The sequence below is a fragment of the Dellaglioa algida DSM 15638 genome, assembly GCF_001434695.1.
Lineage (GTDB): Bacteria > Bacillota > Bacilli > Lactobacillales > Lactobacillaceae > Dellaglioa > Dellaglioa algida.
Map to the genome: position 1 here is coordinate 57,672 of NZ_AZDI01000002.1, position 57,671 is coordinate 115,342.

The following is a 57,671-nucleotide window of genomic DNA, read 5'->3' on the forward strand; positions in this document are numbered from 1 at the left end:
AATCACTTAAGAAAATGCGTGATTTAGGTAATACGTTAATTGTAGTTGAACACGATGAAGATACTATGATGGCCGCTGATTACTTAATTGATGTGGGTCCTGGGGCTGGTGAATTAGGTGGTGAAATTATCGCTGCCGGAACACCAACCCAAGTGAAGAAGAGTCGTAAATCTTTAACAGGTCAGTATTTGTCTGGTAAAAAATTCATCTCGTTACCTGAAACAAGACGTGACGGTAACGGTAAGAAGATTCGAATTACTGGCGCTAAAGAAAATAACTTGAAGAATGTGACGGTTGATTTCCCATTGGGTGAATTCATCTCAGTAACAGGGGTTTCAGGTTCGGGTAAATCAACTTTAGTCAATGGAATATTGAAAAAAGTCTTAGCGCAAAAGTTAAACCGTAATTCTGAAAAACCAGGTAAATATAAATCAGTTTCGGGTGTTCAAAATGTTGAGAGTGTGATTAATATTGACCAAAGCCCAATTGGCCGAACACCAAGAAGTAATCCCGCAACTTATACGGGTGTTTTTGATAATATCCGTGATTTATTTGCTGAAACTAATGAAGCTAAATTACGTGGTTATAAAAAAGGCCGTTTCAGTTTTAATGTTAAGGGTGGCCGTTGTGAAGCCTGTAAAGGTGACGGAATTATTAAAATTGAAATGAACTTCTTGCCAGACGTTTACGTACCATGTGAAATTTGTCATGGCGCACGTTATAACTCTGAAACACTTGAAGTGACTTATAAAAATAAAACAATTGCTGATATCTTAGATTTAACAGTTGGCGAAGCTTTAAAATTCTTCGAACCAATCCCTAAGATTAGACGTAAATTACAAACAATTGTAGATGTTGGGTTAGGTTACGTTTCATTAGGCCAATCAGCAACAACCTTATCTGGTGGTGAAGCACAACGAATGAAATTGGCTTCTGAATTACACCGTCAGTCAAATGGTAAGAGTTTTTATATTCTGGATGAACCTACGACTGGGTTACACACAGATGATATTAAACGATTGCTTGGTGTGTTGAATCGCTTAGTTGACGCGGGTAATACAGTGCTAGTAATTGAACACAACTTGGATGTGATTAAAACGTCTGATCATTTAATTGATTTAGGTCCAGAAGGTGGAGACGGTGGTGGAACAATTATTGCTACTGGAACACCAGAAGAGATTGCTGAAGTGCCTGAAAGTTATACAGGACACTACTTAAAACCAATTTTAGAACGTGATCGTGCACGAATGAATAAGTAATTTTGAAAAGACAGATGAGAATCTGTCTTTTTTTATTATCTTTTTATGGAAAAAGTGGTAACTTTAAAGAAGAATGAAATAAATTGGAGGACCGGTTGGCCATGGGCAATAAGTATAAGAGCGTTTTTGATATTATTGGACCAGTTATGATAGGACCATCTAGTTCCCACACGGCCGGCGCTGCCAGAATTGGCAAAGTTGGTTTTCAACTATTTAATGGACAGATAACTAAATTAAAAGTTCGGTACTTTGAATCATTTGCTAAAACGCATCGCGGGCATGGAACCGATTTTGCGACGGTTGCGGGTGTCTTAGGTTTTGAACCCGATGATGTTCGCTGTCCCCAAGCAATTCAAATTGCTGAAAAAATGGGGATAGACATTCAATTTATTGAAGATTCCCATCCAAGTCCCATTAATCATCCTAATAGTGCTGAACTAACGCTCGAAAATGAAACTAAAAAAATTTCATTAATGGGTTGTTCAATCGGTGGTGGGACGATTGAAATTAGAGCATTCACGATTAAAAATCAACAATTTTTCCCAAAGGGTGGCTTACCGATACTAGTGTTAGAGGCTAATCCAATTAATCAAGATAAAATTCAAAATCAAATTAAAAAGACAACAAGTATTATTAGCCAAAATGAATCTGAATTAACACCAAACGAGTTTATATATGAATATGATTTAACAAAAAATCTTGCTGAAACTGAACTTAAACAACTTCGGCTACTGACCCATAATCTCATCTATTTAAAATAGGAGGTTCCATCTTGTATAAGAGTATTGCTGAACTGGTTTCAACCGCAAATAAAGAAAATAAATTAATTTCAGAATTGATGATTGACCAAGAAATGACACAATCCGGTGAAACTAGAGCTGTTATCATTGAAAAAATGTCGACTAATCTAGAAGTTATGAAACAAGCAATTGAACGGGGATCTAACGGTGAAGGTGTGACTTCTTCCACTGGATTAACGGGTGGGGATGCCGTTTTATTACGGAAGTATCGTGAAAAAGGGCAGTCGTTATCAGGAGATGCTAATTTAGAAGCCATGCAATATGCAATTGCGACTAATGAAGTCAACGCGTCAATGGGACTTATTTGCGCAACGCCCACCGCTGGTTCATCTGGTACTTTGCCTGGGGTTATTTTTATGATTCAAAAACGCTTGAACTTATCACATGAAAAAATGATACAAGCTTTATTCACGTCTAGTGCGTTCGGGATGATTGTCGCAAATAACGCGATGATTGCCGGTGCAACAGGCGGTTGCCAGGCGGAAGTTGGGAGTGCATCGGCCATGGCGGCTGCAGCTGCGGTTGAAATTACCGGTGGTACACCAGAACAATGTGCGGAAGCCTTTGCGATGGGGTTAAGTAATCTATTAGGGTTGGTTTGTGACCCAGTTGCCGGTTTGGTAGAGATTCCATGCATTAAGCGAAATGTAATTGGTGCGGTTAATGCGCTAACGGCTGCTGATATGGCATTAGCGGGGTTATCTAATAAGGTTCCTGCTGATGAAGTCATTATGGCGATGAAAGATATTGGTGAACGGATGCCAAGTGCGCTTAGAGAAACAGGTGTTGGTGGCTTAGCCAGTACACCAACAGGACAAGCAATAAAAATGAAAATCTTTGGTGAAACGATTTAGAGTTGGAAACAACTCTTTTTTTGTACACGGATACAAAAGAAACACCAGGTATGTTATACTGATGAAAGTAGATTTGGAGGAATTAAAATGGCAGATACGTTAGAGTTAGTTGTAATTACAGGGATGAGTGGGGCCGGTAAGACGGTCGCAATGCAAAGCTTTGAAGATCTTGGTTATTTTTGTATTGATAATTTACCACCAACCTTATTACCTAAGTTCTGGGAATTAGTAAAAGAATCAGGTAAGATTTCAAAAATTGCATTGGTTATGGATTTAAGATCACGCGCTTTTTATGATGAAATTATTGAAATGTTATCAGGTTTTGATAATACTGAATTCATGACGACTAAGATTTTATTCCTTGATGCATCAGATGCAGAACTAGTTTCACGATACAAAGAAACGAGACGCGCGCATCCGTTGGCAATGGAAGGCCGTCTTATGGATGGTATCGAAAAAGAACGTGAATTATTAAATGATATTAAAACACAAGCACAATTAGTGATTAATACAACTGATTTATCGCCACGTCAATTACGCGAAGAAATTTTCCATAACTTTGAAACAAGAGAAACGGCAAGTTTTCACGTTGAGATTTTATCGTTTGGGTTTAAGTATGGGTTACCTATTGATGCAGATATCGTAATGGACGTCCGCTTCTTACCTAATCCACACTACATTCCAGAATTAAAACCACAGACAGGTTTGGATAAAGCTGTTTATGATTATGTAATGAAGCAACCCGCAACAGAAGGCTTCTACACAAAGTTTGAATCATTACTTGAATCAATTTTACCCGGTTATGAAGCTGAAGGTAAAACTAATTTAACAATAGCAATCGGTTGTACAGGTGGACAACATCGTTCAGTTGCTCTAGCTAAACGCTTGAGTGAAGAACTAAAGGTCACGTACCCAGTGAATGTTACCCATCGAGATATTAATAAAAGTAAGGAATCGGTGAATAGATCATGACAAAAAATGGACATAGGCCCAAAATTGTTGTGATTGGTGGCGGAACTGGACTACCAGTCATTTTAAAAAGTTTGAGAGAAAAAAATGCTGATATTACGGCTGTTGTAACGGTAGCTGATGATGGCGGTTCGTCCGGCATTATCAGAGATTACGTGAATGTTGTGCCGCCTGGTGATATTCGTAACGTTCTTGCGGCTCTATCTGAATTACCAGAAATTTATTTGGACATTTTCCAATATCGATTTGATACATCGGATAGATTCTTTGCCGGTCACGCAATTGGTAATTTAATTATTGCCGCATTGGCCGAAATGAAAAAAGGGGTTTTCGCCTCTGTGCAAGAATTATCAGAAATGATGCGAGTGGATGGACACGTCTTTCCAGTTGCCGATGAACCATTAGTTTTAAATGCGGAATTTTCTGACGGTACCTTTTTAGCTGGTGAAGCAGAAATTACAGCTGCCAGAAAATCAATTAAACGTGTTTGGGTGACGTCAAACGAAAAAAATGAAGCTGAAATGCCGGCTGCCGTACCAGAAGTAGTTGAGGCAATTTTGAGTGCGGACCAGATTGTCCTTGGGCCCGGTAGTTTATTCACAAGTATTTTACCGAACTTAGTTATTGGGAATGTGGGAAAAGCTTTGGCAGAAACAAAAGCTGAAGTTGTTTACATTTGTAATATCATGACGCAAAAGGGTGAAACAGAACACTTTACGGATGCGGATCACGTTCGAATTTTGAATGCGCATTTGGGTCAATGTTTCGTAAATACAGTCCTTGTAAATACGGCGCAGGTACCAGAAGGTTACATGGACAAAGAAAAATATGATGAAAACTTAATTCAAGTTGAACACGATTTTAACGGATTAAGGGAACAACATTGCCGTGTTATCTCATCGAATTTCCTAAAATTAAAAGATCAGGGTGTCTTTCATGACGGCAACAAGGTTGTTGAGGAATTAATGGACTTAGTTGGTCGACCAAATCATGAATTAAGACACAGAGAGCATAGTTAGCACGAAGATAAGGTGAATAAATGTCATATGCAAGTGAAGTAAAAAAAGAATTAACAACCCTCAAAGTCCGGAGAAACAACGCCAAAGCAGAGTTAATGGCGTTGATTCGAATGAACGGATCTTTGAGTATTATTAATCATCAATTTGTTTTAAATGTTCAGACTGAAAATCCCGCAATTGCGCGACGAATCTATGAACTTTTGAATGAATTTTATGATATTACGAGCGAACTATTAGTGCGTCGTAAAATGAAATTAAAAAAGAATAACATTTATATTGTGCGATTGAAAACAGGAAGCGACTTTGTCTTAAAAGATTTGGATATTATTGAAGATATGCAACTTAAGATGGGTGTGCCAACTGATTTATTGTCACATGATGATATGATGATGCGTTCATATTTACGGGGCGCATTCTTGGCGGGTGGCTCAGTTAATAATCCTGAAACCAGCCGTTATCATTTAGAAATTTATTCTGTTTATGAAGAACATAACCAAACGATTTGCGAGATGATTAATAAATTTGGCTTCAACGCGAGGATGACTGAACGTCGTAGTGGTTATATTGTTTATTTGAAAGAAGCAGAAAAAATTGCTGATTTCTTATCATTGATTGGCGCAACCACAGCTATGTTGAAGTTTGAAGATATTAGAATTGTCCGTGATATGCGTAACTCGGTAAATCGCATGGTTAACTGTGAAACGGCAAACATGAACAAGGTTGCCGATGCCGCAAATAAACAAATTGCGAATATCGAATTCATCGCGCATTCTGTTGGGTTAGGTCAGCTACCCTCTAAATTAAAAGAAGTTGCTGAAACCCGATTGGTACATCAAGAAGTTAGCTTGAAAGAGCTTGGCGACTTGGTGCCAGGAGGTCCAATTTCAAAGTCGGGGATTAATCATCGATTACGAAAAATTAATGAATTTGCTGAAAAAGTTCGAATTGGTGAAAAATAAATCAACGTCTTGAAAGGGTGGTTTCATGATTGAATTTAAATATGATGTACAACTGTTGCTTGAAGGTAGTACGCTAGACGAGGATCGTTTGTATGATGAGATTGTCCGTCAATTTGAGGGTGATAGTCTGATGGTTGCCGGTGACACTGACCTAATGAAGTTACACTTCCATACAAATTATCCATGGAAAATACTAGAATATTGTGCCAGCCTTGGGGATATTTTTGATATTGTCGTTGAAGATATGGTCAGACAAGCTAAAGGATTAAAAGGTTAGTGAACGATAAAAAACCAGATAATCATAATAACTGAGATTTCAGTCATTATGATTATCTGGTTTTTTTGTGGCCTTAGTTATCTATATATGATTTTAATGTTGTCATATCAATTGATTCATCAAAAATATGGTCATCAACAATCACGGTTGGAACGAATTGGATATGTGCAGCATTTGCTTCATTAATAATAGCGTCAATTGCTACTTTGTCCGAGACATCCGTTAAGTTAAACGTTTCTTCCATATAAGTAGCAACTTCTTCAAGTGTGAAGTCCTTCCAAGTTTCTTGCGTTTTGAATAATTCAGTAATTAAATCATATGACTTTTGTGAATTATCTAGTGGCAAGTAGTGATGCGCAATATTGCCTCGTTGTAAGGATTCTTTTTCTTTATCAAAGAGTTTAATGACACGTTTGACTTTACCATCTGCAATATAACCATCTAGAGTTTCTTTAGATTTTTCAAACCATTCTTTAGAGTAAGGGCAACGAACATTAATAAATTCCACAATCGTTTTTGGCGCATTTGGATCACCAATCACGAGACCAAGATCTCGTTTTACTTTTGATGCATCAATAATTGAAATATCCATTTTTATCATTCCTACCTTCGTTTAATAGCGTCAGTATAGCATAGTAAGGGTCAATACGAGTAATTTTTCGCTCAAAAAAAGACACCAACAATTAACTTGTCAGTGCCTTTGAAGCGTCAAAAATTATTTAAGACCCTTTTTGTTAGTCATAATTTCATCAATCAAACCATATTCTTTTGCTTGTTCAGCAGTCATATAGTTATCACGATCTGTATCTTTGTTAAGAATTTCAATATCTTGGCCAGTCGCGTCAGCCAAAATCTTGTTGATTAATGTTCTTGTCTTCAAGATATGTGCAGCAGCAATTTCAATTTCTGTTGCTTGACCTTGAGCGCCACCAAGTGGTTGATGAATCATAATCTCTGAGTTAGGTAAGGCAAAACGTTTGCCCTTTGTACCAGCAGTAGCTAAGACACTAGCCATTGAAGCAGCCATACCCATAACGATTGTTTGAACATCAGCATTAATGAAGTTCATTGTATCGTAGATAGCCAAACCGGCAGAAACAGAACCACCGGGTGAGTTAATGTAAATTGAAATATCTTTTTCTGAGTCTTGAGCATCTAAGAAAAGCAATTGAGCGATAATCGCATTTGCCATATCGTCATTAACTTCACCAGAAAGCATAATAATTCTGTCTTTTAATAGACGAGAATAAATGTCATAGGCGCGTTCGCCACCAGCAGATTGTTCAATAACTGTAGGAACTACATTCATAATTAAAAACCTCCAAATTTGTTGTTTAATCTAACATAAAGTAATTTTACCTTCTTGGTCAAAAAAGGTCAAATGAAAGAACCTAAAGGATGAATTTAGTTATCCTTTAGGTTCTTTGAAAATAATGGGTTCTTCAGATTTCATTTTGGTTCCATAGAGGAAATTTCCCGATAAATGACGGACTAGATAGCCGGAATAAGATACGGGAATAATATCAGGTGGTTTAATTGGCGTGACTATGTGACGCTCTGAAATAAACGCAATTGGCGGACTCTCTGTCACCTTTTTCTTGGTTTTTTTTTGATGGGTAATCATTTTTTCTGGAGTATCGTCTTTGGGCGATATTGGTTGTGCATCTTCTCGAGGATTCATTGGATTAACAGGTGAAACACGAGAATTTTGGTTGTCGTTTTGCGTTGCGGCGCCAACTTGTTTGGGAACGTACATTGATAGAAAAAATAAATTTGTTAAAACTGAAGCTAATGAAATTCGTGCTAGGCGAGATGGCTTATAAATTTTTGACATTATTTGTGCCCCCTACACCATTAGTTCGAATATCAACAATCATATTTGCAAAAATCTCCCAATCAGAAGCCAGTGGTGGGCTATTCCAAATAAGATAGCGACTAGAAACACCAGCCATAAGAAAGTCAGATAAATAAATATCCGTTTTAGCAGTTAATGAATAACTAACCTCTATGTTAAAAAAGGGCAGAGAATCTAAATTTTTATGAATTAAATCATTGTAGTTGTTTCCTTTTGAAAAATCTATTGTGACATGAACGGGTTTCAGAACGGTAGAAAGATCAATATAACGAATAAAGAGAAAAAGATATTCTGATTTTAAATGGGAGATGTTTTTGATTTTAATTCCGAATATATCAGGATTTGAAGTTTTTAAATTGGAAATTAATTGGTCAACAAATAAATAGAAAAAACCATAATTCTCTTTTAAAATAGTATTATCCAAAGCAACTTGCCAGCTAAATTCAATTGGTGTACTGTAATAACTGGCAAAGTGGATTCGAGATAATTCGTCAAATAGTGAAATATAATTTTTTTCATTTAACGTAATATCAAAATATTTTTGTAAATCTTTAATAACAAAGGTATTCAAAGATTCGATCTGAGAAAAGAAAGGCGAAGTATTAAAAGTAACATCAATCATGCCTTCTATATAAAGAAAATTTAAAATGAATCGTGTTTCAATTGTTAACTGATCCTCCGTTAATTCTTTAATTCCTGGATTTTCTTGTAAACAAGCGAAAATCATTGGGAAAGTATTTTTAGAATTAGCAGTGGTAACATAAGGAACATCTTCGATATTAGTATTTGTTCGTTCTGATGTTAAACTTTGTATTAAAACTGCCGAAAAATACTTTAATTTTAGAAGTTGCATTTGTGTTAATTCTAAGTTTAAAGAGTCGATTAATTGATTCACGAATAAGTTAGAGTAGCGATTAACTTCCTCGTTAAATGGGAAAGAATAGTTTTTATAGATATCTAAATAGAGCTTATAAAAAAACATACGAATATTCTCTTCGGAGCCTGCCAACTGAAAATCTTGGGTTAAGTGAAATCCAACTTTCTGTAACATGTCATCCAAAGCACGTTTTGTACGGTAACCGGTGGCCTCGCTCAAGAATAAAGAATCCGTAAAAAATTCTAAGTTAAAGTCAGTCTGCATAAACATCGCGTTTAACATTTGAAATTGTGTCGAATTTTCCGCATACAAAAGTAGCAAATGGTCAATTGAATCTAAGCCATTTTTTTGTAGCGTTATCTTCTTATCATTAATATTTATTAGATAGTAACTATCAAGACCTTCATTAACAAGATCTTCTGCCAATGAATTAATGGTTGTTACCGTAATAAATTTTGACCATTCAAATTTATTTTGGATTTCTATTTGAGTAGCGGATTGATCATATGTATTCTCAAGGTATGAAAATAATTCCAACTTGCGAATATCATCTTTATTGAATATAAAGTCCATTTGTTCTGATTCCTCCTCATTAAAGAGTTTCATGCTCTTCATTATAAGCGAAATAAGTATGATTTGCATTTAATTTTGATGTCAAAAATTATCATTTTATATAAAAAAATGACAATTGACAAATGTGGGTATATAAAATAGTATGACAATACAATGTATATTTCGGGTTACAAAAAAATTAGGGCTATATCGGTTGAATTTACGGTAAGGAGATATCAAAAATGAAGAGAGTAATATTAGGTACTTTGGCAGTATTATCGGGATTTTGTATCATGACCTCTAAAATGCTGGTTCAAGCGGCGAGTGAAGACCATAATATGGTGCAATCTGATTTGTCGATGGTTTTTCAGTCGGGAGTAACGACGATTGATTTTGCTTCATCTCTTAACTTCAATATGGCTAAAATTGATACGACCGCTAAAAAAAGTTATGCTAAAGCACAAAGAATGGCTACGGGTATCAGTACACCCAATTATGTTCAGGTATCAAATTTTAGTGGAACTGAAAATGGCTGGATGCTTGAGGCAAAACAAAGTCGTCAGTTTGAATCTCAAAACAGCCATAAGATTCTAACAGGAGCTTATGTCAGTTTCAGCCAGGGAGATCTAGCATCAATCTCTACGGATAAGAAACCAGGATTTTATAAAAAAGATTTTGATTTGTCCGTAGGCGCTAATAAGGTTGTAGTTGCGGCCAACGGCGATGAAGGATTCGGGACATGGGTTTATCGATTTGGTAATGAAGATACGAAGGGGAGTAGTATTGCCCTGAATATACCACGAGAAACGTCTAAGATGGCAGATGTCTATCATAGTGAGATTATGTGGTCTTTAAATAGTGTACCGGCAAATGAGTAAGAAAAAGATGAATATAACAAAGAATATGAAAAAAATAGGATTCTGTTTTATCTTAGGAACCTTGTTTTCGATGATGGTGAATAAAATTGACGTTAAAGCAAGTCAAGTCAACTTTTCGGTTCAACCCGTGGTTACCAAATACCAACTAAATAAAGAATTAACGTATTTTGATCTAAAAGCGGATCCCGGAACAAAAACGCAATTAAAAATCAAGGTGACAAATCTGACTGATAAACCGGTAACCGTTGAAGTAATCGTTAGGGATGCGACAACAAATTATAATGGTGTCGTTGAGTACGCCGACTCGCAAAATAAAGTTTTAAAAGAGCAACCATTTTCAATTGTAAAAGTGGTTAAAGCTAAACAAAATAAGGTAACAATACCGGCAAAAGGTGAAAAAATTGTTGATTTATCAGTGCAATTACCTGAAACAAATTTTGATGGAGTTGTTGCGGGTGGGATTTCTGTAATTGAGGACGACGAGTCGACCTCGCAAGGTAATTCTGATCAAGCGGTTATTAATAATCGATATTTATATACGATAGCCGTTGTATTTCATGGTCGGCAGCAGATTGACGAGGCACAATTAAAATTAAAAACAGTTAAACCAATACAGATTAATGCGCGCAACGTAATTTCCGCATATTTTGAAAATCAAAGTGCAATGTTTTTAAATAAAACACATGTAAAAGCACAGGTGAGACGAGTAGGTGACAAAAAGGTTCTTTATCAAGCCGAGACAAACGAAATGCAACTTGCGCCAAGTAGTTCCTTCAGTTATCCAATCCCATTGGATCCAGGACAAAAATTAGAAGGTGGGACATATGAATATATTGCAGATGTTACCTCCAAAACACAGGTATGGCATTTTAAGCAAAATTTTACGATTACTGGGTCAGATGCTAAAAAGTTAAATAAAAAAGATGTTACAGTGGATCAAACTAACTACTGGATATATTGGCTGCTGTTGATACTAATCATTATCGTGATTAACACTCTAATCTTATTATGGCTTAATCGAAGACTAAAGAAAAAATATCAAAAAGAGAAAAAATAGAACGTTAAACTTTAAAAAGCTGATAGATGTGAAGATGACAATCATATATCTATCAGCTTTTTTTTGTAAAAAAATATATCATTATATTTAGCCGATAATGCCTTTATAGCGCCATTAATTGATTTTTATAGATAATAAAAATATAAAATAGTGGGTTTTATATTGAAAAGAAAGCGTTACCATGATAATATATGTTTATGGAAATTATAATATAAAATCAATGACTGAGTAGGAGAATCTAATGTCAACATCAATAAGTCGTTTTATTATGAAGAGCCTGTATCAGAATTGTCTATAAACTAATAATAGAGGAGATGAAAAAAATGAACAAATCAAAAATAAGTGTGGCAAAAAAGAACGTAATTAAAACTGTAGCGGTGATTGGATTATTGAATTCTGTAATGATTTTAGGTGTATCGGCTCATTCTGTAGATGCTAGTAATCATGAAAAACAGGTAGCAACATCTGAGGTGGGCACACAAGAATTAGGAGTGGTCACTCGAGGATCAATGAATGTTTCCGGAACGGGTGCTAGTGGGCTTCATCTACAAGGTAATAACACCGTAACAACAGGAACGTTGGATTTTGATTATGAAGGTAAATCAATTGTATCAATTGGACTTAACGAATCAACGGATTATGTTATGTCTGTTCCGGCAGAGTTAGTGCCTCTTTTCAACAATTCGACATTTACTAACTATATAACGGGTAATTTCCAGTTTAATAATGGGAGCAAATACGCTTATAACAAAAATGATATTCGAGTTGAAGATGGTGGAAAAACATTAAGAATAAAAAATCCAACGCAGTCATGGTTCGCATATGCTGATTTTAAAGTTCATTTATCTCTCGATCTTGGGCAAATGGTAACTGATACAGGCATCAGAGTGGCAGATGCAGAAAATAACTCGAGTTACATATTTACGGGTGGACTAGTCAAAAATGGATCTTCGGTTGATTGGGATGTGGTTGGTTCGTACAACGCTTCATACACGCTACCGACGCATCGATTAGACCCAGGATGGACATTATTACAAGAAGTACCAACAGTTGAAGCAATTTTTGATACTGATACAACTGTAACGGGACGCGGCGTACCCGGCGCCAAGATTCAAATTAAAGTAGGCGATAAAGTTATTGGAACGGGGGTTGTCGACGAAAATGGTATCTACGTTGTTACAATTCCAAAACAATATGCAGGTGTAACTGTTAAAGTTAATCAAAATACGGGTGTAGGTTGGAGTAAAGATAGAGAAGTTATCGTTAAACACAAGGATGCTACAATTGCTAAACCGCAAGTTAATATTGTAACTGAGGATTCAAAGGCTGTAACAGGAAAAGGAGAAACGCCTGGTAACATTATCATTATAGCGGATGCAGATGGTAAGGAGATTGCTCGAGGGGTTGTTCAAGCAAATCGGAGTTTTGAAATACCAATTCCGAAGCAAACCGCATATTCGCTTTTATATGTAACTGAAACAAATGGGACAGAAACTAGTCTTCCAACGATTGTTCCGGTACATGCCACGTTAAGATAAAATATTAAAAAGAATTTTACGTTATCGCTGACGTAAAATTCTTTTTTTGCGTATATCGTGCCTTTAATTCTATAGATGGCATAAGGGGCTTTTGGCTTGCCATATAATCCTTAAATTGTTTATAATGCCTAAAGGAATGGAAACCGTTTACTCTTAATTGCAGTTATTTTTAAAAAAGTAAAAAAAAAGATTTAACATTGAAATGAATTATGGGTAAACTGAATATAACTTAAGGGTGTGTTGTTTGAGTTGCGTTTGAATTAACGGATGAGAAATTGGAGGGGACAGTGGGCAGGAAGTCAGGGGTTGTATTTCCGGTAACGTTCAATTGAATCAGACCAAGATAACAAAATTAGACATGCAAAGTAGGATTAGGGGAGGGCTAAACAATGAGAGGATACAATAACAATAAAAAAGAATGGATTTCAGCAACGTTGATGGCAAGTGCCGTTTTAGCAGGATTACTGGTCGGTGGATCCGTAACACCGATGACTCAAGGTGAGCAACGGGTCTCTGCTCAAGCTAAAGAGATTAAAGCAGTTAGTTCATCGACAAGTGAATCATCAAAAAAACAAACAGTTATTAAAAAAGACGATAAAAACGTAAAAGTAGTGACGAATAAAGTTGGATCAATAGCACCAACGCTAGGGTACGCGGGTCCAAGTACGGATGCGGTTGATACAAATTGGTCAAAAACGCCAGTAGATCCCAATAAAATAACAACAACCTATGTTTCACCGTCAGGAAAACAATATATAGATGATGAACCGGTCTTATATTTTGGTAATAATGAATTAAAATTTCAACCAAGTTCGCTGACCAATAATAAATCGTATAATGATCCAACAAATGCCTCTAGTTGGATGTATACGGGTACTACGGGTGTTAACCCTAATCCCAGAAGATCCTACGGGATTATTATTAATGGTAACGTTCCAGATGACCGTGGGTATGGTAATACTTCATCGGCAAGGACCAACTCAATTGAGGCTGGTGTTAGGGATGGAAAAATCACGAATTATCAATTATATAAGAATACGAGTGGGACAGGATTTAAAGCAACGATGTATGATACGGTCTATAACTTAAGTTATACATTTGAAGAAATATATGACGAAGTCGGTGGTATTTATAGTTACTTCAGTATAACGAATAATGACGCGGCGGGAACGGCCTCTCGTGCTGTTGGTGCGGTTCAAGGTGTAGATACTTTTGTTGATAGTGATAGGGTTCCTGTTAAAAGTATAGGCCCAAATGCTGGATTTAAGATGACTGGTGACAAGCATACCTTAAACTTTAGATTAAACAGTCCTGTAAATAATGCTAGATTAGGTGGTTGGACAAATTATACTGCCGGTAGGGTACCGGGCGTTATGCAAATTGCTAATGTGTCAGAGTACTTCACAGGGGGCATACTTGGTGCTGGTATGGAAGCCTCAGCGGCTGACAAAGTCATTTCAATTAGTGATATTTCAAAACCGGATGAACCATTAATAGATGATAGTGGATTTGTAATTAAGACCAATCCTAAAATGTTAGCACCCGGAGAGACACTTACTAATGGCTCTTACTTAACCTATAAAGAAGTAACGCCAAGTACTCCACCCGTTGCTACGGTAACAACACCGACAATTAATGCATATGCGGATCAGGCGGCCGCATTTACAATCAAAGGTAAAGTTATCGATGTTGATGGCACAAAGGGTCATATTGAAATAACTTATCCTGACGGCTCAACGTCGCCAGCGACGGATAATAAGTATGATACATCAAAAATCAACACATTTTTCGATTATACGGCAAAAATTGATCCAGCTAGATTATCAGTTGGCGCGAATACAATTACGATTGCGGCTGTTGATGATAAAGATAATAGACAATTGTTGCCTGTAACGATGAAGGCTAACTTATTTAAATTAAGTGCAACAGGTTTACCTCAATTGATCAAAATTGGCGGAACGGTTTCCACTCTTGAAACTGATTTAATTAAGAATTTAACAATTATGAATAAAAATAAACATACGTTAACAATCGATGGTAAAAATCCATCGGGTAAACCGTTAGACAATTCAAAGGTTGGATTTTATTTTCAAGATATGACATTAACAGATACAGACACATCGCCTGTTGAAGTTGCCAACGTGCCTGTACCGGTCAATGTATCAGACGATCACACGGTCATTGATACAACTTCCGCAGTGTACGCGAAAGACTTCAGTACGACGAGCGAAGCTATTTCAGGATTGTCAAATGCTGATTTAAATGCATTAATCTTAAAAAGCAGTGAAGCGAGAGGTTGGATGTCAGCCACTGGTGCTGAATCAAAAGTAAGCGTTAAGTCAACAACGCTTACAGGAACCTCAAGTGATGGCGTGTATAAAGCGGTTATCCAAAATGCAAATGGCAAAGAGATAACAATTAATATTACTGTCACGGGTGGTTTGAAGATTGCTTCAGCTCCTGACGCGATCACTTATGGGGCGTCGACAGGGGTAATGTTGCCTTACAGCAAAGAGAATTTTAACCTTCAACGTCAAGATAATAGTACTGCTAAGGTATCTATTTCTAATTCAGGGAAACAAGCTTGGAAGTTGACGGCTAAAGTCTCTAAACCTCTAACGTCGGGGTCTGACACATTAACAGGCGTCTTGAAATATATAGATACAAATAACGCTGTGACAGATTTAGACAGCGGAAGTGTCATTGTCGGAACGGGTAAGACAGAAGCAACTCAAGATGTCACTTGGGATGCTAAACAGGGGATTATTGCCAGCCTTGACGGTGCCAATACCTCACTTAAAGCGGGGAAATACACAGGGGAATTGACATGGACGTTAGATGATACGCCTAACGCCTAGCCTTGTTTAATAATGATAATCGCTAGCATTTTGCTAACATTATAAAAATATTGAAATCTAACGAGGGGAGGGGATAAGATGCTAAAAAGAAGTACAGTTTTGGGGGTTCTTTTAGGTAGCGTGATGCCAATTAGCTTCGTTGCGGCTCAGGTTTCGGCGAGTACTACAGTCGGATATCAATCGCAGGCGACCGTTGAATTTGTGGAAAATACTGATGTTACACCGCCAGTAAATCCGACAGACCCGACGGATCCGCTAAAGCCTGTTAGACCTGTTGACCCAGGTACGCAGGGGCCATTATCAATTGATTACGCTTCTAACATTGAGTTCAGTCAACAACAAATTTCTGGTAAAGATAGCGTGTATTACGCACAACTAGATCAGCTGAGCGATAAGAATGGCAAGGTGGGCGATTATCCGAATTATGTTCAAGTAACGGATAATCGTGGATCAAATGCCGGCTGGAAGTTAACAGTTGCTCAAACTCATCCATTTATGAACGGAAGGAATCAACTGAATGGGACAGTTATTACATTAATGAATGGTAATGTGAGTGGCAGCAATAAACATCAACCAATGTCAGTCGATGAGGCAGCAATTAAGCCTGACGGTAAGGCAGTTACCGTGATGACGGCTAAGACCGATAACGGGATGGGAACTTGGACAGAACATTTCGGAAAAGATAATCAAGCAGCTAAGAAAAGTGTCTCATTATTTGTACCGGCTGAATCAAAAAAAGTGGCCGGCGCATATAAATCTGAATTAACATGGACCTTAACTGATGCTAAATTGTAAAAAAAGAATATAATGGGGGAATAAGATTATGAATATTTCAAGTAAATTGCTATTAAGTGCATTATTGGGTGTAGGTACAGCTGGCGCAGCTGTAACAACAGCTCACGCAGCGGAAACACAATCGTATACATCACACGGTAAAATCGAAATGATTAAAAATGATGGAACAACGGATCCTGGGGTTATCGATCCAACAGATCCTGGAACAGTTGATCCAACGGATCCAACAAATCCCGGTACGGGTGGTCCATTGTCAATTGATTACGTTTCTAACTTCAACTTTGGCAAACAAAAAATGTCAGGTAATAATGAAACATATAACTCTGAATTAGTTGCCGTTACAACGGTTGACCCAGTTGCCGGAACTAAAAAAGATGTTGCTAACTTCTTACAAGTTTCAGATAATCGAGGCTCTGTAACAGGGTGGAAACTTTCCGTGAAACAAGCAAAAGCTTTCACAAGTGAAGTGACAAACAAAACGTTAGACGGAACAACAATTACGTTGTCAAACCCTGAAGTACGTAATGCTGATAATAATGCAGCAAAACCAGCACCATCTACTTTGGTAAACGGTGTAGATATTTCTGCTAACTCTGGCGACAAATTAGTTATGCAAGCTAAAGACGGTGAGGGTGCCGGTACATGGGCAGAAGCCTTTGGTAACGCAACTAAAGATGCTGAAAAAGCTAAATCTTCTGTTAAATTAGCTATCCCTGGTGATAGTAAAAAAGTTGCTGAAAAATATTCATCAGATATCACATGGACACTAACTGACGCTGGATTATAAAATTCGGCTAATTCAATAAATAATAAAAATGGTTATTAACTAAAAGGGGAAATAAAAATGAAAACAACTAAAATTGTAACAAGCGCAATCGTATTATCAACATTAGGTTTAGTCGCAGCACCAGCAGTACATGCGGCAGACGTGCATACAGAAACATATACATCACATGGTAAAGTTGGCTTTATTGAAAATACAGATCCAACAAATCCAGTTGATCCAACAAACCCAACTGATCCAGTTGGACCAGTTGATCCAACTGATCCAGAAAATCCTAACCCAGGAACAAATGGTCCTTTATCAATTGACTATGTTTCTAACTTTGATTTTGGTTCAAAGAATAAAGTTTCTGGTGACGATGCAACTTACTACGCTGCGCCTGTTAAGTTAGCTGATAAAGATGGTAATGCTATTACAAGAGCTAACTACTTACAAGTTACAGATAAACGTGGTACAAATGCTGGTTGGAAACTTTCAGTAAAACAAGAAAAACAATTTAACGATGGTACTGCTGACTTAAATGGCGCTCAATTACAAATGACAACACAAAAATTAAATTCTAAGAATATTGATGCAAATAACCCAACAGATCCAGTAATTCCTAATGCTACTATTGCAACAACACCAGGTAGCGATGTTCAAGTTTTAAATGCAGGTAAGGGTCAAGGTATGGGAACTTGGACTGATTCATTTGGTGAATATACAGATGGAACTGCAGCTGATACGTCAATGAAGGCTGTTTCTTTACAAGTACCTGGTAACTCAGCTAAAAATACAGATACATCATACAAAACAGATTTAACATGGACATTAACAGACGCAGGCATGTAAAAAGTAAATTAGTGGTGAAAATTGATTTAGGGACTATGAAAAGGGGAAATTAAAATGAAAACAACTAAAATAATTACAAGTGCAATCGTTTTAACATCATTAGGTTTAACAGCAGCACCAGCAGTACATGCGGCTACTCCTAATACAAAAACATACAACGAAACAGGAAAAGTAGGATTTGTCGACAGTGTAGATCCTACTGACCCGGTTGATCCAACGAACCCGGTTGATCCAATTGACCCAACTGACCCAGTTGATCCTGGTACGGCTGGACCTTTATCAATTGATTATATTTCTAATCTTGACTTTGGTACAGATCATAAAGTTTCTGGTACAACGGCGACTTACTATGCGAAACCTATTGCAGCAAAAGATAAAGATGGCAAAGATGTTAAACGTTCTAATTATTTACAAGTAACTGATAACCGTGGTACGAATGCCGGTTGGAAACTCTCGGTTACTCAAAATAAACAGTTTAATAATGGAACTGCCGATTTAGACGGTGCAGCATTAAAAATGACAGGACAAGTTTTTAATTCTACTAATATGGATGCAACAACAACACCAACTGCTTTAAATAGTGGCGTTATTACACCAACTATTGGTCAAGACGTTCAGGTTGTTGCGGCTGCTAAAGGTCAAGGTATGGGTACTTGGACTGATTCATTTGGTACGTACGTAGATGGTAATGAAAATACGGATGCTTCGATGAAGGCAATTTCATTAGAAGTACCTGGTAAGACAGCCAAAGCAGTTGGAACTACTTATTCAACTGATTTGACATGGACATTAACGGATGCAGGTATGTAAACCAAATTTTAAATTAGGTTGGAATTGAAAAGGGGAAAATGGCTATGAAAAAAACAGCAATTGCAACGACAGCAGCACTTTTGGCTGTTACACTATTCTCATCAGTCGCACCGGCAGTACACGCTGATGATATTGTTAATACGACAAAAGGTGATGTTGACTTTACAAAAAGTACCAACCCTAACGGCGAACTCGCATTAGTTACGGCACCAAGTGTTGATTTTGGTGATCAAACTATTAGTGGATCAACTAAAACATATACTCAAGCAACTGCCATTGGTGGTATACAAGTAGATGATAACCGTGGATCAAATGTGGGTTGGAATTTAAGTGTTTCTAATACACAATTTACTGGATTAACAACATCAAGTGCTAAATTGGACGGTGCTAAATTAACTTTAACAAGTGGTGCCGCTACTAATGATAATGGTGCAAGTTTTGTCGCAACGCCTGCCGCTACTATGGTTTTAAATGGTGAAGGTTCGGTTGTCCCAGCAATGGATGCAAAGAAATTAATGGGTATGGGGATTAACAAGGCGCCTATTACTAAGGCAACTTTGGAAGTACCTGGTACAACTACTAAACTGAAAGAAAAATATGAATCAACAATCACATGGACTTTAAAAGACGCAGCATTATAAAATGCAGAAAGGGATAGGTCAAAACAATGAGCTTAAATAAAAAATTACGTCTAGCATTAGCCATTGTCCCCCTCCTTGCGCTTTCGATAATGGAAAATTCAGTAGTTGATGCCGCCGTTGCCCTTGACGGTAAATCGGCAACAACAGCGGCTAACCTGACGCTACTTGAAAAGTCTGGTCCAGTTGATCCATTGGATCCATCAAAACCGGTTAAACCTTTGAATCCAGGATCGTCAACGGTTGGTAATCTGAGAATGGATTATATATCTGACTTGCATTTCGGTTCACACGAGGTTTCAGGGACTACCGAGACTTATTTTGCTACTTTTGATAAAGTAGCCGATTTGACTGGACACCGAGACCCGGTTACGGGTGGCTGGATAACGGATAGCCTAGGAAGCTACCGTGATGTGCCTAATTACGCTCAGGTAACTAATAATACAACTGGTAACTGGCAATTAGACGTTCGTAATTCTCCATTTACCAGTGTGAACGGTGGTGTACTTAAAGGTGCCTCATTATTATTGGATAATATAGAAGGTCATAATACAATTGTGGGGTCAAATATTTCTCCTAATAGGACAAAGCTATTGGGTAATAATCGTGATGCTACAGTTGTTGCCACCGATGGGGTTACGGATAAGCCTGCGGGAACATGGACGTTAGCGATGGGTAACATGTCACCTCTTAGTCCAGATTCTAAAGGTAACCAATCTGTACAATTAACTGTGCCTGGTTTTTCTGAGAAAGTAGCAGGCGAGACATATACATCAACATTAACATGGACATTGATTGCTGCCCCATAGAGGCAAATTGAGAGGAAAGAGGATTTTTACATTGAAAAAAACAGTTGGGATTATAATGGCATTTGTGACAGGATTAGTCTTATTTGGAGGAGGGCATATTCAACAAGCGCAAGCCGCTGAAATGAACTTCGCAGTAACGGCCAATATTCCGGAAAATCAGGTTGATAAACGTCAAACTTATTTTAATTTGAAGATGAAGCCTAATCAAAAGCAGGATATTACTGTCACATTAAAAAATGCAACTAATAAAGCCGTTGTTGTTGTGGCTGAAGCTAATTCAGCTACAACAAATGATAATGGTGTGGTTGAGTATAGCCATGTGAAACCTAAACTGGATAAAACAATGAAAATGCCTTTAACTTCAATTGTTAAGTCGGACAAGGAAGTGACGATACCTGCCAAAAGAAGTATCGTTCATACTTTCCATATCACGATGCCAGCTAAGCAATATGATGGTGAAATTGATGGTGGGTTGTATTTTTACGAAAAAACAAATAAAGATACCGAAAAAAAATCGGAAAGCAACGTTCAAATCAAAAATCGTTACGCCTTTGTGATCGGAACAACGTTAACTGAGACAGACAGTGTTGTGAAACCGGATATGAAGCTGCTAAAAATTGAACCTTCGCTAGTTAATTTCCGTAATACATTAAAAGTGAACTTACAGAATCCAACAATGACGCCAATTCGTAACTTAAAAGTTGATGGAAAAGTTTATTCGAGAAATGGTAGTAAGGTGCTCTTTGCCTCAAACACTTCAAACATGACGATGGCTCCTAATACGAACTTCAATTATGGAATTTTTTGGAACAACCAACCCTTTGCCCCCGGTAAATACCGTTTAGAAATGACGGCAACCTCCGGTGTGAATAAATGGAAATGGAACGAAAACTTCACAATTGATGGTGCAACTGCGGATAAGTTAAATAAAAAAGCGATTAACTTGGAACATGATTACACGATGTGGTATATCTTGGCAGGTATCTTATTAATCCTCCTAGTGTTATTCATCATTTGGTTCCTTGCACGTCGTCGTAATAAAAAAGATAAAGAAGATGCCATTGAAGAAGCAAAACGTCAGCTTATGGCAGAAATGACAACTGATGACAAAGAAGATAAGTAGTCAAAATAGACGAGGTATTGATATGAGAAAAAAACTAATGAGTGCTCTAATAGTTAGTCTTTTAGGGTTATCTGTCGGTTTTAGTACATTCGGTCAACCCGTAAAAGCGGCTAGTTACACGAGTGAAGTTGGGATTGAGTTTGTTGGCAGCATGCCAGGGCCAGGAACAACCAACCCAACAACACCGCCAGACGGTAAAACGCCTGTTTCGAATAATAACGTAACATCACAATCTCGATTGCCTCAAACCAATGACGTAAAAGAATCAGGTTTATCAGTGATAGGCTTAATTCTTTTAGCAGTTATGGGATCAGGTATGTGGTTCAAACGCGAACGTTCAAAATAAGTGAGTTCTGGTTAAATTAAAATGGTCTTCTTCGTAGAAATACGAGGAAGACCATTTTTTTGTTTTAAAAATCGTACAATTGGTTATTTTAGTAGGCTGTGATATATAAATAATTGTTTCGTATTCAATTTGTTGTGTAAACGCATGCAATTACTATATAATAAGGAATAGAGGATGAACTACATATCATCGCGATGGCTTATTTTAAATAAAAAATCAACTCACGATGGACGTGAATTGATTAATGTCAATTATGATGCGCCATGAGGGAGTCGAACCCTCAGCTCAAGAACCGGAATCTTACGTGCTATCCATTACACCAACGGCGCAGTACATCTAATAGTTTATCTGAATTAGGCGAGAAAAACAAGCAGCGAAAGTGGAGGTTGAGAATAAAATGGCATTTGAACAGAAGTTTAAACAGCAACAATCACAAATCCAGAAATTGGCAATGACGCCAGAATTACAACAGTCAATTAAAATGTTGCAATATAATATAGAAGATTTACAACAGTTCATTAACGATAAAGTCATGGAAAACCCTTTAATTGAAACAGTTGACGATAACCAAATTATCCAAGCCGGGGAGTCGCAATATAAGGTCTCTTTAACGACAGATGGCGACAATGATTACATGAACTCAGTTAGCTCTGATGAGGCACAATCGTTATTAGATTACCTGTTAGATCAAATCTACTTAACGATGCGTCAAACGCCGCTGAGAAAAGTTGTTCTTTACCTTGTTGACTATGTTGAACAAACGGGTTATTTTAGTGCTAACTTGGACGATTTAGCGGAAGAATCGGGAATTCCACCAATTATGTTATTGGATGCGTTAACCTTGATTCAGCGTCTTGATCCGCCTGGCGTTGGTGCTCGAAACTTACAAGAAAATATTATGTTGCAGATTGATTTGGACAGTTCAGCGCCTGAGTTAGCCTACGTTGTTATTAAGGATAACTTTGATGACTTCGTTGATCGTAAGTGGCAGCATATCGCGCGTGAATATAGCGTTAACATTTCTGATATCCAAGAAATATCTGATTTTGTTAGAACGTTATCACCTAATCCAGGTGCTGGCTTTGGAACACCTAGAATTGGTAAAATATACCCAGATCTTGTTTTAAAAAATATTAATGATGAACTAACCTTATTTAAGGTTCGCGGGGCACAGCCCGAAATTGTTTTCCAACAAAAATATTTTGATGATATGTCAAAAGGTAACGATCCTGAGGTAACTAAGTATTTAGCTGATAAAAAGCGCGAATATGAATGGTTAGTCAATGGATTAAGACAGCGTGGAGATACAATTTTAAAAGTGGGTCAATATATTCTGAAATATCAAGCTGCTTTCTTTGCTGATAAGACAAAACCAATTAAACCACTACTTCTAAGAGAAGTCGCGGCTGCCCTGGATGTTCATGAATCAACCATTAGCCGAACGGTTAATGATAAATACATTGAGACCGAGTTTGGTGTTTATGAATTAAAATCATTCTTTGGACAAGTTGCAAATAAAAACAAGAAAAACGCTGAGGCATTATCATCAAAAGCGATTATGTTAACGATGCAAGAATTGATTGATGCTGAAGATAAGATGAAACCTTTATCGGATCAAAAAATAGTTTTACAATTAATGAAACAAAACATCGATATTTCGAGACGGACGGTTGCAAAATATCGTGAAAACCTGAACGTTCCATCATCATCGGCGAGAAAACGCTACAAGAATTAGGAACATTATGACCCTTATCTGGCATATCAAACGGCAATTGCTAACAAAGCAGATAGTCGGTTGAAGTGCTTGCAAAGCATAAAATAAACTGCTATAATTTGTCTTGTAATAAAGGTATGAAGACACTTTGATTAACGCAGAATGTTATCGTGCTTTGTTTTTTTGAGATTGATGGGTCATAATGCGACACTGTGGGACGTTTTATGCCCCACAAGAGAGCAGGTGCAAGATGCATCAAGAATTAGAATGGATTGACGCGATTGCACCAGACATGATTAAAGTTTTAAAACAGCGATATTTTGTTTTAAGACAGGTAGGGTGGATGATGCCCGTTGGTCGAAGAACGTTGGCAACAACCTTAAATCTTAGCGAACGCGTTATGAGAACCGAGACAGATTTTTTGCGAAAGCAGGAACTTATTGTCGTCGGTACGTCAGGAATGATGTTAACGGATCAAGGCATATCAGTTCTACACGGCCTTGAAAAAGTAGTGGATAATTTGGTTGGTGTTCGACAAGATGAACAAGAACTTAGTCGGATTTTAGGCATCGAGAATTGTTTGATTGTATCAGGGGATTCTGATGAACAACCTAAAGTCTTAGACGCAATGGGTAAGAGTGTAGCTGCAAAGTTAGCGCTCTTGTTGCCTGAAGGTAAGAATTTAATTGCAGTAATGGGTGGGACAACGATGGCCCAAGTGGCAGATCAATTAACAACACGCCTGTCCATTAAACGTGATTTAACTTTTCTACCAGCCAGAGGTGGTGTCGGCGAGTCAGTTGATATACAAGCCAACTCAATTAGTGGTAAAATGGCATTACAAACAGGGGGGAATCATAGAGCCCTGTATGTACCCGAACAATTAAGTGAGAGAACGTACGAACCTCTTCTTGAAGAGCCGAGTATTCAAGAAGTTTTGAGCTTAATCAAGGAAAGCAATGCTGTTATTCACAGTATTGGAGAAGCAATGCATATGGCTAAGCGTCGAGACATGTCTAGTGGTATAATAAACATGTTGAAAGATGACAAAGCTGTAGGTGAGGCATTCGGATATTTCTTTGATGCTCAAGGCAAGGTCGTTTATAAGATTCCTCGTATCGGTTTACAAATAGAGGATCTCACGCATATAAAATGTATCGTAGCAGTTGCCGGTGGTCATTCAAAAGCCGAAGCAATTGTGGCATACATGAAACAACTTGCACCTAAACAGACGTGGTTGATCACGGATGAGGGTGCTGCAAACTCGATTTTAAAAAAGTAGTGTGTAAACACGCTTTTTAAAATAAATAAATCTTCATTTTCCTAAAGGAGGAAATTTAAGTATGTCAGTAAAAGTTGGTATTAACGGTTTTGGTCGTATTGGTCGTTTAGCTTTCCGTCGTATTGCTGAAGTTTCAGATAGTATTGAAGTTGTAGCAATCAACGATTTAACTTCTCCATCAATGTTGGCTCATTTATTAAAATATGATACAGCCCATGGTAACTTCGACGCAGAAGTTAGCGCAACAGACAATGGTATTGTTGTTAACGGTAAGGAAATTCCTGTATATGCAGAAGCAGATGCATCAAATATTCCTTGGGTTAAAAATGATAATGTTGATATCGTATTAGAATCAACTGGTTTTTACGCATCAGAAGAAAAAGCTTCAGCTCATATTAAAGCTGGCGCAAAACGTGTATTAATCTCAGCTCCTGCTGGTAAAATGCCTACTATCGTTTACGGTGTAAACGAAGACGTTTTAACTTCAGATACTAAGATTGCTTCTGCTGGTTCATGTACTACTAACTGTTTAGCACCACTTGCTGGTGCTGTAAACGATGCCTTTGGTATCCAAGTTGGTACAATGACAACAGTTCATGCATACACAGCTACACAAAAATTACAAGATGGTCCTGATCGTGGTGGAAATGTTCGTGCTGCACGTGCTGCTGCTGGTAACACAATTCCTCATTCTACTGGTGCTGCTAAAGCTATCGGTATGGTAATTCCTGATCTTGTTGGTAAATTGAATGGCCATGCACAACGTGTTCCAGTTATTACTGGTTCATTAACAGAATTGGTTACAGTTTTAGATACTAACGATCTTACTGTAGACCAAGTAAATGCTGCTATCAAAGCAAGAACTGAAAACAACGAATCATTCGGTTACAATGCTGATGAAATCGTTTCTTCAGATATCATTGGTTCAACTTACGGTTCAATCTTTGATCCTACACAAACAGAAGTAACTGGTACTGGTTCTAACCAATTGGTTAAAACTGTTGCTTGGTACGATAACGAATCTGGCTTTACAGCACAAATGATTCGTACATTAGAAAAATTTGCTAGCTTAGAAGCATAATCTAGTTAAACTTTTTTAACCGCATAGTAACTATGCTTAGGCGGAGGGAGGCAATACTCCCTCTGCCTTTTTATTTAATCAAAATTACACAGGAGGCTATTTCAATGGCTAAATTAATCGTTTCAGATTTAGATGTAACTGACAAAAAAGTTTTAATTCGTGTTGATTTTAATGTTCCTATCAAAAATGGTGTGATTGGGAACGATAACCGTATCGTTGCTGCATTACCAACAATCAAATACGTAACTGAAAATGGCGGAAAAGCTATTCTTCTTTCTCATCTTGGCCGTATCAAAACTGAAGATGACAAAAAAGATTTATCATTGCGTCCAATCGCAGAACGTTTATCTAACTTATTAAACAAACCTGTTACTTTTGTTCCTGCTACACGTGGTCCTCAATTAGAAGACGCAATTGCAGCAATGAAAGACGGCGATGTTTTAGTAATGGAAAACACACGTTTTGAAGATTTAGATGGTAAAAAAGAAAGCAAGAACGATCCTGAATTAGGTAAATACTGGGCTTCACTTGGCGATTTATTCGTCAATGATGCTTTCGGTACAGCTCATCGTGCGCATGCTTCTAACGTTGGAATCTCAAGCAACATGGAACAAGCTGCTGCTGGATTCTTAATGGAAAAAGAAATCAAATTCTTAGGCGAAGCTGTTGACGAACCTAAACGTCCATTTGTTGCTATCTTAGGTGGCGCAAAAGTTTCAGATAAGATTGGTGTTATTTCTCATTTACTTAAAAAAGCTGACAAAGTTATCGTTGGTGGTGGTATGACTTATACTTTCTACGCTGCTAAAGGTATGAAGATTGGTTCATCATTAGTTGAAACTGACAAAATTGATTTAGCAAAACAAATCATTGAAGAAGCTGGCGACAAATTAGTTTTACCAGTTGACTCAATCATTGCTCAAAAATTTGATAACGATGTTGAACACAAAACTGTTGATGGTGACATTCCTGATGGTTACATGGCTTTAGATATCGGGCCTAAATCTGTTGCAGAATTTAAAGATGTCTTAAAAGATGCTAAAACAGTTGTATGGAACGGACCAATGGGTGTTTTCGAAATGAGCAACTATGCTAACGGAACACTTGAAATCGGTAAATTCTTGGGTACTTTATCAGACGCTACAACAATTGTTGGTGGTGGTGATTCTACTGCTGCTGTTCAACAATTAGGTGTTGCTGATCAATTAACTCATATTTCTACTGGTGGTGGCGCTTCACTTGAATACCTTGAAGGTAAAACTTTACCAGGTATCGCTGCTATCACAACAAAATAATTTTTAATTAAATTATTGTAGGAAACTGTCTATTAACGAAAGGAAGTTATTATTTTGCGTAAACCAATTATTGCTGGTAACTGGAAAATGAACAAAAATCCTAAAGAAACTGTTGAATTTGTAGCAGGTCTTAAAGGTAAATTACCAAGTTTCAAGGATGTTGAATCTGTTATTGCTGCTCCTGCAGTAGATTTACAAGCATTACTTGACGCTGCTAAAGGAACTGATTTAAAAGTTGCTGCTGAAAATGCATACTTCGAAAACGAAGGCGCATTTACTGGCGAAACTTCTCCAAAAGTTCTTTCTGAAATGGGTGTTGATTACGTTGTTATTGGTCATTCAGAACGTCGCGAATACTTCGGCGAAACTGATGATGATATCAACAAAAAAGCACATGCTGTTTTCAACAATGGCATGGTTCCTATTATCTGCTGTGGCGAAACGTTAGAACAACGTCAAGCTGGCGAAGCAGAATCATGGGTTGAAGGACAAGTTTCTGCTGCATTAAGAGGCTTATCTGTTGAACAAGTTAGTCTTGCTGTTATTGCATACGAACCAATCTGGGCTATCGGTACTGGTGAAACAGCTACTTCTGACCAAGCACAAGAAATCTGTGCTGTTGTTCGTAGAACAGTTGCTAAATTGTATGACCAAACAGTTGCTGATAAAGTTCGTATCCAATACGGTGGTTCAGTTAAACCTGGTAACGTCGTAGAATTAATGGGTAAAGACGATATTGATGGTGGTTTAGTTGGTGGCGCAAGTATGGAACCTGCTTCATACTTAGACCTTGTAAACTTCAAAGCATAATTCGCTTTTAAACTGTTAAAAAGATTGAAAATGAACGAGTAAACTATTAAAATGAAGGTAAGGGTGTTAAATCCCAAGCCAAAAAACGTTTTTAAAGGAGAGTACAAACTTATGTCAATGATTACAGATATTTATGCACGCGAAGTTCTAGATTCACGCGGTAACCCAACTGTTGAAGTTGAAGTTTACACAGAAGACGGCGCAATGGGCCGCGGAATTGTTCCTTCAGGTGCTTCAACAGGTGAACATGAAGCTGTTGAGTTACGTGATGGCGACAAATCTCGTTATATGGGCTTAGGTGTTACTAAAGCTGTTGACAACGTAAACAACATTATCGTTAAAGAAATTGTTGGATTCGATGTTACTGATCAAGTTGGTATTGATAAAGCTATGATCGCATTAGATGGTACACCAAACAAAGGCAAATTGGGTGCTAACGCTATTTTAGGTGTTTCAATTGCCGCTGCTCGTGCTGCTGCTGATGAATTAGAAGTTCCTTTATACAGTTACTTAGGCGGATTTAACGCACATGTCCTTCCAACTCCTATGATGAACGTTATCAATGGTGGATCACATGCTAACAACAGTGTTGATTTCCAAGAATTCATGATCATGCCTGTTGGCGCACCTTCTATCAAAGAAGCTGTACGTATGGGTTCAGAAACATTCCATAACTTACAAAAGATTTTAGCTGAAAAAGGCTACTCTACTGCTGTTGGTGATGAGGGTGGTTTCGCTCCTGATCTTAAAAACAACGAAGAACCATTTGAAATCTTAATCGAAGCAATCGAACGTGCCGGTTACAAACCTGGTAAAGATATTGCTATCGCATTTGATGCTGCTTCATCAGAATTCTACAATGCTGAAACTGGCAAATATAGATTACAATATGAAGGCGAAAATGGTAAAGATTACACTTCAGAAGAAATGGTAGCATTCCTTGAAGCAATCGTTGACAAATACCCAGTTATCTCAATTGAAGATGGTTTGGATGAAAACGATTGGGAAGGCTGGAAGATGATGACAGCTAAATTGGGCGCTAAAGTTCAATTAGTTGGGGATGATTTATTTGTTACAAACACTGACTACCTTAAAAAAGGTATCGAAATGGGCGTTTCAAACTCAATCCTTATCAAAGTTAACCAAATTGGTACGCTTACAGAAACAATGGAAGCTATCGAAATGGCTAAAGAAGCTGGTTACACAGCTATCGTTTCTCATCGTTCAGGTGAAACTGAAGATACAACTATCGCTGACTTAGTTGTTGCAACTAATGCTGGCCAAATCAAGACTGGTTCATTGAGCCGTGTTGATCGTATCGCTAAGTACAACCAATTAATGAGAATTGAAGATAACTTAGAAGAAACAGCAGAATACAAAGGTATCCACTCATTCTACAACTTGAGTTCAGATGCTCGCGACACAATCATCAACAAATAATTCTTTATGAATTAAGCGTTAATGATTTAAAGGGTTCACCTAATTTGATTAGGTGAACCCTTTTTTGTTTGGGGACGTTGTATGTAAATATTTATAGATGTATAATTTATGAATTAGATATCAGGCATCTAAACTATGATTAAGGATGTGTCGGCGGATGAAAAAGGCAGACTGTATCAAAGTAGAAGAAGCATTAACTTCACGAGTGTACGATTTAATTTTAAATGAAGAAACGGCGAATGAAGAACGTGCATTATTAATTGAATTTAAAAATAAAGTTGCAAAAAACGGGGACTTCGAAAGGGCCGAAATTGATTTAGCTAGCCAGTTGCGGCGGCTTGCGATGGTTCGTTTAAAACATAAAGAAAAATTAAGTAGCGGTGTGGGTAAACTCTATATGGAAATATCGACAACCGGGATGTTTAAAAAGAACTTGGGTTGGGGATTAATCGCAATGAGTTTCATGTATCATGGTTAAAAGTATCGGTTTTTAAAGGAACTATCTGAGTAGGGTAGTTCCTTTTGTGGCTAATGGGATTGTATAAAAAACGAGAAACATAAAGAAGAGGTATTGTGAATTCATGGTTAAATCGGGCATTAGGGAACGTTTAAATCTAACTAATCTTATTTTTATTTTAAGGGGATTGGCGATTGGGTTAATTACAGGAGTCGTTGTCAGTTTATTTCGACTAGCAATTATTTATATTTTTAAATTATTTATTTATTTTTATCATCTGATTAATCAAAATATGTGGCTTTTGATACCGATGGTTCTCCTGAGTTTTCTCATGGCACTGGGGATTGGAACATTGATGAAACAGGAACCGAATATTATGGGATCCGGTATTCCACAAGTAGAAGGTCAACTTGCGGGAAATCTTGAAATGTACTGGTGGTCTGTTCTGTGGCGCAAGTTCATTGGTGGTGCGCTAGGGATTGGTTCCGGTTTGTTTCTTGGCCGAGAAGGTCCATCTATTCAGTTAGGCGCAGCCGTTGGTCAAGGGTTCGCCGAGATGACCAAACATACGGAATCAGAACGCCGAATCTTAATTGCTGGTGGTGGCGCTGCCGGTTTATCTGCGGCTTTTAATGCGCCAATCGCGAGCACCTTATTTATTTTGGAGGAAGTCTACCATAATTTTTCTCCTTTAATTTGGACGACGGCTTTAGCAAGTTCAATTTCAGCCAATTATATTTCGTTACATTTTTTCGGGCTAAAACCCGCGTTACAAATGATTAATATTCAAACCTTAGCCTTATCGCAATATGGCCATTTGATTGTTCTTGGTCTTGTTTTGGGACTTCTAGGCTATCTATACCAGGTCGTGTTACTGCGTGCGACCGATTTATATAATATCTTACATAAGATTCCTGTTTTTTATCGTTCAATCGTGCCTTTTATCTTGGTGATTCCAATCGGACTTTATTTACCTCAAACCTTGGGCGGAGGTAATACAATAATTTTAAGTTTGGTTGATAGTAAGGCCTTAACAGTCTTATTAGGACTCTTTCTTTTAAGATTTATCTTTTCAATGATATCCTATGGGTCAGGGTTACCGGGTGGTATTTTTCTGCCTATTCTAACTTTGGGTGCGATTATTGGTGCTACTTATGCGACGAGCATGACAGCATTGGGAATCTTACCGGCTAAATACTTAACTGACTTTATCATTTTTGGGATGGCCGGTTATTTTGCGGGAATTGGGAAGGCGCCTTTTACGGCAATTTTATTAATCACGGAAATGGTAGGAAGTTTGCACCATTTAATGCCTTTGGCAATAATTTCATTAGTTTCCTTCGTGGTCGTGGATGTTTTAGGTGGCGCGCCTATCTATGACTCGTTACTTAAGAAATTAATCGGGCAAAATGAAATCGATTTGGGTGGAAAAAAGGACCGACTTGAAACGCCCATTTTCGCTGGATCAAAATTGGAAAATAAAAAAGTTTTAGAATTAGATTGGCCCGAAAATAGCTTACTAATCACAGTGAGACGTGGTGAGAAACAATTAATTCCGCATGGAGAAACTATTTTGAAAGCGGGGGACACACTAGTTCTTCTAACTGAACATCAAAATAGAGCAAATCTGCGGACGGAAATGAACGCTTTATCCGGATTTGAATCGCTTTAATAAAATAATAACGGTGGAAAATTAATGCAATCTGTGCTAAATTAGTATAGATATAGATTATCCAATTGGGGTAAGGAGGTAAATGATTTGACTAACATACTAACAATTTCAATTGTCATCGTTTCAGTTTTAATGATTATCGCTGTTATGATGCAACCTGCAAAAACAAATAACGCATCAGGTGCCTTATCTGGTGGCGGTGCTGACGATTTATTTAGTAAACAAAAACCGCGTGGATTCGAAGCATTTATGCAAAAAGTAACCTTTATTTTAGGCATTTTATTTTTCGGTCTAGCATTAGGTCTTGTATATTTAGCCTCAAAATAATTAACAAAAGCCTCTTGTGCAAATAGTTGTTGCAGCAGGAGGCTTTTCTTTAGGATTAAAAACAAGTAAATAATAAAATGATAGTAATTCCAATAAGGAAATGAAAATGAGGTATACATGGATAAAAAGATGCAAGAACTTATATTAAAAGAATTAAAAATTAAAGAAAATGAATCATTTAGTGTTGAAGAATTGACGACTGCCCTTAAGTTAGAGGGACAAGACTCATTCAAGGAACTCGTTAAAACACTTGCTGAAATGGAACGTAAACGTGAAGTGAAAATTACCTCAGAAGGTAAATTTCAAATTGCGCTTCAAACACCACAATTAGTGGGAGTTTTCCATGCAAATGACCGTGGCTTTGGTTTCGTAACAATTGATCCTGAACAACCTGATGTTTTCGTTAATCCAACGCAAACAATGTCAGCTTTGAATGGTGATAGCGTTGAAATTGAAATCACAAGTCCAGCTAAACCTGGAGATGAACGTGGACCAGAAGGTAAAGTTAACAAAATTGTTGAACATAATGTGACCTCAATTGTTGGTGAATTCGAAGTTGAACCATCTGACCTTGAAAACCAAGGTACAATTGGTCATTTAGTGGTTAAAAACAAAAAACTTCAACGTTACAACTTATTAGTTACGGGAGTTGGTTTACATCCAGTTGCTGGTGAAGTTGTTACAGCGGATATTACGGCTTATCCAACAAGTGAAAAACCATTAGTTATCGAAACATTGGTTAAAGAAGTTGTGGGTAATAAAGACGATCCGGGTATGGATATTTTACAAGTAGTTTATCAACATGATATTCCTAGTGAATTTCCTGAAGATGTTATGGCGCAAGCTGAAGCAACACCAGAAGTTGTTTTACCAGAAGAAAAAATTGGTCGTGTTGATTTAACTGATCAAAAATTGGTTACAATTGATAGTATTGATTCTAAAGATTTAGATGATGCTGTTACTGCTTGGAAATTAGACAATGGAAACTACCATTTAGGTGTTCATATTGCTGATGTTTCACATTATGTTCAACCGGGCACACCACTTGATCGTGAAGCTTACGAACGTGGTACAAGTGTTTATTTAACTGACCGAGTTATTCCAATGTTGCCACACAAATTATCAAATGGTATTTGTTCACTGAATCCAAAAGTTGAACGTCTTGCTATGAGTTGTGAAATGGAAATTACGCCAGAAGGTTATGTGGTTAGCCACAAGATTTTCCAAAGTGTGATTAAAACAACAGAACGTATGACGTATAAAGCAATTAACAAGATTCTTGAATCAAATGATGAAAAAACAAAAGCTAAATATGAAGAATTAGTTCCCATGTTTGAAACAATGGGTGAGTTACACAAAATTCTTGAAAAAATGCGTAAAAAACGTGGTGCTATCAGTTTTGATGATAATGAATCTAAAATCATTGTTGACGAATCTGGACATCCAATTGATATCCAAATCAGAACGCGTGGTACGAGTGAACGTATGGTTGAGTCATTCATGTTGGCCGCTAACGAAACAGTTGCAGCACATTACGATAAATTAAAAGTACCTTTTGTTTACCGTATCCATGAAACGCCTAAAAATGAAAAGGTAATGCGTTTCTTTGAAACATTGACAAGTTTTGGTATCGTGGTTAAGGGTGATAGCAAGAATGTTACACCTAAAATGTTACAAGGCGTTTTGAAGGAAGTTGCTGGTAAACCTGAAGAATCAATGGTTTCTGTTATGTTGTTGAGAAGCATGCAACAAGCTAAATATACGGACGAGTCATTGGGTCATTTCGGGTTGGCTGCCACTGATTACACGCATTTCACATCACCAATTAGACGTTACCCTGATTTGATGGTTCACCGTTTAATTCGTTTCTATGAAGAAAATGGTGTTGGGGATACTCAAAAAGAAAAATATGCTGAACAATTACCTGAAATTACAACACATGCTTCACAAATGGAACGCCGTGCAATCGACGCTGAACGTGACACTGACGCAATGAAAAAAGCTGAATATATGGCTGATCACGTTGGTGAAACCTTTGAAGGTGTTGTTAGTTCAGTTATGAAATTTGGTGTCTTCGTTTCATTACCAAATACTGTTGAAGGTCTTGTACACATTAGTAATATGAAAGATGATTACTATGAATATCTAGACATGCATATGGCATTAGTAGGTAAGCGAACGAAGAGAACTTTCAGAATTGGTCAACCAATCGAAGTGAAAGTCGCTAAAGTTGATATTGAACAAAGTGCGATTGATTTTGAAATCGTTAATCCACAAAACACACCTACTTCTGATTTAAGAGGGAAGGGTGGTAACTTCAAACGCCCAAGTAATGGTCGTCCAGGAGATAAGAAACCTTATAACCGTAATGGTAAACCAGCTACTGGAAGTAGTAGTAACGGTAAAAAACCATTCTACAAATCGGCTAACAAAAATAACGCACCAAGAAAAAATAATACACGTCAAAAATAATATCAGGGGGGATTAAGATTGCGAAAAGAAAAGTCATCTTTTGATAAACCCTTAGCTCAAAATAAAAAAGCCAGACATAGTTATAACATCGATAATACGGTTGAGGCCGGTGTCGTTTTAACAGGGACCGAAATTAAATCTGTTAGAGATAGCCGTATTAATTTAAAAGATGGGTTTGCGCAAATTAGAAATGGCGAAGCTTGGTTGATGAATGTTCATATTTCAACATATGATCAAGGTAATCAGTTCAATCATGATCCACTTCGAAATCGTAAGCTGCTATTGCATAAGAAGCAAATTGCTCAATTTGATGAAGCAACTAAGAATAAGGGTGTCACAATTGTCCCTTTGAAAGTCTACATCAAAAATGGGTTTGCTAAGGTGTTAATAGGTGTTGCAAAAGGTAAGAACGATTACGATAAACGCGAAACAATTAAACGTCGTGATCAAGAACGTCAAATTCAACGCGTTCTTAAAAATTACTAAACAAAAAAAGGAAGTACCCAAGTTCAACATTGGGTACTTCCTTTTTGGTTTAACTTTAAATTAAGCTTGTTTGTAAAGACCAGCAATTTGATCTTGAACATCTTTATTTTCCAAGAATTCATCATAAGTTGTGTCCGCACGATCAACAAGACCGTTTGGTGTTACTTCAATGATACGGTTAGCAATCGTTTGAATAAATTCACGATCATGAGAACCGAATAATAACGCACTCTTATAATTTGAAAGACCTTCATTCAATGAAGTGATTGATTCCAAATCTAAATGGTTAGTAGGATCATCAAGTAAAAGAACGTTATTTCTTGTTAACATCATTTTTGATAACATACAACGGACTTTTTCACCACCGGATAAGACGCCAACTTCTTTGTCGACTTCTTCGCCAGAGAATAACATACGACCTAAGAATCCTCGTAAGAAAGTATTGTCGCTTTCTGCTTTAGAAGCAAATTGACGCAACCAGTCGATGATTGTTAAATGTTCATCAGCAAATTGATCATTATTATCCTTGGCAAGGTAAGCTTGAGAGGTTGTTACACCCCATTGAACAGTACCTGTATCAGGTTCTAGTTCACCAGAAAGAATTCTGATTAAGGTTGTAACGGCAATATCTGTTTCACTTGTAAAGGCCGTTTTATCGTCTTTACCTAAGCTAAATGAGATATTATCAAGAACTTTGACGCCATCAATTGTTTTTGAAATGCCACTAACTGATAATAAATCGTTACCGATTTCGCGATCAATTTCAAAGTTGATGAATGGGTAGCGACGTGATGAAGGTTGAATATCATCAAGCGTAATTTTTTCAAGCATCTTTTTACGCGATGTTGCCTGTTTAGATTTAGAAGCATTGGCACTAAATCGTGCAACGAATTCTTGTAATTCTTTGATTTTAGCTTCTTTCTTTTCGTTAGAATCATTTGCAAGTTTTGAAGCCAATGCACTTGATTCCATCCAGAAGTCATAATTACCAACGAATAATTTGATTTTACCAAAATCAACATCACACATATGTGTGCAGACATTATTCAAGAAATGTCTATCATGGGAAACCACAATAACGGTATTTGAGAAGTTAATTAAGAAATCCTCTAACCAGTTAATTGATTTGATATCTAACCCATTAGTAGGTTCATCGAGTAGCAGAACATCAGGATTACCAAAAAGTGCTTGTGCAAGCAAGATTTTAACTTTTTGACTTTCTGTTAATTCACTCATCTTTTTGTCTTGCATATCTTCGCCAAAGCCTAGGCCTTGCAACAGCATTGAAGCTTCTGATTCAGCTTCCCAACCATTCATCTCGGCAAAGTCAGATTCTAATTCGGCAACTTTGATACCATCTTCGTCAGAAAAATCAGCTTTTGCATAGATAGCGTCTTTTGCTTTCATAATGGCATAAAGTTCTTTATAACCCATGATGACAGTTTCAAGAACAGTATATTCTTCAAAACCATAATGATTTTGTTGAAGCATTGTCATACGTTCATTGGGATCCAATGAGATATTACCTGTACTTGGTGTGATTTCACCAGATAAAATCTTTAAAAATGTTGATTTACCAGCGCCATTAGCACCGATTAGTCCGTAACAATTACCAGGCGTGAATTTTAAATTGACGTCATCGTATAATTTACGGTCTGAAAAACTTAAACTTACATTACTTACAGTTATCATTTAATACCCTCACTATTCGTTTGTATAATCTACATATCATAGCATATTTTGAGCCTAAAATGAAACGGTTTTGAAAATGCGTGCTAATAAAGCGTTTATTTCTGAAAATGATAGCGGATTAGTCACAGAGTTGTAACATGAGTGATGTTTTGTAATGCCATTGACACATGACTGACTTGTCAGTTCGTTATACTCTGTGGATAAGATAGCTAAGGTATTTATAAAAAAGGAGCATTATTTTGAAAATTAGAAATATTATTGGAATCGGAGTAATTGCGATTGGACTACTAGGTAACTCAGTTTCTGTTAGCGCAACATCTATCAGTGACTTGAAGAAGCAGGAATCCGCTGCGCAGGAAAAAGTGTCAGCTGCAAACACAGATATTACAAAATCATTAACTAGTATTAATGATGAGTACGCAAAAGTTGATAAATTAAATCAAGAAGTTTCTGATAAGGAAAATAAGATTGGTTCACAAGATAAATCAATTGAGGATGAACAAGCACAATTAAATACACGAATTGAAAATGCCAAAGATAGATTAAGAAGTCTACAGGTTAATGATTCAAGTAGTAAAATGGTAACAGCCGTTCTCGAAGCAAAAAATGCGGGTGATTTTATTAACCGTGTTTATGCGGTTTCAGTTTTACAATCTGCGGATAATAAAACAATGCAGGATGTCACGGCTAATATTAAAGACATGCAAGAAGCCAAGGCTAAGTTAGAAGTTGAACAAAAAGCATTGAAGTCTAAGCAAGCTGAAGCTAAACAAGAAACGGAAAAAATGGACAAACAATTGGTCGCTTTAAAAGGAACCTTAGGTGATGCTAAAAGCGAACTTGATAAAGTAAAAAAAGCAAAAGATGAAGAATTATCAAAAGAAGCAAGAGAAAAAAAGGCGAAGGAAGACGCCAAAGCAGCAGCTGAAGAAAAGAAAGCTGATGCTAAGGCAACGAAAAATATAGAGTCAACTGATCAAAAAGCAAGTAATGATACTTCTGGTAAAACAACTAAGAAAACCTTGCAAATGGAAGCAACGGCTTATTCAACTAATGCACCAGGTATGGGAACTCATGGTTCATACGGTTTGAGCTTATTAAGTAATCCGCAGCAAATTGCTGTGGATCCAACAGTTATTCCATTAGGAACTGTTGTTTGGGTATCTGGTTACGGCGTAGCGGTTGCCGGCGATACTGGAACTGCTATTAAAGGAAATCGAATTGATGTTCATTTCTTGTCGAATGAGAGATGTTTTGCATGGGGTAGAAAAACAGTAACTGTTAAAGTTTTAGACTAAAATATAACGAAAATGGCCACCTAAAATTTAAATTTTAGGTGGCCATTTTTTAATTAAATATCTTTTTGCATATGGTGGTAGTCATGACCGCTAATAACCATGTTACCAACAGTTTTAAAGCCCATTTTAGTGTATAATTTTTCAGCTTTAGGATTTCTTACATCGACGTTTAAACCAATTTTATTCTTTCCAGCGGCACGGGCAACTTCTGGTAACGACTCTAAAAGAGTTGTTCCAATTCCTTGGCCTTGGAAGTCAGGTGAAACAGCAAGTGTATCGAGATACCATTCACCTGGTAAAACTTCTGATTCTGGGAAAAACTCAGTTGATTCAGGCAAACCAATTTGTGGGAAGAATTGGCTCATCGCGTGATCAATGTGGCCTTCATCTTCATCTGGGTAACCGAAGGCGACTCCGGCAACCTTACCGTCGATATCCGCAATTTGAACGCGACCATAACTATAACGGTAATCTTCTGTTTCAAATGCAAGTTCCAATACCTTGAAGAGGTCAGGCAATGGAATCTCTTTAAGAATAGGGATTTCCATATCTTCTAAGATAATGTTCACTAAAGGAACGACCTCATGTGCATCTTCTTTTGTTGCTCTTCTAATAATCATAAAAACCATCCTTTCCTGAATAAGTCTAGTGTATAGGGTATAGAAATAATTGTCAAAACAACCCAATTGCACGCTGAGAATGGATATGTTATATTATGTAACATGAAGTCAATTTGAGGAGGATATTATGAAAAAATGGCAGTCAATGATCATAACATTCATGTTCGCATGTGGGGTTGGATTATTTTTACATAGTAGTCAAGTGAGCGCAGCAGAAAAAACATATACGATAGGAACAGATGTAACCTATGCACCATTCGAATACCAGGCAGAAGACGGAAAGTCGTACGTTGGTATTGATATGGACATCATGCGGGCCGTCGCTAAAGAAGAAGGATTTAAAGTTGATATCAAAGCTTTAGGATTTAATGCAGCAGTTCAGGCGTTAGAAGCCAACCAAATTGACGGTGTAATGGCGGGAATGACTGTATCTCCTGAACGTCAAGTGAAATTTGATTTCTCAGAGAGTTACTATGATGCTGGGGTTGCAATGGCAGTTGGGACCAACAGCACAATTAAATCATTAGATGATTTAAAAGGAAAAAAAGTTGCCATTAAAGTGGGAACATCCTCTGCAGAGTTTGTTAACTCAATTAAAAAGCAATACAACATTACGACGACAACATTTGATGATTCAAGTAATATGTATGATGACGTCATGACGGGTAATTCGGTTGCTGCTTTTGATGATAAGCCCGTTTTGGCTTACGGAATTAAAAATGGTATCAAAATGAAAATTGTTGGTGAAACATATGAAAAAGGTGAATATGGATTCGCCGTTAAAAAGGGTACAAACAAAGAATTACTCACAAAATTTAACTCGGGCTTAAAGAAACTTAAGGCTAATGGCGAGTACAAAAAAATTGTTGATAAGTATACGGGTACAAATGCCAAGAGCGCTAACTCGAACTCAAAAAGCTCTCGAACAATTTTAGGTTTATTGAAAACAAATAGCGGCACCTTGTTTGATGGCTTTAAACAAACGATGCTGCTCACTATTGTTGCAATTGTTTTTGCGACGGTATTAGGAATTATTCTAGGAATGATGGGTGTTGCACCGAATAAATGGCTTAATGGCCTTTCAAGCACATTAATTTATATTTTCCGTGGACTCCCATTGATTGTCTTAGCATTCTTCATTTACATTGGTATTCCTAATTTAACGGGGACTAAGATACCAGCATTCGTTGCCGGAATTATCACGTTAACGTTAAACGAAGGTGCCTATACGGCTGCGTTTGTTAAGGGCGGTATAAAGGCTGTTGATAATGGTCAGATGGAAGCGGCACGTAGTTTAGGGCTACCCTATGGTAAAGCCATGATGAAAGTTATTATGCCACAAGGAATTAAAATCATGATTCCGTCATTTATCAATCAATTTATTATTACCTTAAAAGATACCTCGATTCTATCTGTTATTGGTATTTTAGAATTAACACAAACCGGCAAAATTATTATCGCAAGGAACCTTGAAGGGTTCAAAATGTGGCTAATTATTGCGGTTATTTATCTCGTAATTATTACGTTATTAACGTGGTTATCTAATTTAGTCGAAAGGAAGATTAAATAATGGCAGCTAAAATTCAAGTAACAAATTTAAAGAAAAACTATGGTTCAAATGAGGTTTTAAAAGGATTAGATCTTTCAGTGGCGGAAAAAGAAGTCGTTTGTATGATTGGTCCTTCTGGATCTGGTAAGAGTACTTTCTTGCGTTGTTTAAATAAACTGGAAGATCTAACTTCTGGTTCAATTGTGGTGGATGGTCACGATATTAGTGATGCGAAAACCGATTTAAACGTCATTCGTCAAAACATTGGTATGGTATTCCAGCATTTTAATTTATTTCCACATGTAACGGTTCTTGAAAATATTATTTTAGCTCCCGTTGAGTTGAAGAAAGAAACAAGAGAAGAAGCAGTTGAAGAAGCAAAACGATTACTTGCCCAAGTTGGATTAAGTGATAAAGCTGATGCCGCACCTAATTCATTATCCGGGGGACAAAAGCAACGCGTTGCAATTGCGCGTGCATTAGCGATGAAACCGGATATTATGTTGTTCGATGAACCAACGTCTGCGCTTGATCCGGAGATGGTTGGGGATGTTTTAGATGTTATGAAACAACTTGCTAAAGATGGTATGACAATGGTAGTTGTGACGCATGAAATGGGTTTCGCTAAAGAAGTTGCTGATCGTGTCGTCTTCATGGCTGACGGTTATATTTTAGAAAGTAGTACACCAGATGAAATTTTCAGTCATCCTAAAAATGACCGAACAAAAGATTTTTTAAATAAAGTCTTAAATGCGTAGATATTGACTCATGATTAAGACATTGAAGTGAAATCAGTTAGTTTATAACTGGTTTCTTTTTTTGTAAAAATTAATTATTGAGAATAAGAGAACATTGATGTCGTTAGCGTTTTAATAGTTTATAATAAATGACAACTGGAGGGGGAATTTGATGAACACGATATGGTTAGGATTTTCACAAAAATTATTAAAGGTTGATCGATATATAAAAAAATCTTTTACTTACCAGGCAATTGAAAAAACATTCGCAATTATTTTACCCTTTATTATTATCGGAAGTCTTAGTATGGCTCTCAGTTCTAGCGTTTTTTCAAAGCAAGGATTCTTTAATCAAATATACGATATTTCATCATGGTTACCTTACGAAGATGTTATAAAAAAGGTATTAGAAATTATTAACACAGTAACAATGAATTTTATTGCAATCATGACGGCCTTTCTAAGCGCAAAGTACATCACAAGATCGTTTAAAAAAGACGAACAAATAGCGGGTTTTACTGGGGCTATCGGAATGCTTATTTTAAACTATAATTTAGCGAGTTTTACTTCTGATAGCAATCAGGAGACGTTTTTGATGCAAGACCTGGGAATTAGGGGGATTTTTATTTCTTTAATCTTGGGCGTTTTTGTGGGTTATATATTTAAATGGTTCTCACCCAGAAATAAGCAAGAAAAAGTAGATCAATATACATTCATTTCTCGTGGCGTGGGAGGACTACTTCCACTAGCCATTGTATTAGGTATTTTGATTGGATTAACGCTCCTAGCTTCAATGATTAATCAAATGGGTGTGAATGGATTATTTTATTCTTTGTTTAGGCTAACAGAAATTAAATCGAAGCATTTGATTATAACTATTCTATTTTTAGCTTTTTTTAATAGTATTTTATCTGGTGTCGGTATTTCGGGACCTTTGGGTATTATGCAGGGGGGCTTGGATGATACCTCAATTGTCAGTAACTTAAGTTATTCCCTAAAGCATGGCACATCATTCGGTGTTCCTTTTCCTATTTCAATTCACACTATTTATGATAGTTTTGGAAGTTTTGGTGGAACGGGCATGACAATGTCTTTAATCATAGCGATTTTAGTTGCTTCAAAAAATAAAAATAGTCGTAAGATAGCTAAATTTTCAATTATTCCGAGTCTGGTTAATATTAACTTTCCATTGATGTTCGGCTTGCCGATTATTTTAAATCCAATATTGATGATACCATTTATAATATCGCCACTTGTTTCAATGATAATTGGTTACTTCTTCATTTACTTCAAGTGGATGCCACCAGCCGTTTATAACTTACCTAGAACAACGCCAGCACCGTTAATGGCATTTCTGGGAACTAATGGTCATTGGAGTGCATTGTTTGTTTCAGGCATCGTTCTAGTTGTTACCGTTTTAATTTATATTCCATTCGTTAAATTGAATAATCAGGCAGCACTTATCGATGGGGGTGACCTAAATGAAAAATAAACGAAAAATGGGTCGTTATCTATTTTGGGGAATACTTATTTTAACCTGTCTTTTAGCCGTAATTATACCGGCAAATACGTGGAATAGTCAGAAAGTTAAAAATAGTCGGATTATCCATAATTCTAAGTTAAATCCCGTCATCTTAATTCCGGGAAGTAGCGCAACTCAAAATCGTTTTGATGAATTAATTGACGTTTTAAATACTTCAACGAATCGTGCACATAGTTTATTGAAAATTACGGTGAAAAAAACGGGTGAGCTCAAAATCACTGGTAAGATAGCCAAGCGTGATATGCAACCGTTCATTGTTGTTGGTTTTGAAGATAATTCAAATGGGTATAGCAGCATAAAAAAACAAGCCAAGTGGTTTAACACGGCATTTAATTACCTTTCTGATAAATATAAGTTTAACCAATTCAGCGGTATTGGACATTCAAATGGTGGCCTAATTTATACGACATTTTTAGAGAAATATTTTGATAATAAGGCTGCGTCGATTAACACCCTGATGACGATTGGCTCGCCGTACAATGGAGAGGAAACAAATCAAAGTACACGAACACAGATGTTAGCAGACTTTGTGGCGGATCGAAAGAAAATTCCAACAGACTTAGTGCTGTACTCCATTGCTGGAACGGAGAACTACACGAATGATGGGATCGTCCCTTATCAAAGTGTTAATGCCGGAAAATATATTTTTCAGAATCAAGCGAAATCGTACACTGAAATAACGGTTACGGGAAATGAATCAGAACATTCTGATTTACCACAAAACAAACAAATTGTGGCGTTAATTAAACAGTACGTGATGGATTCTAATGATTCAAAGAAAAATGGGCCGGATGATAAAAAACAATAATTAGTATTTAATAAATAAAAAACGACTAATCAATTAGAAAATCTAACTGATTAGTCGTTTTTATAGTCTAGTGGTTATTTTTCAGCTAATTGTTCAAGAATTGCTAAACCAACGCCATCTTCAGAATTAGTTTTTGCTGAATGGTTGGCAATGCGCTTAACTTCATCATGACCATTTTCCATGGCATAACTAACCCCTGCAACTTTTAGCATCGAGACATCATTTAAGTTATCTCCAATAGCCATTACATCTGACATAGGGATGTTTAATCCTTTAGCGAATGCTTGAAGCGCAATCCCTTTTTGTGCATTTATATTATTAATTTCAAGATTAGTTGGTGCAGAAGATGTTACCACGAGTGAGTCTTCTACTTCAATTTTTGCTTTCAAAGGCGTTAATTTTTCTTGGCCATCCATACTGAAAACAATTAATTTAAAGATATCAATTTTGGGGTCGTCGATAACGGTCTGATAATCATCAACGTAATTAATATTCATTAATTCAAGTCTAGCAGCGGCCAGTGAGACAGCCATTTTAAAAGGTGTATCTGGGTTTGTATCTGAAATTAAGCGAGCCACGTTTTGAATGCGGCTTGCACGATTATCAGAATAGACACCATTTGAAGTTGTCATTTCAAAGTAGAAACCTTCTCTTTTAAATAACCGAACCAATGTTTGAGCAACTTCATCTGAAATGGGTGTCGTGTTAAGTGTTTCGCCATCTTCGTTTAAAACCTCTGCACCGTTAAACGTAATCATTGGACTATTGAATCCAGCCGCCGTAATTAAGGGTTTAACCTCAGTATAGCCACGACCTGTAGAAACGATAAAATGGACCCCTAAAGCTTGCGCTTGTTTGATCGCATCGGCATTTTTTTCAGAAATCACCATTTGATCATTCAATAATGTACCATCCATATCTGATGCAATAATTTTTATCATAAATTCAACACTCCTCTAATCATATTTACTTGTTTTATTTTAACATGAAACCGCTCAATATTTTAATCAAATCGTTTATTTTTGTGTCCGGTAATATGGTAAACTTGATTCATGAGGTGCTGCGTAATGAATATTAATGTCGATAATGACTGGCAACCATTTTTAACGAATGAACTTGCAAAGTCAAAATATACTGCTTTAAAAACTTTTATTGATTACGAATATCAAAATAAGACGATTTTTCCGGAACAAAATCGGATTTTTGAAAGTTTTAAATTAACACTGTTTGCTGAGGTTAAAGTCTGCTTACTTGGGCAGGATCCATACCATGAAGAGCATCAAGCACACGGTTTGAGCTTTTCAGTTTTACCAGGAGAAAAGATTCCACCATCTTTACGTAATATGTACAAAGAATTAGAGTCAGATTTGGGTATTCAACCGGTTAATCATGGTTATTTGAAAGATTGGGCGAAGCAGGGTGTCCTGATGCTGAATACGGTGTTAACCGTTCAAGAGGGTGCCGCTAATTCTCATCGGAATCAAGGGTGGGAAATGTTAACCGATGCCGTTATTCAACACTTGTCGGAATCAAATCAGCCAGTTATTTTTGTTTTATGGGGAAAATCAGCGCAAGATAAGGTGAAATTAATTGATACGGATCATAATTTTGTGATAATATCACCTCATCCAAGTCCTTTAGCCGCTTACCGTGGATTCTTTGGTTCTAAGCCATTTTCAAAAATAAATCAGAATTTAACGAGTCGGGGATTGCAGCCAATTGATTGGCAATTACCCATACATGTTTAATTATAGGAGGAAGTAAAATGTCATTATTTGAAAGTTTAAAAAGTAAGATTGAAAGTAAAAAAATTAAATTGGTTTTTCCTGAAGGGGAAGAAGAACGTATTTTAAAAGCTGCCGTTAAATTAGCGGAAGATAACTTAGCAGAACCCATTTTGTTAGGAGATGTAAAAAAAATTCAAGCATTGGCAGCGCAACTTAATTTAGTTATTGAAGGAATTGGCATACAATTACTTGATCCAAAGGCCTACTCCGATGCGGATTTTAATGAAATGAAAGAAACTTTTGTTGCTCGCCGTAATGGTAAAAACACAATAGAACAAGCAGATGAAATGTTACGTGATGTTAATTATTTTGGTACGATGTTAGTTTACATGGGACTTGCTGAAGGTATGGTTTCTGGAGCCGTTCACGCAACTGGCGATACCGTACGCCCTGCATTACAAATTATTAAAACAAAGCCAGGCGTTAGCCGTACAAGTGGTGCCTTTATTATGACTAGAAATAATGATACAGAAAAATATCTATTTTCTGATGCAGCAATCAGTATTAACCCAACTGCTCAAGAGTTAGCGGAGATGGCAATTGCAAGTATCAAAACTGCGCGTATTTTTGATATTGATCCAAAAGTTGCCATGTTAAGTTTTTCAACAAAGGGTTCAGCAAAATCTCCAGAAGTTTCAAAAGTTGCTGAAGCCACTGCGATTGCTCAAAAATTAGCACCAGACGAAGCAATTGATGGTGAATTACAATTTGATGCGGCTTTTGTGCCTAGTGTTGGTGAACAAAAAGCACCCGATTCAAAGGTTGCCGGACATGCGAACGTCTTTATCTTTCCAGAATTACAATCAGGAAATATTGGTTATAAGATTGCACAGCGTTTGGGTGGGTTCGAAGCGATTGGTCCAATTCTACAGGGATTGAATCAACCAGTTTCTGATCTGTCTCGTGGCGCTAACGTTGAAGAAATTTACAAGGTTGGTATTATTACTGCAGCACAAAGCTTAGAGTAATAGGGTGAAATAATTAATGAATATTGAAGTGAATTCTGTTGAAGAAACGCAAAAAATTGCGGAAAAATTAGGACAACTCGTTGAACCTAACATGATTTTGCTATTAGATGGTGATTTAGGTGCGGGAAAGACAACTTTCGCGAAGGGCCTAGCCGTTGGATTAGGGATTACGCGAAATGTTAAAAGTCCAACATTTCCAATTGTCAGAGAATACCGTGAAGGCCGTCTGTCACTATTTCATATGGATGTTTATCGTCTTGAAGGGATGGGCGGTGCAGATTTAGGGCTAGACGAATACTTTAATTCTGATGGCGTGAGCGTTGTTGAGTGGTCTGAATTTATTCAAGATGAATTACCAGATGACTCGTTAAGAATTACTTTGTTGAAAGATGAGGATGACGACAATCGTCGTGTCATTAAACTTGATAGTTACGGCTCACAATACACGAGGATACTTGAGCAGTTGGTTAAAAAAAATGGTTGATAATCCCAATTGGGTTATCAACCATTTTTGCGTTAATGAACTAGTTTTTCGATTTCTGGTATCATCTTTAATGGATCGGTTTTAGGTGCGAAACGCTTAACAACTTGGCCGTTACGATCGACCATAAATTTAGTGAAATTCCATTTAATTGAGCGGCCAAAAGTCCCTTTTGTTTCTGCAGTCAAATACGTAAATAACGGTAACGCATCTTTACCGTTAACATTTCGAATCGTGTGCATTGGGAAGGTAACGCCATATGTCGTCCGACAAACTGCGGCGGCCTGTGCATCATCGTCGAGTTCTTGATGGAATTGATTTGAAGGAAAACCAAGAACGACTAAACCCTGATCCTGATAATCTTCATATAATTGTTCCAACTGTTTAAATTGTGGTGCGAATCCACATTTTGTCGCGGTATTAACAATTAAGAGCGGATGTCCTACATACTTTTCAAGCGAGTAAACGTCACCGTTTTCTAGTGTGACTTGATAATCATAAATTGACATCATAATTCCCCCTGACATAGTTTGATGACAGTTATTAAGCCGGTTTAACGAATGGTTTTAAGCTGTCTTGACCAAAATTATTTTCTTGGTACAGTAAAATATTAGCACAGGCAACTGAATCATCTAATGCGTTATGGTGGTTCGTTAATTTAATATCTAATTCATCGCAGACGGTGTTTAATTTATGGTTTGGAAAATCTGGAAATAGTTTACGACTTGTTTTAACCGTATCGAGTAGCAAAAATTTTGGTGTTTCCAAGCCGTAATAATCTAAAGTATTATGCAAAATACTGTTATCAAAAGGCGCATTATGTGCCACGATTAAGCTGTTATTTTGAAAGAGTGGTGAAATATGTGACCATAATTCCGGAAATTTAGGTGCGAAGGCAACATCTTCTTCATGAATTCCGTGAATTTGAACATTTCGCCAATTAAAAGGTGTTTCAGGTTTGATAAGCGAATAGAATTCATCGACGATTTGATTGTTTCGAACGACTGTTAAGGCAATTGAACAAGCGCTGTGACGCTGATTATTAGCAGTTTCAAAATCCATTGTGACAAAATTCATAGGCGACTCCTTTTTAATCTGAGATAATAGCCGAGGTACAAAGATATGCCCGGTCTGATAACGTTAACAAAGTATACCAGTTAGGTAATGAAATTAAAAGTCAGCTGTTTATGTGATAAATTAGAAAAATAAACGATGAACGTGTTAAAATAAAAAGAATCGCTAAATGTTGAAAGGAATCGAATAAATAATGAAATATGATACATTTGTAGAACTTTTTCCAACTATGAGAATTTTAAAAAAAGAACCCCTTGCTAAATATACCAATACTGAAACGGGTGGTATGGCAGATGTCTTAGCTTTTCCCAAGACGGTTGCGGAAGTTAAACTTCTTGTTAATATGGCTAACGAAAATGGTATTCCGTTAACTGTTTTAGGTAACTCAAGTAACCTTGTTGTAAAAGATGGTGGGATTCGTGGACTTGTCATTATTTTAACGGATATGGATCAGATTACCGTATCTGGTACAAAAATTATGGCTCAAGCGGGGGCATCTCTAATTGAAACGACAGAACGAGCATACCAAGCTGGGTTAACTCATTTTGAATTTGCTGCCGGAATTCCTGGAAGCGTTGGTGGTGCAGTATTTATGAATGCTGGTGCTTATAGTGGTGAAATTTGCCAAGTTTTAACTGAAGTGAGTGTGATCACGCGTGCAGGCTATGTGAAAACTATGGTTAACGAAGAAATGAACTTTGGCTACCGACATAGCCAGATTCAAGATGACCATGACATTATTTTAGAAGCAACTTTTATCTTAAAAGAAGGTAATAAGCATAACATTCGTGAAACAATGGATAATTTTAATTTTTTACGTGCCTCGAAACAACCTTTGGAATATCCGTCATGCGGAAGTGTCTTTAAGCGACCAGAAGGGTACTTTGCTGGTAAACTAATACATGACGCTGGATTGCAAGGTTATCAAGTCGGTGGTGCTCGGGTTTCAACAAAGCACGCCGGGTTTATTGTTAACGTGGACGGTGCGACAGCAACAGATTACATGGACGTTATTAAGCATGTACAAGATACCGTTTGGGAAAAATTTAATGTTAAGTTAGAAACAGAAGTTAGGATTATCGGAGAAGACTAAAAGAGAGGAAGATGGTTAATGCCACTACTTGAATCAGTTATTGTCTTAGCTGCGCTTGTATTATTATCAAACGTCATCAGTCACTATCTGGTTTCGATACCGGTTGGTTTAATTCAGATTACATTGGGATTTATTGTTGCTTTAATTTTTAAAATCTCAATTGAATTGGAAACTGATTGGTTCTTATTACTCTTTATTGCACCATTATTATTTAATGATGGTCGGAAATTTCCAAAACGAGAGCTTTGGAAATTGAGAGGCGCCATTTTTGCGAATGCCATTTTACTGGTCTTTTTGACCACGGTTGCCGGCGGATTTTTTATTCATTTTTTAATTCCAAAGATGCCTTTAGCTGTGGGATTCGCATTGGCCGCTATTCTATCACCAACTGATCCGGTCGCGGTTCAATCAATTGCAGAGAAAGCTAAATTACCACGAAATATATTAAATTTAGTCAGCGGTGAAAGTTTAATCAACGACGCAAGTGGATTGATTGCCTTTAAATATGCAATTGCCGCAGCTGCAACGGGTTATTTTTCCCTTAGCGAGGCGTTCGGTGATTTTACTTACATTGCGATTGTCGGGTTTATTGCCGGAGCTGTTTTAATGTTATTAATTTCAACTATTCGCGATTTTTTAATGAGACAAGGAATTAATGATGTCGTGTTCAACACGATATTACAGATTTTGACGCCATTTATCATATTTATGTTTACAGAAGAGTTTCTGCATGCTTCCGGCGTTATCTCAGTTGTTGTGGCGGGTGTTATTTCTAGTACACGCAAAAATAGTTTTGCAACCTATTTACCTGAGATTAAATTAGTTACCGAAAAAACGTGGGAGATTGTTGTTTACTTACTGAACGGATTCGTATTTATTATTTTAGGGATTGAATTGCCAATCGCAATGTCAAACACGATAGAAGACAACAATAGCAGTACTTTTACGGCAATTGTAGATGTTGTTGTTGTCTGGCTGTTCTTAGTTTTAATTCGTGTTATTTGGACTTATATTAATATGTTATTTATCTCGAAAAAAGATAAAACAAAAAATACGGAAACGCCAAGTTGGCGCGTTTCGCTAATTTCAGGCTTTTCAGGTGTTCGTGGGGCCATTACAATGGCCGGTGTTTTAACAGTACCGACAATTATAAAATCTGGTGATGCTTTCCCGGAACGGTCATTAATGTTGTTTATTGCGGGTGGAATTATTGTTTTAAGTTTGTTGGCCGCAATATTAATATTACCTTTTCTTACCAAAGAAAAAGACATAATGAAAACCAATAACGAATCATCAGATGGGTTAGTTGATGACGATATTATTATTTCTGAGAATGGGAACGCGCAATTCAATGAAAAACAAGCGCGTATTTATATTATGCGCGTTGCAATTAGTCGATTAGAGTCTGAGCGACGAGAAAGTAATCAAAAGGTGGCCTATGAATTAATTTTGGAATATCAATTTATGATTCGACGACTTGAATTTTCTGATCAAGATGATGAACGATTACGTAAAATTGTTGAAGAAGAGGCGAATATTAGACGAATAGCTTTAGATGGTGAGCTAGAAGCATTAGATAAGATGAAATTAAAAAATGCGATTAGTGATCAAAATTATGCGATTATCAATAAGAAAATTATGAAGCAAAAAGCAAAATTAAGTCAAATAAATAATCGAAAAATATCGTTTGTTACGGTTAGAAATATTAAGTATGCCTCCAGACAAATAGGAAAGATGGCCAGACGGGCATTTTTCTCCGAAACCGAATTAAAGAAAGTTTATGAACGACGAAATATTGAAAAAGCTTTAGCTAAGGCAGCAATCAAGGCATTATCGACTTACGTGAAAAAATCAGATGATGTTAACCAACAATTTAATCAGCAAGCTATTTATCATTTGATTGTGTATTATCGTAACCGCATTGAAACTTTAAAACTAACTAAAGAATTTGATCGTTCTGAGTCTGAGGAGCAAAGTTATCAGTTAAGATTGAAGGCCATTGCGGCAGAGCGTACGGCAATGCAAGAATTGATGGAACAGGGTTATATTACGTGGTCATTAGCATCAAGATTACGTGAATATATCAACTACTCTGAAAATGTTATTATGCTTTCTGAGGAAGATTAAAAATAGGAGTGTCTCGCATAAAATATGCGAAACGCTCCTATTTTATTGTTTTACGATATATTTCTAAACTAATAATAATGACTAACTGGACAATTGTTAATAATACGACAAATGCGAGCATTTTAATATTCCACATATCGCCTATCATTTTTAATGCCCATTTGGGCGATGTGAGTAAGTAGACGGTATGTAATCTCAAAAAGCGACCGACATAGACGCCGATAGACGCTAGTATGGTGAGAACAAAAATAATGGCGTAACGAGAATAAGCTGCCGTAAAATGTAATCTGTCCTTGATCTGGTTAGCAATTTGAGAAAGACCAACGAGTGCAAGTAGTGTGCATGACATTGTACTTACCATGAGATAGGTATAATTCAACCACATATGAATATCTAACTTAATTAAGCCAGTTGTGATATCGTATGGTCGCAACATGGTTAAATGAAAAAGATCAGTTAGTAAGTATGGCGCATTTGGGTAAAAGAACAACCAGAGAAGGGTTAGTAACCAAAACCAACCACTGGACTGATTTTTTTTGAGATGAAAGGCTATCTCGATTGGTAGATAGCCCAGAAAGGTATTAAGCAATAGAAAACTAAATTGTATTTCTTGGCTTGAAATAAATAAATAAATCATAATTAAGTAGGCTAAAAAGAATAATCTGATACCGTTTTTCACGTTCGTATTTGTCATAAATGGGCTTCCTTTTCTATAATGTTCTAAGTGTAGCAAAAAATACGCTGAAATAAAATTATTATCTGACAAATTATAGAAAAATTAATGGGGGTAAGGAAACGAATTCGACAACGTGGTATAATAAAACGGTTAATAAAATAGAGGAGGCCGAGTGATGTCCATTAACTGGGGTGGTCTTGTAACATGGGGACACATGGTTAACATACTGGATATTATTGTTGTCTGGTTTGTTGTTTATGAACTCATGGTACTTTTAAGAGGAACCAAAGCAGTTCAACTTTTTAGAGGAATCATTATTATTGTTGTGATTAAGCTAATTAGTGTAGTTGTTGGGTTACAAACGGTATCTTGGATTATGGATCAAGTTATCAATTGGGGTGTTATCGCCATGGTCGTTATTTTCCAACCGGAAATAAGGCGTGGTTTGGAACACCTTGGTCGAGGGTCCTTTTTTGCGAGAGGGAAACAAAAAAATAAAGACGAAAAACATATGATTGCTGGGTTAGATTCTGCCATTCAGTATATGTCGAAACGTCGAATTGGTGCATTAATTACGATTCAGATGAATACCGGTTTGGAAGATTATATCGAAACTGGTATTGCGTTGAACGCTGAAATTACTGGGGAATTATTAATTAACATTTTTATTCCTAATACACCTTTACATGATGGTGCTGTGATCATTAAGGATAATAAAATTGCCGTTGCGGCGGCATATTTACCGCTATCTGAAAGTAACCTAATTCCGAAAGAATTGGGAACTCGGCATCGTGCCGCGGTCGGAATAAGTGAAGTCACAGATGCGATTACAATCGTTGTGTCAGAAGAAACAGGCGCTGTTACAATTACACGTAACAATCAACTGATTCGTGATCTGTCGCAAGAAGATTATCTTAAATTATTGAATACTGAATTAATCAAAGATGATGATAAAAAGAACAATCCTTTCTGGGAATTTTTTGAAAATTTCGGACACAGGGGGAGTAAAAAATGAATCTAAATAAGTTCTTTAATAGTCGTTCATTTTATATTGGAACGTCTTTAATTTTAGCAATTCTATTATTTGTCTATGTGAATTATGATCAATTATCAAATACGAATAATCTTTCTGATGAAAAGAAAACGAGTTTAGTTGCGAATACATCAAAAACAATTAACACTGGCCTGCAAATTTCAGCAGACAATGATAAATATTTCATTACCGGATATCCTAAAAATGTAAAGCTAACGCTGGATGGACCAAGTGCTTTGGTTACAACCACAGTGAACACACAAAATTTTAGCGTTTATGCTGATTTAAAGGGATTGAAACCTGGTAAACATACGGTTAAATTGCAGGCAGAGGGATTAAATAAAGAGATTAGTTATAAAATTAATCCTGCTACAATTGATGTTACGATACAAAAACGTAAGACAGCTACTTTCCCTATACAGGTTAAGTTTAATGAACGTCGCTTGGCCCAAGAGTATAAGAGTGGAACGCCAGTACTGGATAATAATACAGTTTCTGTATCGGGAGCATCAGATGATGTGAACGCAATTTCGGAAGTTGTCGCACAAGTTAATATGAAGAGTAATCAAATAAAATCCACAATCTCACAGGAAGTGTTGCTTGAAGCCTTGGATGCGGATGGAAAAACGCTAAATGTTATTGTTACGCCGCAAACGGTTGGCGTTACAATTCCAGTTGAGAGTACAAAGACAACCAAGAAATTATCGTTAAATTTTGTTTCGAGCGGATCAGGCGTATCTGGGAAAATATATAAATTTTCTAGTGATACAAAGCAGGTGAACGTTACGGGAACAAAAGCAACGCTGGATAGCTTAAGCAAGATTGATGTTGTTGTGCCAATAAACAATATCAAAGATTCTGTTACGAAAACGCTCGATATTGATCTGGATAAGAATAATTTAATCTCAGCATCACCTAAATCTGTTAAAGTGAAGATTGACGTTTCTAGTGGGACAGCAACAACGTCAGAGACAACGAATAGTGAAACAACGTCTGAACAGGCATCGTCGAGTTCTGATTCGAGTTCAGAGAGTAGTGAAAGTTCTGCTTCATCAGCGGTGACAAGTTCTGACAGTATGAGTGAATCAACGAATACATTAAACTAAGTAATCAATGAGGAGAAACTAATGAAATATTTTGGTACAGATGGTGTTAGAGGTATTGCAAACAAAGAATTAAGTCCTGAATTGGCATTTAAATTGGGTCGTCTAGGTGGTTATGTTCTTTCAGAACATGCGCAACTTGAAAATAATGATAGACCTCGGGTACTTGTTGCCCGTGATACACGTATTTCTGGTCAAATGTTAGAACAAGCTTTAATTTCGGGCTTATTATCTGTCGGGATTGAGGTACTCTCATTGGGCGTTATTTCAACACCCGGTGTGGCTTACCTTGTACGTGCGCAAAATGCCGTTGCCGGTATTATGATTTCAGCATCACACAACCCCGTTCAAGATAACGGAATTAAATTTTTTGGTGGGGATGGATACAAATTATCGGATGAACAAGAAGAAGAAATTGAAGTTCTTTTAGAAAAAGATTCTGATGAGCTACCAAGACCTGATAGTGAAGGCCTTGGTACATTAACAGACTATCCAGAAGGCGTATTAAAATATACGCAATTTCTAGAACAAACAATTCCTGATGATTTAGAAGGCTTACACGTCGGTATTGATTCTGCTAACGGTGCAACAAGTGGTCTTGTTTCACGTTTATTTGCAGATTTAAACGCGGATTTTGAAACAATGGCAACATCGCCCGATGGATTAAATATAAATGCGGGTGTTGGGTCAACGCATCCAGAAGGTTTGGCTGAGTTAGTTGTCGAAAAGAAACTTCAAGCCGGAATTGCTTTTGATGGTGACGGCGATAGATGTATCGCTGTCGATGAATTAGGTAATATTATTGATGGCGATAAAATCATGTACATTTGTGGTTTATACATGAATGAACGCGGTCGTTTGAAAAAAGAAACGGTTGTAACAACAGTTATGAGTAACATTGGCTTATACAAAGCACTTGAAGCAGCAAACTTAACATCAGTTAAGACGCAAGTTGGTGATCGTTATGTCGTTGAGAAGATGCGTGCTGACGGTTACAATATTGGTGGCGAACAATCTGGACATATTGTTTTCTTAGACTACAATACAACTGGTGACGGGATGTTAACTGCTATTCAATTGCTAAACGTTATGAAAAAGACGGGTAAGAAATTATCTGAATTGGCTGCAGCGGTACAAACCTACCCACAAGAACTTGTGAATGTAAAAGTAACGGATAAGCAAGCCGCATTGAATAATCAAAAAATTAAAGATAGTATCACAGAAGTTGAAGCAGAAATGGCCGGTGACGGTCGTGTTCTTGTTAGACCTAGTGGAACTGAAAACTTACTACGTGTTATGGCAGAGGCTCCAACAGAGACGGAAGTTAAAGCCTATGTGGATCGAATTGTGAAAACTGTTCAGACCGAAATGGGTGTTTAAAACGATATTAGAGAGTCATTTGAATGAAAATTCGAGTGACTCTTTTTTTATACACTTGAACATTTTTATGTATACCAATATAATAATTGTTGACAACATAATTACAGAAAGGTATATTAATAGATATTGATAGGGGTTACTTATTTATTATGCATCTATACCAATTTTAAAAATAACTTAAAATACAATTAAAAAGGATGATATAAACTATGTGTGGAATTGTTGGTGTAACGGGAAAGAAAAATACTGTTGAGATTTTAATTAATGGATTAGAGAAATTGGAATACCGAGGTTACGATTCAGCAGGTATTTTTGTGGATAACCAAACGGGTGAGGATTATCTCGTGAAGGAAGCGGGTCGAATCTCAAACTTAAAATCAGCCATTGATGATAACATTCATGGAACTGCTGGAATTGGACATACACGTTGGGCAACTCATGGTGTGCCAAGTAAGTTTAACGCTCATCCTCACGTTTCTGAAGATGGTCGTTTCTATCTTGTGCATAACGGTGTGATAACTAATTTTTCTGAACTAAAAGCGCAATATTTAAAAGATGTTAACTTTGTGAGTGAAACAGATACAGAAGTTGTCGTTCAGTTAATTGGTTACTTCGCGAATGAAGAAAATTTGACGGCTAAACAAGCCTTCAAAAAAGTTTTATCATTACTTGAGGGTTCTTCATATGCTTTCTTGATGATGGATCGTGAAGAACCAGAAACCTTGTTTGTGGCTAAAAATAAAAGTCCGTTATTAATTGGTGTAGGGGATGGATTCAATGTTGTTTGCAGCGATGCGATGGCAATGTTAAAAGAAACGCATGATTTTATTGAATTAATGGATGGCGAAATGGTTGTCGTTAAACCAGGATCCATCGAAATTGAAAATAAAAATGGTGAGGCTGTTTCACGTGATTCATACCATGTTGAAATGGATGATAGCGACTCAGAAAAAGGTGCTTATCCATTCTATATGTTAAAAGAAATTGATGAACAACCTGCCGTTATGCGTCGTTTGCTGAGTGAGTACGTTGAGAACGAAGAAACGGTTAAGATTGATGATCATATTCTAAACGCAATGAAAGCCGCTGACCGTCTTTATATTGTTGCTGCGGGAACGAGTTATCATGCGGGATTAGTCGGAAAAGAATTATTTGAAAGCTTGGCTAATGTACCGACAGAAGTCCATGTTGCTTCAGAATTTGGTTATCATATGCCATTGCTTTCAGAAAAACCATTCTTTATTTTCTTGTCACAAAGTGGTGAAACAGCCGACAGTCGTCAAGTTCTTGTCAAGGTTAACGAAATGATGTACCCAAGTTTGACCATTACAAATTCAGCTAATTCAACGCTTTCTCGTGAAGCGACATATACTTTATTGTTGCATGCGGGGCCAGAAATTGCGGTTGCTTCAACGAAAGCTTATACGGCTCAAATTGCTGTTGAAGCGCTCTTGGCAAAAGCGTTAGGAACTGTAACGGGACAAGTAAAAGCAATTGATTATGATGTCTATCATGAACTAACGGCAGTTGCGAATGCTATGCAAGCTATGGTTGATGAAAAAGAATCCATTAATGATTTAGCTAAAGAGTTTTTAAGTGAAACACGTAATGCATTTTACATTGGACGTGGGATTGATTATGACGTTTCAATTGAAGCTGCGTTAAAATTAAAAGAAGTTTCATATGTTCAAACTGAAGGTTTTGCGTCCGGTGAATTGAAACATGGAACGATTGCTTTAATTGAAAAAGGGACGCCTGTTGTTGCAATCATTACGGATGCACCAACCGCAAGCCACACACGAGGTAATGTTCAAGAAGTATTAGCTCGTGGCGCAAACACAATTACAATTTCAATGGAATCATTGGCAAACGAGGGTGATCAAATTGTCTTACCAGATGTTTCTGACTTATTAACGCCATTAGTCAGTATTGTACCCGCACAATTATTGGCTTATTACACAAGCTTAAATCGTGGATACGATGTTGATAAACCCCGTAATTTAGCCAAAAGTGTGACCGTTGAATAACAAAATTGAATGAAATAATGCTGCCTCATTGAGGTGGCATTATTTTTTTGCTTATTTGGTATAGACCTATTGCTTTTTTTTAATAAACATTGTATTATTGGACTATACCAATTAGGACGATAAACAATTGAAAAGAGGACAATGAAATGAAATTAATTATTGTTAAAGATCAAAATGAAGGTGGCCAAAAAGGCTACGAAGTTTTTAAAGATGCTAAAGACGCAAATGCTAAAGTTTTCGGACTTGCTACGGGGAGTACACCACTTACAACCTACGCCGCAATTACAGCCAGTGACTTAGATTTTACTGACGCAACATCAGTTAACTTGGATGAATACGTAGGTTTAGGCGAAAAGGATTCACAAAGTTACCGTTACTTTATGAACGAAAATCTTTTTAGCAAAAAACCATTTAAAACATCTTACTTACCTAATGGTCTTGAAGATGACGCAGAAAAAGAAACAAAACGTTATGACAAAATTATCGAAGAAAACCCAATCGATTTACAAATCTTGGGCATTGGTAAAAATGGACATATCGGCTTCAACGAACCTGGTACAGCTGGGGACAGTTTGACACATAAAGTACATTTAACAGAATCAACAATCAAATCTAATGCGCGTTTCTTTGAAAATGAAGCAGATGTTCCTAACTACGCTTATTCAATGGGTATTGGTTCAATCATGAAATCAAAGAAAATTTTACTTGAAGCTTTTGGCGAAAGTAAAGCAGAAGCAATTAAAGGAATGAT

The 57,671-nt window shown here is 36.9% G+C and carries 55 protein-coding genes and 1 tRNA gene (2 of these 56 cut by a window edge); 45 read left to right on the forward strand and 11 right to left on the reverse strand.

The window, feature by feature from the left end; all coding sequences use genetic code 11:
- The 7 genes from uvrA to FC66_RS01985 form a co-directional block, all read left to right on the forward strand.
- Positions 1–1,259 carry the end of an excinuclease ABC subunit UvrA gene (gene uvrA, locus FC66_RS01955; protein WP_057973698.1) on the forward strand. Its footprint begins 1,597 nt before the window's first position, so only the last 1,259 of its 2,856 coding nucleotides appear in the window; its start codon lies beyond the left edge, outside the window; its stop codon occupies positions 1,257–1,259.
- 101 nt (positions 1,260–1,360) lie between these two features.
- Positions 1,361–2,020, forward strand: coding sequence for a serine dehydratase beta chain (locus FC66_RS01960; RefSeq protein ID WP_057973699.1), 660 nt, complete (start codon positions 1,361–1,363; stop codon positions 2,018–2,020).
- Positions 2,021–2,031: 11 nt separating this feature from the next.
- Positions 2,032–2,913, forward strand: coding sequence for an L-serine ammonia-lyase, iron-sulfur-dependent, subunit alpha (gene sdaAA, locus FC66_RS01965; RefSeq protein WP_057973700.1), 882 nt, complete (start codon positions 2,032–2,034; stop codon positions 2,911–2,913).
- 87 nt (positions 2,914–3,000) lie between these two features.
- Complete coding sequence (rapZ, locus tag FC66_RS01970; RefSeq protein WP_057973701.1) at positions 3,001–3,885, forward strand: RNase adapter RapZ; 885 nt, start codon at positions 3,001–3,003, stop codon at positions 3,883–3,885.
- Positions 3,882–4,901: a gluconeogenesis factor YvcK family protein gene (locus FC66_RS01975; RefSeq protein ID WP_057973702.1), complete on the forward strand. Its 1,020-nt coding sequence runs from the start codon at positions 3,882–3,884 to the stop codon at positions 4,899–4,901. Before rapZ ends, FC66_RS01975 begins: the two co-directional genes overlap by 4 nt.
- A gap of 20 nt (positions 4,902–4,921) precedes the next feature.
- Positions 4,922–5,860: a DNA-binding protein WhiA gene (gene whiA / locus FC66_RS01980; protein WP_057973703.1), complete on the forward strand. Its 939-nt coding sequence runs from the start codon at positions 4,922–4,924 to the stop codon at positions 5,858–5,860.
- A gap of 25 nt (positions 5,861–5,885) precedes the next feature.
- Positions 5,886–6,137 (forward strand): kinase to dihydroxyacetone kinase, encoded by a 252-nt coding sequence (locus FC66_RS01985; protein WP_057973704.1) that lies wholly within the window; start codon positions 5,886–5,888, stop codon positions 6,135–6,137.
- A gap of 73 nt (positions 6,138–6,210) precedes the next feature.
- On the opposite strand, the gene FC66_RS01990 is transcribed toward FC66_RS01985, so the two are convergent.
- From FC66_RS01990 to FC66_RS02005, 4 genes are all read right to left on the reverse strand, one after another.
- A complete protein-coding gene (locus FC66_RS01990; protein WP_057973939.1) occupies positions 6,211–6,729 on the reverse strand; it encodes a DsbA family protein in 519 nt (172 codons plus the stop codon).
- A 123-nt stretch (positions 6,730–6,852) separates the two neighbouring features.
- The gene (gene clpP / locus FC66_RS01995; RefSeq protein ID WP_057973705.1) at positions 6,853–7,446 is read right to left on the reverse strand and encodes an ATP-dependent Clp endopeptidase proteolytic subunit ClpP; all 594 of its coding nucleotides are present in this window, start codon (positions 7,444–7,446) and stop codon (positions 6,853–6,855) included.
- A 99-nt stretch (positions 7,447–7,545) separates the two neighbouring features.
- Positions 7,546–7,971 carry a hypothetical protein gene (locus FC66_RS02000; RefSeq protein WP_057973706.1) on the reverse strand — a complete coding sequence of 142 codons (426 nt, stop codon included), beginning with the start codon at positions 7,969–7,971 and terminating at the stop codon, positions 7,546–7,548.
- Positions 7,955–9,442, reverse strand: a complete 1,488-nt coding sequence (locus FC66_RS02005; protein WP_057973707.1) for a helix-turn-helix domain-containing protein — start codon at positions 9,440–9,442, stop codon at positions 7,955–7,957. The genes FC66_RS02000 and FC66_RS02005 overlap by 17 nt, the downstream gene beginning before the upstream one ends.
- Before the next feature lie 221 nt (positions 9,443–9,663).
- On the opposite strand from FC66_RS02005, the gene FC66_RS02010 reads away from it, so the two are divergent.
- The 12 genes from FC66_RS02010 (at position 9,664) to FC66_RS02065 (ending at position 21,888) form a co-directional block, all read left to right on the forward strand.
- Positions 9,664–10,299, forward strand: coding sequence for a WxL domain-containing protein (locus FC66_RS02010; protein ID WP_057973708.1), 636 nt, complete (start codon positions 9,664–9,666; stop codon positions 10,297–10,299).
- A 7-nt stretch (positions 10,300–10,306) separates the two neighbouring features.
- Positions 10,307–11,356 (forward strand): WxLIP family cell surface protein, encoded by a 1,050-nt coding sequence (locus FC66_RS02015; RefSeq protein WP_057973709.1) that lies wholly within the window; start codon positions 10,307–10,309, stop codon positions 11,354–11,356.
- Between the two features lie 323 nt (positions 11,357–11,679).
- Complete coding sequence (locus FC66_RS02020) at positions 11,680–12,894, forward strand: Ig-like domain-containing protein (protein ID WP_057973710.1); 1,215 nt, start codon at positions 11,680–11,682, stop codon at positions 12,892–12,894.
- 389 nt (positions 12,895–13,283) lie between these two features.
- Entirely contained in the window at positions 13,284–15,752 is a 2,469-nt protein-coding gene (locus FC66_RS02025; protein ID WP_057973711.1) for a hypothetical protein, read from the forward strand.
- Positions 15,753–15,830: 78 nt separating this feature from the next.
- Positions 15,831–16,547 (forward strand): WxL domain-containing protein, encoded by a 717-nt coding sequence (locus tag FC66_RS02030; RefSeq protein ID WP_057973712.1) that lies wholly within the window; start codon positions 15,831–15,833, stop codon positions 16,545–16,547.
- 28 nt (positions 16,548–16,575) lie between these two features.
- Positions 16,576–17,334, forward strand: coding sequence for a WxL domain-containing protein (locus tag FC66_RS02035; RefSeq protein WP_057973713.1), 759 nt, complete (start codon positions 16,576–16,578; stop codon positions 17,332–17,334).
- Positions 17,335–17,391: 57 nt separating this feature from the next.
- Positions 17,392–18,162 carry a WxL domain-containing protein gene (locus FC66_RS02040; protein ID WP_057973714.1) on the forward strand — a complete coding sequence of 257 codons (771 nt, stop codon included), beginning with the start codon at positions 17,392–17,394 and terminating at the stop codon, positions 18,160–18,162.
- 54 nt (positions 18,163–18,216) lie between these two features.
- Positions 18,217–18,972 (forward strand): WxL domain-containing protein, encoded by a 756-nt coding sequence (locus FC66_RS02045; RefSeq protein ID WP_057973715.1) that lies wholly within the window; start codon positions 18,217–18,219, stop codon positions 18,970–18,972.
- Positions 18,973–19,016: 44 nt separating this feature from the next.
- Positions 19,017–19,613 carry a WxL domain-containing protein gene (locus tag FC66_RS02050; RefSeq protein WP_057973716.1) on the forward strand — a complete coding sequence of 199 codons (597 nt, stop codon included), beginning with the start codon at positions 19,017–19,019 and terminating at the stop codon, positions 19,611–19,613.
- Positions 19,614–19,639: 26 nt separating this feature from the next.
- On the forward strand, positions 19,640–20,419 hold the full coding sequence (locus tag FC66_RS02055) for a WxL domain-containing protein (protein WP_057973717.1): 780 nt from the start codon (positions 19,640–19,642) through the stop codon (positions 20,417–20,419).
- 31 nt (positions 20,420–20,450) lie between these two features.
- Positions 20,451–21,542: a WxLIP family cell surface protein gene (locus tag FC66_RS02060; RefSeq protein ID WP_202812831.1), complete on the forward strand. Its 1,092-nt coding sequence runs from the start codon at positions 20,451–20,453 to the stop codon at positions 21,540–21,542.
- 22 nt (positions 21,543–21,564) lie between these two features.
- Entirely contained in the window at positions 21,565–21,888 is a 324-nt protein-coding gene (locus FC66_RS02065) for an LPXTG cell wall anchor domain-containing protein (protein WP_057973718.1), read from the forward strand.
- Positions 21,889–22,145: 257 nt separating this feature from the next.
- Here the strand turns inward: FC66_RS02065 and FC66_RS02070 are convergent.
- A tRNA-Arg gene (locus tag FC66_RS02070) sits at positions 22,146–22,217 on the reverse strand.
- A 68-nt stretch (positions 22,218–22,285) separates the two neighbouring features.
- Between FC66_RS02070 and rpoN the strand changes: the two genes are divergently transcribed.
- The 11 genes from rpoN to smpB all read left to right on the forward strand — a co-directional run bounded on the left by rpoN (position 22,286) and on the right by smpB (position 34,924).
- Positions 22,286–23,623: an RNA polymerase factor sigma-54 gene (gene rpoN / locus FC66_RS02075; protein ID WP_057973719.1), complete on the forward strand. Its 1,338-nt coding sequence runs from the start codon at positions 22,286–22,288 to the stop codon at positions 23,621–23,623.
- A gap of 229 nt (positions 23,624–23,852) precedes the next feature.
- A complete protein-coding gene (locus FC66_RS02080; protein ID WP_057973720.1) occupies positions 23,853–24,884 on the forward strand; it encodes a sugar-binding transcriptional regulator in 1,032 nt (343 codons plus the stop codon).
- A gap of 61 nt (positions 24,885–24,945) precedes the next feature.
- The gene (gap, locus tag FC66_RS02085) at positions 24,946–25,965 is read left to right on the forward strand and encodes a type I glyceraldehyde-3-phosphate dehydrogenase (RefSeq protein WP_057973721.1); all 1,020 of its coding nucleotides are present in this window, start codon (positions 24,946–24,948) and stop codon (positions 25,963–25,965) included.
- A 104-nt stretch (positions 25,966–26,069) separates the two neighbouring features.
- Positions 26,070–27,260: a phosphoglycerate kinase gene (locus tag FC66_RS02090; RefSeq protein ID WP_057973722.1), complete on the forward strand. Its 1,191-nt coding sequence runs from the start codon at positions 26,070–26,072 to the stop codon at positions 27,258–27,260.
- 54 nt (positions 27,261–27,314) lie between these two features.
- Positions 27,315–28,070 (forward strand): triose-phosphate isomerase, encoded by a 756-nt coding sequence (gene tpiA, locus FC66_RS02095; RefSeq protein WP_057973723.1) that lies wholly within the window; start codon positions 27,315–27,317, stop codon positions 28,068–28,070.
- A 111-nt stretch (positions 28,071–28,181) separates the two neighbouring features.
- Positions 28,182–29,510, forward strand: a complete 1,329-nt coding sequence (eno, locus tag FC66_RS02100; protein ID WP_057973724.1) for a phosphopyruvate hydratase — start codon at positions 28,182–28,184, stop codon at positions 29,508–29,510.
- 157 nt (positions 29,511–29,667) lie between these two features.
- The gene (locus FC66_RS02105; protein WP_057973725.1) at positions 29,668–29,988 is read left to right on the forward strand and encodes a bacteriocin immunity family protein; all 321 of its coding nucleotides are present in this window, start codon (positions 29,668–29,670) and stop codon (positions 29,986–29,988) included.
- Between the two features lie 103 nt (positions 29,989–30,091).
- Positions 30,092–31,639, forward strand: coding sequence for a ClC family H(+)/Cl(-) exchange transporter (locus FC66_RS02110; RefSeq protein WP_057973726.1), 1,548 nt, complete (start codon positions 30,092–30,094; stop codon positions 31,637–31,639).
- Positions 31,640–31,726: 87 nt separating this feature from the next.
- Positions 31,727–31,966 (forward strand): preprotein translocase subunit SecG, encoded by a 240-nt coding sequence (gene secG, locus FC66_RS02115; protein ID WP_083478929.1) that lies wholly within the window; start codon positions 31,727–31,729, stop codon positions 31,964–31,966.
- A 117-nt stretch (positions 31,967–32,083) separates the two neighbouring features.
- Entirely contained in the window at positions 32,084–34,438 is a 2,355-nt protein-coding gene (gene rnr, locus FC66_RS02120) for a ribonuclease R (protein ID WP_057973727.1), read from the forward strand.
- 18 nt (positions 34,439–34,456) lie between these two features.
- The gene (smpB, locus tag FC66_RS02125; protein WP_057973728.1) at positions 34,457–34,924 is read left to right on the forward strand and encodes an SsrA-binding protein SmpB; all 468 of its coding nucleotides are present in this window, start codon (positions 34,457–34,459) and stop codon (positions 34,922–34,924) included.
- 60 nt (positions 34,925–34,984) lie between these two features.
- On the opposite strand, the gene FC66_RS02130 is transcribed toward smpB, so the two are convergent.
- Positions 34,985–36,616 (reverse strand): ABC-F family ATP-binding cassette domain-containing protein, encoded by a 1,632-nt coding sequence (locus FC66_RS02130; protein ID WP_057973729.1) that lies wholly within the window; start codon positions 36,614–36,616, stop codon positions 34,985–34,987.
- A gap of 239 nt (positions 36,617–36,855) precedes the next feature.
- Between FC66_RS02130 and FC66_RS02135 the strand changes: the two genes are divergently transcribed.
- Entirely contained in the window at positions 36,856–37,914 is a 1,059-nt protein-coding gene (locus tag FC66_RS02135; RefSeq protein ID WP_057973730.1) for a 3D domain-containing protein, read from the forward strand.
- 53 nt (positions 37,915–37,967) lie between these two features.
- Here the strand turns inward: FC66_RS02135 and FC66_RS02140 are convergent, their stop codons facing one another.
- Positions 37,968–38,531 carry a GNAT family N-acetyltransferase gene (locus FC66_RS02140; RefSeq protein ID WP_057973941.1) on the reverse strand — a complete coding sequence of 188 codons (564 nt, stop codon included), beginning with the start codon at positions 38,529–38,531 and terminating at the stop codon, positions 37,968–37,970.
- A gap of 163 nt (positions 38,532–38,694) precedes the next feature.
- Here FC66_RS02140 and FC66_RS02145 point away from each other — a divergent pair, with 163 nt between their 5' ends.
- The 4 genes from FC66_RS02145 (at position 38,695) to FC66_RS02160 (ending at position 43,171) form a co-directional block, all read left to right on the forward strand.
- Positions 38,695–40,104 carry an amino acid ABC transporter substrate-binding protein/permease gene (locus FC66_RS02145; protein ID WP_225429384.1) on the forward strand — a complete coding sequence of 470 codons (1,410 nt, stop codon included), beginning with the start codon at positions 38,695–38,697 and terminating at the stop codon, positions 40,102–40,104.
- A complete protein-coding gene (locus FC66_RS02150) occupies positions 40,104–40,841 on the forward strand; it encodes an amino acid ABC transporter ATP-binding protein (protein WP_057973731.1) in 738 nt (245 codons plus the stop codon). Before FC66_RS02145 ends, FC66_RS02150 begins: the two co-directional genes overlap by 1 nt.
- Positions 40,842–40,992: 151 nt before the next feature.
- Complete coding sequence (locus FC66_RS02155; protein ID WP_057973732.1) at positions 40,993–42,312, forward strand: PTS transporter subunit EIIC; 1,320 nt, start codon at positions 40,993–40,995, stop codon at positions 42,310–42,312.
- Positions 42,302–43,171 (forward strand): alpha/beta hydrolase, encoded by an 870-nt coding sequence (locus tag FC66_RS02160; RefSeq protein ID WP_057973733.1) that lies wholly within the window; start codon positions 42,302–42,304, stop codon positions 43,169–43,171. The genes FC66_RS02155 and FC66_RS02160 overlap by 11 nt, the downstream gene beginning before the upstream one ends.
- Positions 43,172–43,245: 74 nt before the next feature.
- Here FC66_RS02160 and FC66_RS02165 read toward each other — a convergent pair whose 3' ends face one another.
- Positions 43,246–44,112 carry a Cof-type HAD-IIB family hydrolase gene (locus tag FC66_RS02165; RefSeq protein WP_057973734.1) on the reverse strand — a complete coding sequence of 289 codons (867 nt, stop codon included), beginning with the start codon at positions 44,110–44,112 and terminating at the stop codon, positions 43,246–43,248.
- Between the two features lie 126 nt (positions 44,113–44,238).
- On the opposite strand from FC66_RS02165, the gene FC66_RS02170 reads away from it, so the two are divergent.
- Genes FC66_RS02170 through tsaE form a run of 3 tightly spaced genes read left to right on the forward strand, consistent with a single transcriptional unit; the run spans position 44,239 to position 46,410 of the window.
- Positions 44,239–44,919 (forward strand): uracil-DNA glycosylase, encoded by a 681-nt coding sequence (locus FC66_RS02170; protein WP_057973735.1) that lies wholly within the window; start codon positions 44,239–44,241, stop codon positions 44,917–44,919.
- 17 nt (positions 44,920–44,936) lie between these two features.
- A complete protein-coding gene (gene pta, locus FC66_RS02175) occupies positions 44,937–45,926 on the forward strand; it encodes a phosphate acetyltransferase (RefSeq protein ID WP_057973736.1) in 990 nt (329 codons plus the stop codon).
- 16 nt (positions 45,927–45,942) lie between these two features.
- Positions 45,943–46,410: a tRNA (adenosine(37)-N6)-threonylcarbamoyltransferase complex ATPase subunit type 1 TsaE gene (gene tsaE, locus FC66_RS02180; RefSeq protein ID WP_057973737.1), complete on the forward strand. Its 468-nt coding sequence runs from the start codon at positions 45,943–45,945 to the stop codon at positions 46,408–46,410.
- A gap of 32 nt (positions 46,411–46,442) precedes the next feature.
- Here the strand turns inward: tsaE and FC66_RS02185 are convergent, their stop codons facing one another.
- Together FC66_RS02185 and FC66_RS02190 are read right to left on the reverse strand one after the other, a co-directional pair.
- Entirely contained in the window at positions 46,443–46,916 is a 474-nt protein-coding gene (locus FC66_RS02185) for a glutathione peroxidase (RefSeq protein ID WP_057973738.1), read from the reverse strand.
- A gap of 34 nt (positions 46,917–46,950) precedes the next feature.
- Positions 46,951–47,484 carry a 3'-5' exonuclease gene (locus FC66_RS02190; RefSeq protein WP_057973739.1) on the reverse strand — a complete coding sequence of 178 codons (534 nt, stop codon included), beginning with the start codon at positions 47,482–47,484 and terminating at the stop codon, positions 46,951–46,953.
- Positions 47,485–47,674: 190 nt separating this feature from the next.
- On the opposite strand from FC66_RS02190, the gene murB reads away from it, so the two are divergent.
- Complete coding sequence (gene murB, locus FC66_RS02195) at positions 47,675–48,574, forward strand: UDP-N-acetylmuramate dehydrogenase (protein WP_057973740.1); 900 nt, start codon at positions 47,675–47,677, stop codon at positions 48,572–48,574.
- An 18-nt stretch (positions 48,575–48,592) separates the two neighbouring features.
- Entirely contained in the window at positions 48,593–50,701 is a 2,109-nt protein-coding gene (locus FC66_RS02200; RefSeq protein WP_057973741.1) for a cation:proton antiporter, read from the forward strand.
- A 37-nt stretch (positions 50,702–50,738) separates the two neighbouring features.
- On the opposite strand, the gene FC66_RS02205 is transcribed toward FC66_RS02200, so the two are convergent.
- Complete coding sequence (locus tag FC66_RS02205; RefSeq protein ID WP_057973742.1) at positions 50,739–51,395, reverse strand: DUF1361 domain-containing protein; 657 nt, start codon at positions 51,393–51,395, stop codon at positions 50,739–50,741.
- Between the two features lie 157 nt (positions 51,396–51,552).
- Here FC66_RS02205 and cdaA point away from each other — a divergent pair, with 157 nt between their 5' ends.
- From cdaA to FC66_RS02230, 5 genes are all read left to right on the forward strand, one after another.
- Complete coding sequence (cdaA, locus tag FC66_RS02210) at positions 51,553–52,392, forward strand: diadenylate cyclase CdaA (protein ID WP_057973743.1); 840 nt, start codon at positions 51,553–51,555, stop codon at positions 52,390–52,392.
- Positions 52,389–53,516 carry a CdaR family protein gene (locus FC66_RS02215; protein ID WP_057973744.1) on the forward strand — a complete coding sequence of 376 codons (1,128 nt, stop codon included), beginning with the start codon at positions 52,389–52,391 and terminating at the stop codon, positions 53,514–53,516. Before cdaA ends, FC66_RS02215 begins: the two co-directional genes overlap by 4 nt.
- Positions 53,517–53,537: 21 nt before the next feature.
- Positions 53,538–54,893, forward strand: a complete 1,356-nt coding sequence (gene glmM, locus FC66_RS02220; RefSeq protein WP_057973745.1) for a phosphoglucosamine mutase — start codon at positions 53,538–53,540, stop codon at positions 54,891–54,893.
- A gap of 209 nt (positions 54,894–55,102) precedes the next feature.
- A complete protein-coding gene (gene glmS, locus FC66_RS02225; protein WP_057973746.1) occupies positions 55,103–56,920 on the forward strand; it encodes a glutamine--fructose-6-phosphate transaminase (isomerizing) in 1,818 nt (605 codons plus the stop codon).
- Between the two features lie 146 nt (positions 56,921–57,066).
- Positions 57,067–57,671 carry the 5' portion of a glucosamine-6-phosphate deaminase gene (locus FC66_RS02230; protein WP_057973747.1) on the forward strand. It continues 106 nt past the right edge of the window, so only the first 605 of its 711 coding nucleotides appear in the window; its start codon is at positions 57,067–57,069; the stop codon falls past the right edge of the window.

What these genes read in the sequence shown, in the direction of transcription:
- FC66_RS01960 (WP_057973699.1), top strand. Translation starts at nt 1,361, where the DNA reads ATGGGCAATAAGTATAAGAGCGTTTTTGATATTATTGGACCAGTTATG.
- rapZ (WP_057973701.1), top strand. Translation starts at nt 3,001, where the DNA reads ATGGCAGATACGTTAGAGTTAGTTGTAATTACAGGGATGAGTGGGGCC.
- FC66_RS01975 (WP_057973702.1), top strand. Translation starts at nt 3,882, where the DNA reads ATGACAAAAAATGGACATAGGCCCAAAATTGTTGTGATTGGTGGCGGA.
- whiA (WP_057973703.1), top strand. Translation starts at nt 4,922, where the DNA reads ATGTCATATGCAAGTGAAGTAAAAAAAGAATTAACAACCCTCAAAGTC.
- FC66_RS01985 (WP_057973704.1), top strand. Translation starts at nt 5,886, where the DNA reads ATGATTGAATTTAAATATGATGTACAACTGTTGCTTGAAGGTAGTACG.
- FC66_RS01990 (WP_057973939.1), bottom strand. Translation starts at nt 6,729, where the DNA reads ATGGATATTTCAATTATTGATGCATCAAAAGTAAAACGAGATCTTGGT.
- clpP (WP_057973705.1), bottom strand. Translation starts at nt 7,446, where the DNA reads ATGAATGTAGTTCCTACAGTTATTGAACAATCTGCTGGTGGCGAACGC.
- FC66_RS02000 (WP_057973706.1), bottom strand. Translation starts at nt 7,971, where the DNA reads ATGTCAAAAATTTATAAGCCATCTCGCCTAGCACGAATTTCATTAGCT.
- FC66_RS02005 (WP_057973707.1), bottom strand. Translation starts at nt 9,442, where the DNA reads ATGGACTTTATATTCAATAAAGATGATATTCGCAAGTTGGAATTATTT.
- FC66_RS02010 (WP_057973708.1), top strand. Translation starts at nt 9,664, where the DNA reads ATGAAGAGAGTAATATTAGGTACTTTGGCAGTATTATCGGGATTTTGT.
- FC66_RS02015 (WP_057973709.1), top strand. Translation starts at nt 10,307, where the DNA reads ATGAATATAACAAAGAATATGAAAAAAATAGGATTCTGTTTTATCTTA.
- FC66_RS02020 (WP_057973710.1), top strand. Translation starts at nt 11,680, where the DNA reads ATGAACAAATCAAAAATAAGTGTGGCAAAAAAGAACGTAATTAAAACT.
- FC66_RS02025 (WP_057973711.1), top strand. Translation starts at nt 13,284, where the DNA reads ATGAGAGGATACAATAACAATAAAAAAGAATGGATTTCAGCAACGTTG.
- FC66_RS02030 (WP_057973712.1), top strand. Translation starts at nt 15,831, where the DNA reads ATGCTAAAAAGAAGTACAGTTTTGGGGGTTCTTTTAGGTAGCGTGATG.
- FC66_RS02035 (WP_057973713.1), top strand. Translation starts at nt 16,576, where the DNA reads ATGAATATTTCAAGTAAATTGCTATTAAGTGCATTATTGGGTGTAGGT.
- FC66_RS02040 (WP_057973714.1), top strand. Translation starts at nt 17,392, where the DNA reads ATGAAAACAACTAAAATTGTAACAAGCGCAATCGTATTATCAACATTA.
- FC66_RS02045 (WP_057973715.1), top strand. Translation starts at nt 18,217, where the DNA reads ATGAAAACAACTAAAATAATTACAAGTGCAATCGTTTTAACATCATTA.
- FC66_RS02050 (WP_057973716.1), top strand. Translation starts at nt 19,017, where the DNA reads ATGAAAAAAACAGCAATTGCAACGACAGCAGCACTTTTGGCTGTTACA.
- FC66_RS02055 (WP_057973717.1), top strand. Translation starts at nt 19,640, where the DNA reads ATGAGCTTAAATAAAAAATTACGTCTAGCATTAGCCATTGTCCCCCTC.
- FC66_RS02065 (WP_057973718.1), top strand. Translation starts at nt 21,565, where the DNA reads ATGAGAAAAAAACTAATGAGTGCTCTAATAGTTAGTCTTTTAGGGTTA.
- rpoN (WP_057973719.1), top strand. Translation starts at nt 22,286, where the DNA reads ATGGCATTTGAACAGAAGTTTAAACAGCAACAATCACAAATCCAGAAA.
- FC66_RS02080 (WP_057973720.1), top strand. Translation starts at nt 23,853, where the DNA reads ATGCATCAAGAATTAGAATGGATTGACGCGATTGCACCAGACATGATT.
- gap (WP_057973721.1), top strand. Translation starts at nt 24,946, where the DNA reads ATGTCAGTAAAAGTTGGTATTAACGGTTTTGGTCGTATTGGTCGTTTA.
- FC66_RS02090 (WP_057973722.1), top strand. Translation starts at nt 26,070, where the DNA reads ATGGCTAAATTAATCGTTTCAGATTTAGATGTAACTGACAAAAAAGTT.
- eno (WP_057973724.1), top strand. Translation starts at nt 28,182, where the DNA reads ATGTCAATGATTACAGATATTTATGCACGCGAAGTTCTAGATTCACGC.
- FC66_RS02105 (WP_057973725.1), top strand. Translation starts at nt 29,668, where the DNA reads ATGAAAAAGGCAGACTGTATCAAAGTAGAAGAAGCATTAACTTCACGA.
- FC66_RS02110 (WP_057973726.1), top strand. Translation starts at nt 30,092, where the DNA reads ATGGTTAAATCGGGCATTAGGGAACGTTTAAATCTAACTAATCTTATT.
- rnr (WP_057973727.1), top strand. Translation starts at nt 32,084, where the DNA reads ATGGATAAAAAGATGCAAGAACTTATATTAAAAGAATTAAAAATTAAA.
- FC66_RS02130 (WP_057973729.1), bottom strand. Translation starts at nt 36,616, where the DNA reads ATGATAACTGTAAGTAATGTAAGTTTAAGTTTTTCAGACCGTAAATTA.
- FC66_RS02145 (WP_225429384.1), top strand. Translation starts at nt 38,695, where the DNA reads ATGTTCGCATGTGGGGTTGGATTATTTTTACATAGTAGTCAAGTGAGC.
- FC66_RS02150 (WP_057973731.1), top strand. Translation starts at nt 40,104, where the DNA reads ATGGCAGCTAAAATTCAAGTAACAAATTTAAAGAAAAACTATGGTTCA.
- FC66_RS02155 (WP_057973732.1), top strand. Translation starts at nt 40,993, where the DNA reads ATGAACACGATATGGTTAGGATTTTCACAAAAATTATTAAAGGTTGAT.
- FC66_RS02160 (WP_057973733.1), top strand. Translation starts at nt 42,302, where the DNA reads ATGAAAAATAAACGAAAAATGGGTCGTTATCTATTTTGGGGAATACTT.
- FC66_RS02165 (WP_057973734.1), bottom strand. Translation starts at nt 44,112, where the DNA reads ATGATAAAAATTATTGCATCAGATATGGATGGTACATTATTGAATGAT.
- FC66_RS02170 (WP_057973735.1), top strand. Translation starts at nt 44,239, where the DNA reads ATGAATATTAATGTCGATAATGACTGGCAACCATTTTTAACGAATGAA.
- pta (WP_057973736.1), top strand. Translation starts at nt 44,937, where the DNA reads ATGTCATTATTTGAAAGTTTAAAAAGTAAGATTGAAAGTAAAAAAATT.
- tsaE (WP_057973737.1), top strand. Translation starts at nt 45,943, where the DNA reads ATGAATATTGAAGTGAATTCTGTTGAAGAAACGCAAAAAATTGCGGAA.
- FC66_RS02185 (WP_057973738.1), bottom strand. Translation starts at nt 46,916, where the DNA reads ATGTCAATTTATGATTATCAAGTCACACTAGAAAACGGTGACGTTTAC.
- FC66_RS02190 (WP_057973739.1), bottom strand. Translation starts at nt 47,484, where the DNA reads ATGAATTTTGTCACAATGGATTTTGAAACTGCTAATAATCAGCGTCAC.
- murB (WP_057973740.1), top strand. Translation starts at nt 47,675, where the DNA reads ATGAAATATGATACATTTGTAGAACTTTTTCCAACTATGAGAATTTTA.
- FC66_RS02200 (WP_057973741.1), top strand. Translation starts at nt 48,593, where the DNA reads ATGCCACTACTTGAATCAGTTATTGTCTTAGCTGCGCTTGTATTATTA.
- FC66_RS02205 (WP_057973742.1), bottom strand. Translation starts at nt 51,395, where the DNA reads ATGACAAATACGAACGTGAAAAACGGTATCAGATTATTCTTTTTAGCC.
- cdaA (WP_057973743.1), top strand. Translation starts at nt 51,553, where the DNA reads ATGTCCATTAACTGGGGTGGTCTTGTAACATGGGGACACATGGTTAAC.
- FC66_RS02215 (WP_057973744.1), top strand. Translation starts at nt 52,389, where the DNA reads ATGAATCTAAATAAGTTCTTTAATAGTCGTTCATTTTATATTGGAACG.
- glmM (WP_057973745.1), top strand. Translation starts at nt 53,538, where the DNA reads ATGAAATATTTTGGTACAGATGGTGTTAGAGGTATTGCAAACAAAGAA.
- glmS (WP_057973746.1), top strand. Translation starts at nt 55,103, where the DNA reads ATGTGTGGAATTGTTGGTGTAACGGGAAAGAAAAATACTGTTGAGATT.